The sequence below is a fragment of the Terrimonas ferruginea DSM 30193 genome, assembly GCF_000425585.1.
Classification (GTDB): Bacteria; Bacteroidota; Bacteroidia; order Chitinophagales; family Chitinophagaceae; genus Terrimonas; species Terrimonas ferruginea.
The window spans coordinates 1-57671 of record NZ_AUDS01000027.1 but is presented as its reverse complement, the minus strand read 5'-3'; the positions used below and the strand labels follow the sequence as shown (position 1 = coordinate 57671).

Here is a 57671-nt window from a genome sequence, read left to right as displayed (position 1 = left end):
TCGCTGTTTGCACTCGACCCCGAAGATTATAAAAGCTGGGCATATGGACTGAAAAAGGCAGGCTATGCCACCAATCCCAAATACCCGGTGATCATCATTAAACTGATCGAAGATTATAACCTGCAGGACTATACACTGATTGCCCTGGGTAAGAAACCCGCAGGTGATATCATGGTGGCAAAAAGAGAGATACCCGCCAATGAGCTGCCTGTTGTGGCCGCGGTGCAACGCGAAGAAATGATCGCGCCACCTGCACCGGAAAAAACATATCCTGACGGAGAATTCCGAATCAACGATACCAAAGTTGTCTTCGCCCGCAAAGGCACTTCCTTCCTCGCCATTGCGCAGCAATACAATATTCCGCTGAAGCGTTTGTTTGAATTCAACGACGATATGCCCGAAGAAGAAGAAGTGGCTTTTGATCAACTGCTTTTCCTGCAGCGCAAACGCAAAACAGGCGCTACGGATTTTCATCTTGTGCAGCCCGGCGAAACGATCTACGATATTGCGCAGGAAGAAGGCATTCGCCTCGAAAGCCTGCTCGAATACAATCACCTTACTGAAGAACAGGACCCTGCTGCTGGCGAAACACTTTACCTGAAAAAGAAAGCACCAGCCAAACCAAAGCTGGCGGCAACAACCGGCGAGCAATTACCTGCTGCCCAGGTAGCACCGGTGAAAGCTTCCGCCGCCTATGTAACGCACGTGGTGCAGCCGAAAGAAACCCTCTATTCCATTTCCCGTAAATACCAGGTACCGGCCGAATCCATTACCGAATGGAATCAGTTGGTTGCCGTGCTTAAACCAGGACAAACACTCAAAATCTATAAATAACTGCTATGGGGGCCATCAAGGTACACGATAAATCATTTGACATTTACCTTTCTGAAGCAACGATCCAGGAACGCATTGGCGAACTGGCCGCTTCCATTAACCGGGATTATGCCGGTAAACGTCCGTTCTTCATTGCCGTGTTGAATGGCTCGTTCATGTTTGCCTCCGACCTCTTTAAGCAACTGACCATCGATGCGGAGATCTGTTTTATCAAACTCGCTTCCTATAAAGGCATGAAGTCTTCGGGTAATGTGGTCACTTCTATCGGTCTCGACGATGATATCTTTGGTAAAGATGTGATTATCGTTGAAGACATTGTTGACACCGGCAAAACCTTGCACGATTTCCTGCCAAAGCTAGAACATCAGCAACCTGCTTCCATGCGCATTGCCACGCTGCTGCACAAATCGGAAGCTACTACTTACCCGCTCACCCTCGACTATGTAGGCTTTGACATCCCCAACAAATTTGTGGTAGGATATGGCCTGGACTACGATGGACTGGGGCGCAACCTGAAAGAGATCTATCAACTCGCGGGTTGAGCTTACTGTTAAAATCCGTTGGCGTCTCTTAATTCTCAATATATAGTGGTAAGTTAGTGAAGCGGTTGCCTCCATTTACCGAACTGTCACGCAAGCCAACTGTATGTTTCGTTGAGAATTACTTGCCAAATATTGCTGCTGCTTTTGCTGTTTGCGAAAGTTCATGGCCAGTCGCATTACATTCGTGGAGAAGTAAAAGATGAGAATGGGAATGCGCTGCGGAATGTGACGCTGTTACAGCTTCGCACCGGTTATGCATTTACCACCGGCAGCACCGGCACGTTCGGCATCATCTCCAATCAAACCAATGATTCATTTTCCGTAAAACTTTCCGGCTTTGGTGAAGTGCGTTATTTGCTGAACGCTTCCATCTTCAATACGATCCGTCTGAAAGCGTTGCCAGCGAATGCCGGTTCTCGCCGGCGCGATAAACTATCGTCGATTACCAAAGGATTGGGAAGAGAAGAGCAGCGCCGGTGGTTTGCCGGGCAGGAAACCTATGAGAATCTGTTGGAAAACCGCTTCATCAGTGCTGCGCGCTACCCCAACACAGGATTTTCTCCCAACGTAGACAAAGCCTCTTACAGCAATATCCGTCGTTTCATTCATACCGGATCCATTGTGCCTCCTGATGCGGTGCGTATCGAGGAAATGCTCAACTACTTCAATCTCGGTCATGCCGATCCGCCACCTGGTGAGCTATTTGCCGTTAGGCCTTCCATAGGTCCCTGCCCCTGGAACAACCAGAACAGGCTATTATATGTGGGACTATCGGCGCGGCGTATGAACCTGGATACATTACCGCCAAGTCACCTCGTGTTTTTAATAGACGTATCTGCTTCGATGGACATGCCGAATCGTTTGCCTTTGCTGCAATCGGCTTTCCGGATGCTGGTAAGTAACCTGCGGGACAAAGACTCTGTATCGATAGTGGTATATGGTGGGGCAACAGGGATCATGTTGCCAACAACAAGCGGAGGAGAAAAAGACAAAATCAACCAGGTGATCGATGAACTGGTGCCGGGTGGATCGACACCGGGCGAATCAGGTATACAACTGGCTTACCAGGTAGCCAAAACACACTTTATCGAAAAAGGAAACAATCGTGTAATACTGGCGACCGATGGAGATTTTAATGTTGGTGTAAAAACAGAAACGGAGTTAGACGAACTGATCTCTTCGCATCGCGAATCGGGGATATATCTTACTTGTCTGGGTGTGGGAATGGGGAATTATAAAGACTCAAAAATTCAGATGCTGGCGCGGAAGGGAAATGGCAACTTTGCTTATCTCGATAACTTCCAGGAAGCGGAGAAAGTGTTGATGACAGAATTTACGCAGACCTTATATGCGGTGGCAGACGATGTATACATGAGTGTGCAATTCAACGAAAAGAAAGTACGCGAATACCGGTTGATCGGATTTGACAACAAGATGACGGCGGTATGTGATACGTTTTCGATAGTGGAAGGAGGAGAGGTGGGGTCGGGTCATTCGATGGTGGCGGTGTTTGAAATAGCGCCGGTGGAGCAGCATGGCAGTATGGAGGGATTGGCAAAGTTTATATTGGACTATCGTCCCTCTGGGGGAACAGTGACGGTGAGGAAAGAATGGGTGGATTGTTGCGGGGAGGCTTCTCCTTCGCCTGAAGATCGTTTTGCTGCGGGTGTGGTGATGTTTGGTTCCCTGTTGCGGGGATCGATGTATACACGCAATATGAAATGGGATGAAGTGGTAAGTTATTCGGAAAAAAATACAGATGTGAATGATCCGTCGCAAAGGGCGTTTCTGAGCCTTGTACAGCAGGCGAAAACGATTTATACAAAGCAGAAAAGGAAGAAAGGCGGAAGGTAGAAGGCATAGGGCTAAACAGCCGTTACAGTATCCAATGATAAGTTGTCGGTAACGCTTTGCGCCTTTGCTCCTTTTGCGGCTTTGCGTGAAAACCCCTGCAGCCTCCCTTTTAACTTTTATATGGTACTTGGCAGGTAATTTGAAGCATTAAGCTAAACAGATTGCATGATTTCCCTGATATCCAATCTGCCGCCCGATCTGCTGGGTATAATTGCTACGCATGAAGTGAGCCGGGAGGAATACGAGCAGGTGGTCCTGCCGGCGATGCAAAAGCAATTGGATCAGACTGGAGCGTTGAACTGTCTGGCGGTGGTGGATACCATGCCGGGTCGTTTCAGTGCCGGTGAATGGTGGCCGGCGGCGATGACCAAATTAGCAAAAATGGGTAAGTGGCGCCACATCGCGATCGTCACTGATTCGGAGCGTGTCAACCGCTTACTGGAAATGTTTCGTGAAGCTATTCCTGCTGAACTGCGGGGCTTTGGTCCCGGCCAGGTGCAGGAGGCGATTAAGTGGGCGAGAGGTTGATTTGATATGATTTGAATTTTTCGCGCAGAGGAATGAAGAATTTACCGATTGACCATCTCCCCCTTTTTTGACTTTTGACTTTTTAATTTTGACTTTTTCCCCGAGGTTTGTAGCCGAGCCAACAATATGATCATCGATTTAAGCCATCGCTGATCATGTCGTCCCAACCAACCTCCATCGTATGTCGAAGCGTCACCTGTTGCTGCATTTACTGCCGTGTCGTGCAGTAAATATCTTTTTCCTGTCTATTTTAGTTGGATCAACCGCGCGTGCGCAGGCACCGGCCGTCTATCCCGCAGGCTCCAAGATCAACTGGGTGCGCACCTGGGATGCGGTAGGCCCGGAGACGAACCCCGACAACCTCATTGCACGGCCATTAACGGATGTAAGGATGGCCACGCAATACATGGACGGCGTGGGAAGGCCGGTGCAGACCGTAATCAAACAGGGGTCCTTGATCACGGGCGGAACGGCCACTGACTTAACCAGCACGGTGGTGTATGATGAACTCGGCCGCGAGCAATACCAGTTTTTACCCGCGCCTGCTAATACGACGGGTGGCAATACCAGCGTAACCGATGGTTTGTTTAAGCGCAACCCGTTCGAACAACAAAATGCTTTTTATAGCAGCAGCAATGCCGCGCTGAACCCGATCGCGGGACAGGGTGAGACGTATTACTATGGGAAATCGGAATTTGAAGCCTCACCACTCAGCCGTCCGTTAAAAGGCATGTCCGCAGGTAATAATTGGGTGGGTGCGGCCAGAGGCGTGCAAACGTCATACGTGCATAATACTGCCACCGATGCAGTAAGGATCTGGAACCTTGGAACAGTTTCCGGTGACTTCGCAGGTTATACTACACCGGGCACCTATCCCGAAGGAGAACTCTATAAAACGATCACGACCGACGAACACGGTAAACAGGTGATCGAGTACAAGGATAAAGACGGACTGGTGGTACTCAAAAAAGTGCAGTTAACGGCCACGGCAGATAATGGGACTGGTAGTGGGCATACAGGCTGGCTCTGTACTTATTATATCTATGACAAGCATAACAGACTGACTGGTGTGATCCAACCGCAGGGTTTTATCGACCTGGTGGACAATAGCCTCACGTTTAACAACCTCATTTTAGAAGAGCAATGTTTCCGCTACGCCTATGATGAACGCGGCAGAATGATCGCCAAGCAAGTGCCCGGTGCTAAGCCGGTGTACATGGTGTACGATAACAAAGACCGGCTGGTACTTACCCAAGACGGTAATCTCAGAAGTAACAACCAATGGTTGGTGACGTTGTATGATTATTTGAACCGCCCGGTACAAACCGGTCTGTGGACCAGCAACCAGACGAGAAGCTGGCAGCAAAGCCAGGCTAATGCGGCTTCGACGGACTATCCCTTTGCGGCCACTTCCACGCCCGGCAGCGGTTGGGATAGACTAACGAGAACGCATTATGATGACTATGCTGGTCTTCCTTCGGGTTTATCGGCTACGTTCTTGACCACCTGGAACAGCCATTTTCTTTCAGCATCTACAAGCTTTCCATTTCCGGTAACACCCACGCAAAGAACGAGCAATGCCAAAGGCATGGCGACCTGGAGTGAGGTAAAAGTATTGAAAAGTGGTACGCCGGTTTATCTCGCTACCGTCAGCATCTATGATGAAAAGGGCAGGGTGATCCAGGTGCAAAGCCAGAACATCACCGGCAGTATCGACGTAGCCACCACGCAGTACAGTTGGTCAGGCCAACCCCTGATCACGATACAAAAACTGGCAACGCCTTCGCAAGCCACTACCACCGTTACCAAAACGACCTATGATGATCTGGGAAGAGCGATCAAGGTAGAAAAGAAAACCGGTACCAGCGATGTAACGCTGCCGAGCAACTTCAAGGTGTTGAGCGAGATGAGCTACGATGCCTTGGGGCAATTAAAAGAAAAAAAGCTGGGAAGAAAAAACAGCACCGATCCGCTGGAAACACTGACCTATGATTACAACATCAGGGGCTGGATGCTCGGCGCCAACCGTGCTTATGCACGTGACGCGGCTACCGACCACTATTTTGGTTTTGACTTAGGTTATGATAAAACAAGTAACAATCTTATCGGCGGACAATCCTACACCAATGCTCAATACAACGGCAACATCACGGGCATGGTCTGGAAAAGCGCCGGTGACCAGGAAAAACGCAAATATGATTTTGGCTATGATGCCGCCAACCGTTTACTGAAAGGCAACTTTACCCAATACACCGGCAGTTCGTTCAATACCACCGCTGGTATCGACTTCAGCATGCAGATGGGCAATGGTACGGATGCTACGACGGCTTATGATGCCAACGGTAATATCCTGGGCATGTCGCAAAAAGGGCTCAAAGGCCTGACCAGCGGCTGGATCGACCAGTTGAGTTATACCTATTACACAGGTACGAACAAACTGAAAAACGTGGTGGACGCGTCAAACGATCCGGCCACCAAACTCGGCGACTTCCGCGCTTCACAGGCTTATCTCACGAGCCTTGGCGGCAGCAAGACCAATAGCGCTACGGACTATAATTACGATGATAACGGCAACCTGCAATACGATAAGAACAAGGACATTGCCAGCATCGCCTACAACCACCTGAACCTGCCGCAGACGATCACGGTGACAAACAAGGGCACGATCAGTTATGTATATGACGCGGCGGGAAGTAAACTGCAAAAGATCACGGATGAAACGACTGCCACCGTGGTGCATGATGAAAATATTTACAGCCCGGAGCGTATTGTAACCACGACCACTTATATCGGCGGTAATGTCTATGAGTCGAAAGCCTATCCCAACAACAGCACGCTGCAAACGGCACTTGGTTACGAAAACAAGCTGCAGTTCCTGGGTAACGAAGAAGGCAGAACAAGATATGTGGCTGCTGAAGGCACAAACCCGGCGAGACTGGAATACGATTACATGATCAAGGATCATTTAGGAAACGTCAGGGTATTGATCACCGAAGAACAAAAATCAAATGCCTATCCGGCTGCCACCATGGAAACGGCTGAAACGACTATAGAGGAGCAGTTGTATGCAGGGTTACCCGAAACACGCGCCGATCTGCCGGCAGGTTATCCAACCGATGCTTACACCAATCCGAATGACAAGGTGGCTAAAGTTGGCGGTGCATCCAATTCCAAGATCGGCCCATCCATTATACTGAAGGTAATGGCTGGTGACAAATTTAACCTGCGGGTAAGTAGCTGGTATAAAACAGGTGGTACTACGCCGACGATCCCGCTGACGCCGCTGACAGATGTGCTGGCCTCTGCACTGGCAGCTTCTGTAGGAGGGCTGAGCACTGTGCACGGTAACATTACGCCCGGCGACCTGAGTGGCAGTGGCATACTGACGCCGTCAGCAGCGGACTTCCTGACGGAACAACAAAGTATGGTGTCCGGCCGGCCGAAAGCGTATGTGAACTGGCTGCTGCTCGACGAGCGCTTTAACTATGTAGCCGGCAGCAGCGGAGCACAGCAGGTCGGGACAAATGAAGAGTTCAAACTCCATGAGCTCACGAATCTGCCAATAAGTAAAAGCGGTTACCTGTATGTGTCTGTCAACAACGAAACGGCCAATGTGCCGGTATATTTTGACAACTTGCAGGTAACGCATGTCCGCGGGCCGTTGTTGGAAGAGACACATTACTATCCGTTTGGGTTGACGATGGCGGGGATCAGTCATAAAGCAGTTGGTGAGTTGAAGAACCGGTTCAAGTACAACGGTAAAGAAGAAGAGCGGGAGGAGTTCAGTGACGGTAGCGGGTTGGAGTGGACGGATTATGGCGCGAGGATGTATGATAATCAAGTGGGAAGATGGCATTTAATAGATCCATTAGCTGAGAAATATATATTACTCACGCCATACAACTATGTTGCAAATAATCCTGTCAAGTTTATTGATATGAACGGCAATGAAATTGGTAACCCCAATGATCCGGCTACTAAACGAATTCAGCAGGCAATGCAAACAACAGATGCTGGAAGAAAACATTGGGCTAACATGGAAAAAAGCGACCGAAAATTCTATTTCGGCTTCGCAAAAGAATATGGAACTTCATCTGAACAAGCTATGTCGATTTTTTTGAAAAAGAGTGGCGGTGTCGGAGCAACTCTTACTAAAAGCGATCATCATAAAGCGCTGAAAGGAGAAGAGGTAGATCCCTTATCTGGTTATACATTTAACACAAAAACAGGATTATTTGATAAAAACAGTGAATGGAATGAAACATATATTACTGTAGACTTTGACAAACTGATGGAGGATGCTAAAACACTCGCAGAATTGAACAGGCAAACGACGAATATTCCAGAAAGTGTTTTCAGTGATTTTTTTGACTTACAATTAGTAGAAGTAGTTTCTCATGAAGGCCAGCATGGTCTTCAGAATAACTCAGATTATGAGTTTTCAAAAAAAGATCCGAAAACCGGCCAGTATGGGCGAGGAGAAGAAAAACCATACATGCAACGTAATCATGAAAAAAATGCAATGTTTAAAGCACGACAGATTTACAATGCATTAGTGGAAAAGCTCAATAAGACTAAAAAATATGGTTTAAATACGCTAGAAAATGACTAGACAAATTATGTTGACACTTGGTATAAGTGTTGTATTATTTTTTACTTTCCCCACTGTATACGGACAATCTAAAAAGACCCTTGAACTTCCGGTGAGGAACGGTATAGTAGTGTCTACTACTCCCTACTTATATGCGAACGAAGAAAGAGGCATTTATATAAAATGGACAACGGATTCTCTTGTGCGCACCTGCGATGGCGGCTCTGTGATTCATATCCTCAATAAAAGCGATAGTACTTTCAATGTAACTGTAGGTGAGAAAGGCGGTCGTTCAATTACGTACTACAACCTGTCGAGCATTAGTGTTATAAAAGGTCAATCTCTTAAAAAGGGAGCGGTGTTAGGCTTTTTATCAAAGAATTCATCATTGTTTATAAGGGCGCAAAACAAAAGAGGTCCTATTACCCCTCAAACAGTGCTGGTTTATACGAGCGAATAGAATTCAATTTAAAGTCACTTCTACACTAGCTTTTATAGTTATGTCAACCAGAAGACATAGCCTGTGAACTCAAACACCAATAAAATGGGCTTGGGTATTACGCTCAAAGTAATGGCAGGCGACAAGGCGGATGTGTTAGGGAAGAGCCACTAGTATACACCGAATACTTCTGGCTCGCCCAATGTGGCACCGGTTGCCTTGGATATCTTATCCAGTTGAATGCGATCACAGACATTACGACACCACTGGGGGCCTTTATCAACGATCCCAACCGGGATGATGCGAGTTACCCGCAGCGCCCCAAAGCGTTCATCAACTACATCTTCTTCGACGAACAATTTAAGATGGTCAGCGGTGGCGCCAGCCCGGTACATCCGACCGGTTCTACCAAAGACCACTTCTCAGACTTGCAAAATCTCGCTGCCACCAAAAAACGGTTTTCTTTATGTGTATGTTAGCAACGAGAGTCCGGTGAATGCCCTGTGCCGATACATCGGCATTCTTTGATATCCCGAGAATTCGGGATGCAGTTGATTCACACACGCGGTGCTTTACTCGAAGAAACCCATTACTATCCCTTTGTCCCGAGAATTCGGGATGACGATGGCGGGGATCAGCTCGAAGGCCGCGGGAGAGTTGAAGAACCGGTTTAAATACAACGGTAAAGAAGAACAGCGGGACGAGTTTAGTGATGGCAGCGGGTTGGAGTGGACGGACTATGGCGCGAGGATGTATGATAATCAAGTAGGGAGATGGTCTGTACCGGATCCGCTGCAAGAGGATGCTTATTGGGATGATTCTGGTAGGGAGTTAGAACGAGAAGATGATGATGACATAGTGGCAAACGGCAGAATAGTCGGTATATTGACTTTGTTAAGCCCGGTCAATTCAATTACAGCCGCAAATTCTGCAGTACATTATAATGAGAGCTTATATGCTTATGTTGGTAATAATCCAATGAATTTTCTCGATCCTCTAGGACTTGATACTGCCAAAGGTCAACTACTATCTAATGTTAATGTCAAGGCCATTATATATACGAAGGCTATAATTAATCCGTGGGGTCCAACATTAGTAGGACTAGGATGGCCAGTAATATCGAAAAGCAGCCCGATAATTAAAGATTTATTCGGAAAAGCATTTGTACTTGGAAAACATACCAAAACCTCTGTTGCTTCTATATTGTTTAGATATGGAGCACAAAGGACACGCAAAATTGTTGAGAAAAGAGTCAAGAATGTAGCTGTGAAAAAGGCCGCAGAAAAAGTCTTAATGCGGGCAGGTGGACTTTTGGGTAGATTTGTACCGGTGGTAGGTTGGGCATTATTGGCAAAAGATGTCTATGACTTTGGTAGTTGGATGTCGACCGTAGGGGGAAATGTAAGCAATATTCCCCCGCCTCTGATTAATGGGCAGTACGTGGATAATACCGGAAGATCTCCTCTTGTAGTTCTAAACCCATAAATTATGAAATCGAAAGAAGATATTTTTAATACGCTTACTCTGTTTATTTACCGAAGGGGTTTTGGATATAAATTACCCTGGCCATTCCTATACGGTAAAAAGCAAATAAATCGCGATACTACGTTGGAAGGAGATTTAGGGATTACCGGCGACGATGCTGATGAATTTCTTATTGCTTTTGGAGAAGAGTTTAATGTTGATGTAGATCAATTCCCTCTGGGCGATTATTTCGACGACGAAAGGGATTTTGTATCACGCGCTATAATTCGAATATTTAGAAATAGGAATAGGCTTGAAAGGAAAGAGCTCACAGTTGGTCATTTAGAAAAAGCTATAAAAACTGGCCGCTTAGATGAAGAAACAATAAGTGTTTAACTAACCACCTTAATATTCTGGAGTGCAACATAGCATTTGACTTATTCCAGAGCAAAATCAAAAAGATTGAAAACGCAAATATGATTTTGGCTACGATGCGGCGAATCGTTTACTGAAAGGCGACTTCACCCAATACACCGGCCGTTATTGGAAGACACCCATTATTATCCTTTTGTCCCGAGAATTCGGGATGACGATGGCGGGGATTAGCCATAAAGCGGCCGGTGAGTTGAAGAACCGGTTTAAATCCAACGGCAAGGAAGAGCAGCGGGAAGAGTTTAGTGACGGTAGTGGGTTGGAAACTTATAATTACGGATTGCGCATGTACGATAAACAAACAGGAAGATGGTTTCAAATAGATCCGAAAGTTGAGAAATATGCTGATTTGTCTCCATATAATTATGTTCTAAACAATCCCATTACATATATTGATCCCGATGGCGCCGATGCTAGAGTGGGAATTGATAGTGCTAACCGAACAATAACACTGTCATCTACTATTTATGTGCGCGGGTATAATGCGAAACAGCAAGTAGGAAAATATAACGAGTTTTTAGAAAAGAATAAAGATCTATTGAGTGGAAAATTCACTGATGAAAATGGGATGGAGTGGTCAATTAGTTTAAGTATGACCTTTGTCGAAGGTACCGAAGAGGATGAAACCCGGATAAGAGACAACCCTAATGGAGATAATATGTTGATTTTAAAAAGAGATGGCTCTCGTGCCAACGCAGAAAGTATCGATGGTAAGCAACCCAGATCAAAAATTGTCAGAAAAGATCCTGATAATATAATGAGTAGAATTATCGGAAGGTATGACGGTGCGGGACGCATGGCTATCATAGGATTTCAAAATGGTGGAGGTGATTTTGCTGAAGGAGGTACCGCCTTTCATGAGGTCCTTCATTTATTTGGACTTTCCGATAGATATGCTACTGAAAATGGACGATGGGCTGGAGTTCATTCAGGCTATGCAGGTGATATAATGGCTGTGCCGTCCGGCTATAAAGGTCGTTATAACATGAACAAAACTCACTGGAATAGTTGGGGAGACTACGTGACTAAGAATGGGCTTAAAAGCGGTGATATTATAAATGTTGTTGTGGACAAGGATCCGATAACTCAAAATCTAAGACAGCCATGAAATATTTTTCGATCATACTTTTATGCTTCTTAATGTCTTGTAACAAGGCAATATTTGTCAGCAAATCAAAAATTATACACGATCAGGCTGGTTATCTTTTCTATTACCAATCAGACAAATGCTTGTTTTTACCCAGCATAGATACTTCGATTGATAATTTCCTCAAGGATACCTCGATGAAAAAAGGATATTTTCTTAGGTCGGTATGCGGTGTTGAGGGGTTAAAACACACGGCTAAAAGGGTGTATGTAGATATGGCGTACCAAGACGAGGCTGGTCATCGATTTGTCTTGTCGGATAGTGTGTTCATTAATGCTACAACCTTAAAATATTTGCCAGAGAAACGCTCACACGTCGACTTCAATGATATTATCGAATTCGAATATCAAGGGAGAATTTTCAGGATTGATGTCTCTGATGATTTTTATGGTAATGTCTTGTATGTTCCTGGAAATACAATGTAAAGGAATGAAGTTAGCATGATTATTAAAAATGCCGATGTAGAGCATGATGAATGTAGATTGGCTTGTTAACCAAGATTGCAACAACTAGCCAACTGAACGAAATTACGGATATCACACACCTCCTTTGCGTCTATTACTGACCTGAATCGAACAATGCCTCATATCTTTTTCGACGAGCAATTTAAGATGGTCAGCGGTGACGCCATCCCGGTGAATCCGACCGGTTTTATCAAGGATCACTTCTCTGACTTACAGAACCTGGCTGCCACCAAAAACGGTTATCTTTATGTCTATGTAAGCAAGAGAGCCCGGTGAATGCCCTGTGCCGGTACTTCGGCATTCTTTGATATCCCGAACCTTCGGGACCCAATTAGTACACACGCGATGCCCCTTACTTGAAGAGACCCATTATTATCCTTTATCCCGAGAATTCGGGATGACGATGGCGGGAATTAGCTACAAATCAGCAGGAGAGTTGAAGAACCGGTTTAAGTACAACGGGATAGCTTATAATGATGATCTGGGAATTAATATTTATGAGGCTTTGTACAGAAATCTGGATCCACAAATAGGACGCTTTCATCAGGTAGATCTAGTTACTACATATTACGAAACGCCGTTTGCTTCAATGCAAAATAACCCTATAACAAAAAGAGATTGGTTGGGTAATTATTTTACTTGGGCAAATGGTGGGGAAGAAGCGTATAAGAAATTGAGAGCAGAGAATGGCAGGCGATTAAAGGGATATATAACTGAGTTATCCGCTCTTGATCTACATGACGAAAATAATTTGACTCAAATTTCCCAATTAACAAAACTGATAGACCGTCATACCGAATTAAATGCTCAATGGAATGAAATGGAGGAATCCGATGTGGAGTTTAATGTTTCTCTTGAAAATTCAGGCCCAGGAACAGGAGAGGGAACGGCAGGGTACAATATAGAAAAAAGGCGTATTGATATTAAGCTTTATGGTAGAAACGGTAATTCATTTAATGTACTAGCGCATGAGTTAAGACATGGATATGGATATTTGGCGGGAGAATTTGTTGGAGGAAAATCGGAGCAGCTGTACGATTTAACAGATGAAGTTGTTGCAAATGATATTGGATATTTATTCTTGGATAGAACAAATGCAAATCGTGTGGTAGATGGCTTTTTTACTGTTGAAAAATTTGCAGAAAATTCAACTACCGTTAATGGAAGTACATACAGTTTAATAAAAGATAGAAAAGTATCGCTAGCTTTAAATACTCCTGCAGCAATTCTTCTTCAATACACAAAAGATAGCTACATCAAAAGCTTTATTAATCGAAACAGTGCTAATGCAAATCTTACGATTCAAGATGCTTTAAATGCTGCCAACGAACTTGATAGAAAAGCAGGAAGAACGCCTACCTATATTTTTGGTAATGATCTAAAAAACCGTTAACATATGAAAGTTCTTATATTTTACATCGGAAGTTTGATCGCTACGATTATCCTTTATAGTTGTTCACCTAAAAATCTCGGCAAACTTACTTCATCTTCCAAAGATTCCATTTGGGGTGCGTTTGAGGCGAAAAATGCAAATGGTATTTGGATGGAATATTTGGAGTTAAGAAATGATTCTTCTTTTACTATGCGTGCAGGAACAGATGCGTATCATATCTATTCTTTTGGGTCATGGACTTATCGTTCAGACACAGTGGTACTAAATAGCATTTTTGATAAAGCGAATGTACCTGTTAAAGTATATGATTCAACTGATTCAGCTCATAGTGATACATTGATCATCGGATGGGTGAAGGATTTAAACGGAGATGTCTTGAAAGATGCAACGGTGTTTATCAATGGCGACACGACCAAGGGATACATGCCGGTATTTAACGAGTGCAGATTTACGAAAAGACAAGTGAAAACTATAAAATTTGCCTTTTCAGACTATTCATCCAATTGGCTAACCCTTGATCCCAAGGCAAACTACCTGCTACCAATTCTTCAAACGAACATTTCTCTGGACAGGTTTGTCTTTTTGAAAAATTCAAAATTTTTATTCCAAGGAACGAAGCTTGTTCAATTATCAGAGAATACAAAAGAGAACCGTAAATGGGATAGCGTAAAAGATAACAATGCGTTGTAGAGATATCCACAAAAGAGAATCTAGGCCAATGCTATGTCACGAGTAGTAGTATAAAAAAGCCCCGATCAACTGACCAGGGCGTTATTTATTTTTGACCCTTCGCCCGATACTTCGGGCAAGCTCAGTCCCGAAACTTCGGGATCGCTTTTGAATTAAGAAAATTTCTCTCTCAATTTATCAAAAAATCCTTTCTCCGATTTCTCGGGTTGTGGTTTCATATTGGGTGATTCGCCCAGTTTTTCCAGCAAAGCTTTTTCCTCCGACGTAAGATTTTGCGGCGTCCATACATTTACCTGGATCAGCTGATCTCCTTTTTCATAAGAGTTGACAGCAGGGAACCCTTTTCCTTTTAGCCTGAATATTTTTCCCGCTTGTGTGCCTGCCGGTATTTTGATCTTCGCTCTTCCGTCGATGGTGGGTACTTCTACAGAAGTGCCAAACACCGCATCGGTGAAAGAGATATACAGGTCATACGCCACGTTGAGTCCGTCGCGCTGAAGGTCTTTGTGTGCTTCTTCTTCAATAAGAATAATCAGGTCACCAGCCATGCCACCACGTTCGCCGGCATTACCTTTTCCGTTTACATTCAGCTGCATACCTTCCTGCACACCGGCCGGTACATCGATCGTAATCGTTTCTTCCGCGTATACACGTCCCTCACCTTTACAGCTTCCACATTTCGCCGTCACCGTAGTGCCTTCGCCGTTACAGGTAGGACAGGTGGTAACGGTCTGCATCTGGCCGAGGAAGGTATTCTGCACACGGCGAACCTGTCCGCTGCCCCCGCAGGTGCTGCAGGTTTGTACGCTATTTTTGTCTTTGGCTCCCGATCCGTTACAGGTGGAGCACACGACATATTTTTTTACCTTGATATTTTTGGTAACGCCTTTCGCAATTTCTTCGTAAGTCAGTTTCAGTTTTACACGGAGATTGCTGCCGCGCACACCACGCGTTCTTTGTCCTCCGCCGCCGCGTCGCTGACCGCCGCCGCCAAAAAAGCTACCGAATACATCGTCACCGAATATATCTCCGAAGTTGCTGAAGATATCATCCATGTTCATGCCTGCGCCGCCGTTGAATCCGCCGCGCGCACCGGCACCCACGCCCGCATGACCGTAACGGTCGTATTGCGCACGCTTGTCTGCATCGCTCAGGATTTCATAGGCTTCGGCTGCTTCCTTGAATTTTTCTTCCGCAGCTTTATCGCCCGGGTTGCGGTCAGGGTGATACTGCATGGCCACCTTGCGGTACGCCTTTTTTATTTCGTCTGCACTGGCTGATTTAGCCACTCCCAATACTTCGTAATAATCTCTTTTTGACATTGCTGGTAGCGTGTTTCTGGTGGATGTCTTATTTGCCTACTACAACTTTGGCGTGACGGATAATCTTATCGTTGAGGTAATAACCTTTTACTACTTCATCTACTACTTTGCCTTTTGCTTCATCGGATGCCGCGGGAATTTCGGTGATGGCTTCGTGAAGGTCCGGGTTGAATTCCTGACCTACCGTCTCCATACGTTTCAGGCCGCGTGCCTGCAGCACGTTCCGGAGTTTGTTAAACACCAGTTGAATGCCCTGTTTGTTCTGTGCCATGTCGTCGGATGTTTCCAACTGTTTTTCTGCGCGTTCGGCATCGTCGAGCACATCCAGCAATTCATTGATCACTTCGCGGCCTGCTGTCTGGATGGTTTCGATACGTTCTTTGGCACTACGGCGACGGAAATTGTCAAATTCCGCAGCCAGACGAAGGTACTTGTCCTTTGCCTCTGCCAGTTCCGCCTTCAGCTTATTGTCTTCATTATCAGCGGGCAAAGGATCGGTAAGATGCGTAGAGCCCCCCATGTTTTCATCGGCGTTGATTCCGAAGTCTGCCTGGTTTTCAGCGCCGTTGTCCATTTGTTCGTTGATGTCTTTTTCTGCCATTTTTGTCAAAATTGTTTGCAAAGGTACGATTGTCAATAATACTGCCAAGCCATGCTTTGGGACAAAATGTCCGTTTGTACCGCATCACCGCGACGTTTTGTATATCTTTGCCGGTTCTTATGGTGAAGGTATATCTCAGACGAAAAATTGCGCCGCGTATTGCAAACGGGCACCCCTGGATTTTTGCCAACGAAGTAGAGAAGGTGGAAGGCGAGCCCGCCGGCGGCGAAACGGTTACTGTTTTTACGCATGACCGCAAGTATGTAGGCATGGGTTATATCAACCCGAAATCGCAGATCCTTGTGCGTCTCCTCACACGCGAGAAAAATGTGGAGATCAACGAACAGTTTTTTCTCGACCGCATCCGCCAGTGTTGGGAATACCGCCAGCGAATCGGTTACGTCGAAAACTGCCGCCTCGTTTTCGGTGAGGCCGACGGGCTGCCACAACTGATCATCGATAAATTCAACGACTACTTCGTGATCCAGACATTGACGCTTGGCATGGATACCTGGAAGCCGGCCATTGTCAAAGCGTTGGAAACTATTTTTTCCCCGAAAGGAATATATGAGCGGAATGATGTGCCTGTCCGTGAACTCGAAGGTTTAACGCAACACAAAGGATTTCTGTCCGCGCCATTCGATACAAAGATCATCATCAATGAAAATGGGTTACGATTTCATGTAGACATCGAGAATGGCCAGAAGACGGGTTATTTCCTGGATCAGCAGGACAATCGCCGGGCCATCCGTCATATCGTAAAAGATGCCGACGTATTGGGTGCTTTTACCTATACCGGCACCTTTGAAATACACGCCGCCTCTTATGGTGCCAAATCTGTATTGGGATTAGACATCTCCGAGAATGCCGTGGAGCAGGCCAACCGCAATGCGGCATTGAATGGCCTGGAAAAAATCTGCCGTTTCGAGGCGGCAAATGCTTTTGATGTATTGAAACAGTGGGGGAAGGAAGGCAAACAATACGATGTGGTGATGCTGGACCCGCCTGCGTTTACGAAGAGCCGCGAGACCATACAAAAAGCCATTACGGGTTATAAAGAGATCAATCTGCGTGGCATGAAGCTGGTGAAACCCGGAGGATTTTTAGTGACGTCTTCCTGCACCAATCTTGTACATCCTGAATTATTTCTGCAGACCATACAAATGGCCGCCAAAGATGCGCGCCGTTCTATCAGGCAGGTAACTTTCCAGGCCCAGGCATCAGATCATCCGATCATCTGGGGAATGGATAATACGAATTACCTGAAGTTTTTGATTGTGCAGGTGCTTTGATGAATGTGAAAATGTGGAATGTGTCCCGGCAAGCCGGGAATGTGAAAATGAAATACATATTCTTTTGCATGTTAAACCCAAGCTGGAAATTACATTAAATGCATTTCCACATTTTCACACGGACCCAACGAAGTTGGGCACATTTACACATTATTTGGAGACCTGAAACTTATTCGTGTCGATGATCTTTCCGGAAGCATCGATGAGGTGGTAGACGTATACGCCGCGGGTGAATTCTGTGAGGTTGACGGTTGTCTTTTCCTGCACATTTTGCTGTTCGAATACTTTTTTACCAAGAAAACTATATACCTGCAGGGTCAATCCTTTCTGGTACCGGCTCTTGATCTCAAAGTTGATATAAGAGGTCGCCGGGTTCGGATAGAACCTGACTATTTTGGCTTCACCACCTCCCGCAGGCGTCGATTGTGCCTGGGAAGAAGTAGCCGAAAACAGTATGATAAGTAGTATAGGTAAAATTCTCTTCAACGAACCAAAGTTAATTTTATTTCCTCAATAATAGACCGTTTTAAGCATATACGCAAGTCATTTGCCGCAATTTTCTGACTCAATTGGAAATCAATTATTTAGTTGCTAGAGAGCCTTGCTTTTTAACGAATTTTTCAGCCAATTTTCGCCATTTCGCCACGGATGGCGTCGAAATCAGGCACTTCACCCGCATTTTCCAACACTTCAGCGTAGCGCACGATGCCGTCCTTGTCAATCAGGAAAGCCGATCGCTTGGATACACCTTTCATGCCCAATGCAAACGTTTCATACAGACTTCCATAATCCGCTGATGCCGTTTTGTTGAAGTCGCTCAGCAGGGAAAAATTCAAGCCTTGTTCCGCTTTGAATTTTGCCAGCGTAAACGGCGAGTCCACCGAGATGCCCAGCACGCGTACCTGCGCATCGTTGTACTGCGACAGGTTGTCGCGCACACTGCAAAGCTCTTTGGTGCATACACTGGTAAAGGCCAATGGAAAGAACAACAGCAATACATTTTCACCTTTCAGCGAGGAAAGGGCCACTTCGTTTTTTTCCGTGTCAGGTAAGGTGAAATCAGGGGCTTTATCGCCAACTTTCAATGCCATGGTGATGATATGTTTCGGTTAAATAAAATACAGTGCTACAAGAATCATTCCGCCGGAAATTGTGGATGCTGGCGGATGTTGCGAAGATAAGCAGTGGTTTCGTTGGTACGTTCGATGATGCTAATCAGGTATTGATACCCTGTTACACATCCATCTTCCGCCGCAACATAATGTGTTTTGAAATTTTCAGTGGAATTGCGCACGTAGCGGATGCCCGACTGGCGGATTGATTTGTATTCACCAGCAGAAGGTTGTATGCTCAAACGTGAAAGTGGCGGGTAAATAGTCCAGCCGGTAAATTCAGGTGCATAAGCCTCACAAGGCGAACTGCCGTCTGTAGGGGGATGTTGCCGCATGGCTTTTTTCAGTTTTTCCCAGGCACCATTTTCCCATAAATGCTGTGCAATCATGATAATTTCAGCGGACGTGCCATCCGGCTGCGGTATAAAGCGCGCTTGCTTCTCCGAGAACTTTTTATACTCCGACAACAATTGATCACGGCTATCCTTTAAGTATTTTACCACTACTTTTTTCTCGGCCGCGGTCAGCGACGCGTCGTCGGCCGTGCCGGCAAGGCCGGTGATTACCAACACGGCCAGCAGAAATTTGACGGTAGTGCGTTTGAGCATGTACAAAAGGTAAGATTTTTTTAGAATATCCGATCTGAGAGGGGTGTTAAGTTATAAGTAATGAGGCGAAAGGTGTAAGGCTTAAGGCATAGGGCGTAAGGTTTGCTCCTTATGCAGATGTGCGTGTACACAGCTTCTTTTCACGCAAAGGCGCGAAGTAATGAAGGCGCAGAGGTTGATACTCTTGCATAACCATTGACGATTCACCATTCACGATTCACGATTGACAATTCACCATTCACTGATTGACTTATTCACTTATTTTTATCCCATGAAGATTGCAGATATTGTCCGTTTCCTCGAAGGATGGGCCCACCCTTCCCTTCAGGAAAGTTATGATAACGCTGGTTTGCTCACCGGAGATCCTGCATGGGATTGCACCGGCGTGCTTTGCTGCCTCGATGTGACGGAGGCAGTGGTGCAGGAAGCGGCGGATCGGGGCTGCAACCTGGTAGTGGCGCATCATCCGCTTATTTTCAAAGGATTGAAACGCATCACCGGCCGCAATTATGTAGAACGTACCGTCATCGATGCCATTAAAAAAGATATAGCCATTTACGCCATTCACACCAATCTCGATAATGTGATCAGTGGCGTAAGCGGGAGAATGGCCGAAGTATTCGGACTGACCGACATTCAAATACTGGCCCCGAAAACAGGTACACTGCTGAAACTTTTTACGTTCGTTCCGCGGGCGCAGGCTGCACAGGTGCGGCAGGCCTTATTCGACGCAGGCGCCGGCGTTATCGGCCGTTACAGCGATTGCAGTTTTAATACCGAAGGAACGGGCACGTTCAGGGCAGGCGAGGGCACCCAACCCTTTGTCGGTGAAAAAGACCAGCAACATCATGAGCCGGAAGTACGTGTGGAAGTAGTACTGCCACAATACCGGCAATCCGCGGTTGTTGCCGCCCTGCTGGCTGCCCATCCTTATGAAGAAGTGGCCTACGACCTGGTGCCGTTGGCCAATGCCCAGCCGGGATTGGGTGCGGGTGTAACGGGTTATTTGCCCGAAGCCCTCGAAATCACGGCATTTCTGGCGCTGCTCAGGGAAAAATTCGGCTTGCAATTGGTACGGCATACACCTCCAACAGGCAAACCCATCCGGAAAGTAGCTTTGTGTGGTGGAGCGGGGAGTTTCCTGGTTTCCAGTGCGTTAGCGGCTCAGGCAGATGCCTACGTGACCGGCGATATGAAATATCACGAGTTTTTTGATGCCGATGGCCGGATCCTGATCGCGGATATCGGTCATTTTGAAAGCGAGCAATTCACCATTGACCTGCTGGCGGAGCAATTAGCCGAAAAATTTACTACCTTTGCCGTCCTTAAAACCGGGATAATAACGAACCCTGTACGCTATTACCTGTAATCAATTCGTCAAATTAATACGTCTTATAAATGGCAACCGTTAAAGAATTTTCAGTTGAAGAAAAACTGAGTTCCCTTGTCAATCTGCAAAAGATCGACAGCAAGTTGGATGAGATCCGCATCCTGAAAGGCGAACTTCCTATGGAAGTTGCCGACCTGGAAGACGAGATCCAGGGTCTGTACGCCCGCCAGACCCGCATTGAGGAGGAGATCAATGGCGTTACTGAATTTATCAACCAACGCAAGGAAGCCATCAAGGAAGCAGAAGCGCTGGTGAAGAAATACGAGAAGCAGAGCGAGAATGTGAAGAACAACCGCGAGTTTGAAGCGATCAACAAAGAAATTGAAATGCAACAGCTTGAAGTGAAGCTGGCTGAAAAGCATATCAAAGACGCTAACGAAGAGATTGCCGAAAAAGCGATCACCCTCGAAAAAGCAAAGAAAAATATCGGCATGAAAGAAGGCGTACTGGCTTCTAAAAAGTCAGAGCTGGAAAAAATCATCGCCGCTAACGAGCAGGAAGAAACCCAATACCTGAAGCAGGCCGAAGCTGCCCGTGCTGCCGTAGACCCCCGCCTTTTGGCCAGCTACGAAAAGATCCGCACCAACTACCGCAATGGCCTGGCCGTTGTACCGGTTGAGCGTGACGCCTGTGGCGGTTGCTTTTATGCTATTCCTCCGCAGAAACAAAGCGAAATCCGTCAACATAAAAAGGTAATGGTTTGCGAAAACTGCGGCCGTATCCTGGTTGACGAAGAACTGAACAACAACATCGAAATCTGATAAGCTTTTTACAGCAATTCCGGTTCCCCTCACCATCCGTGAGGGGAATTTTTTTTATTCCCTTTTTCCTTTCCCTAAATTGCAGCCCGATCCTTTTCTATGCTGCAACGACTTTTTATACAGAACTATGCAATCATCGATGAACTGGAAGTGCCTTTTTCAAAGCACATGAACAGCATCACCGGTGAAACGGGTGCCGGTAAATCCATCATCGTCGGCGCACTGGGCCTCATCCTGGGTCAACGTGCCGACTCCGCCGTACTCGTCAATAAAGAAAAGAAATGTGTGGTAGAGGGATGGTTTGATGTAAAAGGGAAAAAAGCCGTGCGCACATTTCTCGAACAGGAAGAACTCGATGTACAGGATGAAGTCAATATCCGCCGCGAGATCGCCGTTAACGGTAAAAGCCGCGCTTTCATCAATGACACACCCGTTACGCTCACGCAACTCAATCAACTCAGCTCGCTGCTCGTGGATATGCACCAGCAATTCGATACCCGCGAGATCGGAGAAAGCGACTTTCAACGCCAGGTGATCGATGCCCTTGCGGGCAATGCGACTCTTCTGCACGATTATCATGGGGTGTACACCCGCTGGCAGCAGGCCCGCCGCGAATGGGAAGCCTTACGCGCGCAAAAAGAACAATTCGATAAAGAAGCCGACTATAATAAGTTTCAGTATACCGAACTCGAGGATGCCGCTTTCTCTGCGGATGAACTCGAAGAAGCCGAACTCAGCCTGCGTACACTCAGTCATGCGGAAAGTATCAAGGCCGCACTCAGCCGCATATACTTTGAGCTGGAAGAAAGTGAAACGCCCATTGTGCAGCAACTCAAAAGCCTGCAGGGCCAATTGGGACAGGTAAGCGGTTATCACGCAGAACTGCCGGCTTTGATAGAAAGAATGCAGGCCGCACAGGTGGAGATCAAAGACATTGCCGATGAAGTGGACCGCATCAGCAGCCAGGTACAACACGATCCCGCAAAGATCGAACAGCTCAATGAACGTCTTTCGCTCGGTTATAAATTGCAGAAAAAACATGGCGTGTCGTCTACCGCCGAACTGATAGCGATTAAGGACCAGTTGGAAGAAAAACTGCAGGCCGTACTGCAAATAGACGAAGCCATCGAAACGCGGGCGAAGGAAACAGCCGCGTTGGAAAAAGAATTACGCAAGCTGGCGGCGGCGTTATCGGCTGCCCGTCAGCAGCAAACAGCTCCGCTGGAGCAAAAGGTAAACAAACTGCTGGCCCAGGTGGGCATGCCCAATGCCCGACTGAAAGTGTCCATCACACCTGTTGAAAATCCCGGTGCACATGGCGCCGATGCGATCGAATTTTTATTTGATGCCAACAAGAGCAATCAATTTCAGCCGGTGGGCAAAGTAGCCAGCGGTGGCGAATTGAGCCGCCTGATGCTTTGTATAAAATCACTGGTGGCTGAGCGCATCGACCTGCCCACATTGATATTTGACGAGATCGATACGGGCATTTCCGGGGAGGCGGCCAAACAGGTAGGCGTGATTATGAAAGACCTGGCCACCAGCCGCCAGGTGATCTGCATCACGCACCAGCCGCAGATAGCGGGCAAGGCTGATGCGCATTTTTTTGTGTATAAACAGGCACAGGGCGACACCGTGAGGACCAACATCCGGCAGCTAAGCAGGGATGAGCGCATTACGGCCATTGCCCAGATGCTGAGCGGTGAGAAACCGACAGCGGCGGCCCTGGAAAATGCCCGCGAGATGGTCGGCGGCTGATCCCCGGCTGTTAAATCTCCCGGACGGATGCGGGAAAACCTAAACTTCTTATTTTTACCGCCACAAATACCAATTGCTATGTCTTATAATCTGTTGAAAGGAAAAAGAGGAATTATCACCGGAGCCCTGGACGAAAACTCCATTGCCTGGAAAGTGGCTGAAAAAGCCCACGAAGAAGGAGCCACATTCGTGCTGACCAATGCTCCGATTGCCATGCGTATGGGAGAGATCAAAAAGCTGGCAGAGAAAACAGGATCAGAGATCATTCCGGCCGACGCTACCAATGTAGAGGAACTAACCCATCTTTTTACCCGTTCACAGGAAGTGCTGGGCGGCAAGATCGACTTCGTGCTGCATTCAATCGGTATGAGCGTGAATATCCGCAAGAATATTCCTTACACCGAATCCAATTATGATTTTTTCCAGAAAGGCATCGATGTGTCTGCCCTTTCCCTGCATAAAATGTTAGCCGTGGCCATGAAACTGGACGCGATCAACGATTGGGGAAGCGTAGTGGCACTGACCTATATGGCGGCGCAACGGACCTATCCGTTCTATACCGATATGGCGGATATCAAAGCCATGCTCGAGTCTATCGCCCGCAGCTTCGGCTATCATTATGGTCTGAAGAAAAAAGTACGGATCAATACTGTATCACAGTCTCCGACAAAAACAACGGCAGGTACCGGTATCAAAGGGTTTGGCGATTTTTATGATTATGCCAATGCCATTGCCCCGCTTGGCAATGCAACCGCAGAAGATTGCGCGAACTATTGTATTTCGCTGTTCTCTGATCTTACCCGTATGGTGACTATGCAGAATCTTTTCCATGATGGTGGTTATTCAACAACCGGCGTAAGCATGGAAGTAATGACGAGCCTGGGAGTGGAGTCAGTATAAGGCAAAGCCTTATACTGAATGTGAAAATTTGAAAGTGTGTAAATGTGAAAATGAAACAGCCATTCACGATTGACGATTCACCATTCACGGTTTTGACTTTTGCATTTTGACTTATAAAGAAGAAACCCTCACATCGTGAGGGTTTCTTCTTTATAACGTTAATATTCGTCTTCGTTGAACAGGAAGTCGTCCTGCGTAGGATAATCAGGCCAGATGTCCTCGATTGTTTCATACACATCACCTTCATCTTCCAGTTCCTGAAGGTTTTCCACTACCTCAATAGGAGCGCCACTGCGGATTGAGTAGTCAATCAACTCATCTTTCGTAGCGGGCCAGGGTGCATCTTCAAGGTATGATGCTAATTCGAGTGTCCAAAACATCTTGTAAAAGGTTTAGTTTTCAACCGGATTCCAGCTTCAGAAACCCGGAAATTTTCGCAAATGTAGCCTTATTAACGAACTTTCCAAATCCAAAGTTTCCCCGACAATACGGGTGTTTTCACGCTTCAGGGCTTTTATATTGCGCCGATTCCGGGTCCGGTTATATCCGGGGTGGTTGTTAAAAAAATCGTTTGTTCCCTCTTAACGGTTTTGTAAGGGCAATTGTTTTACAGATATTTGATTCTTAAAACCCATCTTTGGCTGCATGATCAGTGGAAAAAATATTCATAAAAGTTACGGAGCCGTGCAGGTGCTGCAGGGAGTGGATGTAGAGATACAGAAGGGAGAGATCGTGTCCATTGTCGGGCCTTCCGGCTCCGGCAAAAGCACCCTGCTGCATATTCTCGGCACACTCGATCAGGCCGATAACGGTCTCGTGGAAATGGACGGTACCGTTATCCAGCGCGCCAAAGACACGGGGATTGTACCCGCCTCCTGGGTCCGCCGGCTGATTAATTTCCTGGCTGATACCGCCATCCTGGGCGTGCCCCTCTTTTTCTTTTTTGAATGGCTTTTTTCCCGGTATGAACTGGAACCTGGCTTGGGAAATTACCTGCTTTACGGGGCGCCCGCGTCCATCGTTTTGTCCCTTGTTTATTATTCCGTGCTGGAAGGACTCACAGGCCGCACATTGGCCAAATTCCTTACAGGCACCCGCGTATACGTAACGCACAATGGCGCCCGGCCGTCCTGGAAAACGGTGATCCTCCGTTCGCTTTGCAGGCATATACCCTTTGAACCCTTCAGCCTTATGGCGAAACGGCCCACCGGCTGGCACGATTCACTTGTAAATACCGTGGTGGCCGATGCGACGATACCCTATACAACCGGTAATAGTGATAGTTTGTCACCGAAACAACTGGCCTTGTTCCGCAACCGCCGCATCGGGTTTGTCTTCCAGTTTCACCACCTGTTGCCCGAGTTTACGGCATTGGAGAATGTTTGTATTCCCGGATGGCTGGCCGGCAGAAAGAAAGCTGAAGTAAAAGCGGAAGCCGAACGGCTGCTGGACATGCTCGGCCTGTCGCACCGCAAAGAAAATAAACCCAATCAGTTATCCGGCGGCGAACAGCAACGTGTAGCCGTGGCAAGGGCACTTATCAATAATCCGGGAATTGTATTTGCGGATGAACCTTCCGGCAACCTCGATACGGCCAACGCACAGGAATTACATCGCCTGTTCTTTGAGCTGCGGGATAAGTTCGGGCAAACCTTTCTCATCGTTACGCACAACGAAGATCTCGCTAAACTCAGCGACCGGGTGCTCTATATGCGCGATGGAAAAATTGTAGCCTGATCAGAGGCGCGGCCGCCAGGGAATTTCTTCGGCATTAAGCAGGTAACCCGTGTAGCGGGCCAGCACGAAAAAGTAATCACTCAATCTATTCAGGTAAACGGCTATCAGTTCGGGCACTTCACCGCCTTCTTCCGATAGGCGTATCACACTCCTTTCTGCACGACGGCAAACGCATCGTGTAATATGTAATTGCGAAACAGCCGGATGCCCGCCGGGCAAAATAAAATGTTTCATCTCGGGCAGGCTTTCATTCATCTTATCGATTGCCTCTTCCAGTACCGTTACATCGGCCGTATGCAGATCGGGCAGCTTCATTTTGGTATCCTTCTCCGGATCAGTGGCCAGGGCAGAGCCGATGGTGAAAAGCCGGTCCTGTATTTCCAGCAAGGTAGCACGGCCGTCTTCATCCGTGATCATATCGCGGCAGAGACCGATGAATGAATTGAGCTCGTCCACCGTACCATAGGTTTCTATACGCAGATGTGCTTTAGATACTTTGGTGCCGCCGATCAGGGAGGTAGAACCTTTGTCGCCGGTTTTGGTATAGATCTTAAATGCCATGGGGAAGGAGTTAACGTTGAGCTGCATTTTGTTTATCGCTTTCGATCACGCCATCGCGCAAGCGGATCACACGGCGGGCGTGATCGGCAATATCTTCTTCGTGCGTTACCAGCACAACCGTATTGCCACCGGAATGTATTTGTCCGAAGATGTCCATGATCTCGTAAGAGGTCTTGGTATCGAGGTTACCCGTCGGTTCGTCGGCGAGTATAATTGAAGGGTCATTGACCAGTGCCCGGGCGATGGCCACCCGTTGGGATTGTCCGCCGGACAGTTCGTTGGGTTTGTGATCGGCACGGTCGGTGAGCCGTACCATGTCGAGCACATGCAAGGCTTTTTCGTTGCGTTGTTTGCGTCCGACGCCTGCGTATACCAGCGGCAGGGCTACATTTTCCAACGCAGTAAGACGGGGCAGCAGATTGAACTGCTGGAATACGAAACCGATCTCTTTGTTGCGGACTTCGGCGAGCGCATTGTCTTCCATTTTGCTCACATCATGTCCGTTGAGAATATATTTACCTGCGCTGGGAGTGTCGAGTGCGCCGAGGATATTCATCAGGGTACTTTTTCCAGAGCCGGACGGTCCCATCAGGGCCACGTATTCGTTGCGGAAAATGTCGAGGGATACGCCTTTCAGCACTTCAAGTTCATTCTTGCCCATGAAGTAGCTCTTGCGGATATTTTCCAGATGAATGATTGATTGCATGGGCGCTGATTAGCGTTTGATAACTTTCGGAACCAGGAAGAATTCACCGTCGGTTTCGGGCGCATTTTTAAGCGCTTCCTCACGGCTTACCGAACCACGTATTTCGTCGTTCCGCAGTACGTTTACTTCGGGACTCATGTGAATGAGCGGCTCTACGTTTTCCAGGTCCAGCTCATTGAGCTTTTCCACGAACGTGATCATCTTTTGCAGGTCCTGTTTGATGCCCTCTTTTTCCTGGCCATCAAAGCTCAACCTTGCAAGGTGTGCCAGTTTGTCCACCAAAGCGTCATTGACTTCCATAAAGCAAATATAGCACAGAGTTGGGAGCTCTGACTCCCGGTTAATTGTTATCTTCGCCGCCCTATGGCACAGCAGAATCAAATAGTGATGAGCGGTATCCGGCCTACCGGATTTTTGCACCTGGGCAACTACTTTGGTGCCCTCCGCAACTACGTACGCATGCAGGATGAATATACCTGCTATTTCATGTTGGCCGATCTGCATTCGCTGACTACGCATCCCGATACCAAAGAGCTGAAAGGCAACATACACCGCGTATTGGCTGAGCACGTTGCCTGCGGACTGGATCCCGACAAGGTAGCGCTGTATTGCCAGAGCCATGTATATGAAACATCTGAACTTTATCTGTACCTGAACATGATGGCCCGCGTAGGGGAGTTGGAAAAAACGGTTACTTTTAAAGATAAGGTGCGGCAGCATCCAGACAACGTAAATGCCGGCCTGCTGACCTACCCTGTTTTGCAGGCGGCGGATATTCTGCTTCATCGCGCATCGTTGGTGCCGGTAGGAAAAGACCAGGAACAACACCTGGAAATGTCGCGCACTTTTGCCAATCGGTTTAATCATAATTACGGAGATGTGTTTCCCGAACCACATGCGTTCAACTACGGCGGCGAGCTGGTAAAAGTGCCCAGCCTGGATGGCAAAGGAAAAATGAGCAAGAGTGAAAATCAGTATGCTACCTTATATCTGTCTGACAGCGATCAATCGATCCGCGATAAGGTGAAGAAGGCGCTGACTGACGGGGGGCCTAAGGAACCCAATTCCCCCAAGCCCGATTATATCGAGAACCTGTTTCAATTGATGCAACTGGTAAGCGAGCGGGAGGTGGTGGAAAAATTTGAACAGGACTACAATGGCTGCACGATCCGCTACGGCGATATGAAAAAACAATTGGGTGAAGACATGGTGAATTTTATCGCTCCGATCCGCGAGAAGGCCGAGGCGATCCGTACAGATGAGAAATACCTGAAAGAGATCATGGAGAAAGGAGCGGAAAAGGCCCGCCAAAGTGCCCGTGCGACGATTGAACTGGTGCGCGAAGCGATCGGATTGAATTACTACTAAGGTTATAAGTAATAAGTAGTAAGTAATAAGTTGTAAGTAAAACAGCCATGGCTGTTTCATTGACGATTCACGATTGACCATTGACGGCTGGCTTCGAGAGCCCGATACTTCGGCTTCAACCAGCTTCACAATTGCCAATTAACAATTCACTATTTAGCATATATTCGTTGACCTGATACGGTCGTTGTGACCGGTCTTTTTTATTATGGCAAAAAGTAAAAAACCAAAACATATTGCGGTGGCCGGTAATATCGGCGCCGGCAAGACTACGCTTACTGAGTTACTGGCTAAACACTACAAGTGGATTCCGAACTTTGAAGACGTGGATCACAATCCCTACCTCATGGATTTTTATGAGGACATGCCGCGTTGGAGTTTCAACCTGCAGATCTATTTCCTGAACAGCCGTCTGCAACAACTGGTCGATATTCAGCGTGGTACCGAGACCATCATCCAGGACCGCACCATTTATGAAGATGCGAACATCTTTGCGCCCAACCTGCATGAAATGGGCCTGATGAGCAAGCGCGACTTCGACAACTACTATCATTTCTTCCAGACGCTTAAAACGCTGGTTCAGCCGCCCGATCTGCTGATCTACCTGCAGGCATCCGTGCCCACACTGGTAGGACAAATTCAAAAGCGCGGCCGCGAATACGAAGAAAATATCCGCCTCGATTATCTCAAACGCCTCAACGAATATTACAACAAGTGGATCGATTCGTACCAGGAAGGTCCGCTGCTGGTGATCGATGTAGACAAGAATAAATTTGCGGAAAAAGAAGAAGACCTTGGTGAGATCCTTGCGAAGGTTGATAGCCAGTTGTACGGATTGTTTTAAGGGGAGCAATGGGTGAATAAGTCAATAAGTGAATGGTGAATAAAGGAATAGCGATTGGCTCGCTGAGGCTCCCGAAGCCGTCAATCGTGAATGGTGAATCGTCAATGAACAGCCGTGGCTGTTTTACTTACACCTTACACCTTTTGCCTTTCACCTTCTCGGATAGCTCTTCCACTCCTCCGTCGCTTTCAGCTCCTCCGCTATTTTCTTCAGCCAGGCGGCCTGCTCATCGGTCTTGATACTATGATTGGTTTCGCGATCGTATTGCTGCTGGTAAACCGCTTTCTCGTTGCTCACATTTTCATAAATCTGCCCGAGATCTTTCTGAAAATTTTTGCCCGGTTTATACGCACTCATGCGCTGGTATAATTTGCGCGCATAAATTTCGGCGATATCAAAATGTCCTTGCTCGTGGGCAAGTATATAAGCCGTTTTGTGCCGGCCCCAGGAACGGTCGGGTGAAAATGTATTAGTGATTTTATAGGTAAGCGTTCCATTACGGTACTGATAATCGAACCCGAGAAAAGTGGCTGTGGACGCCGCAGCTCCCGACGACGGATCAGGTTTGGCCTTGTAATCAGACCAGGTAAGCGGCCGGTCCGCACTCCAGCCGATTTCCGCTGCAGTACTCAGTTGGCTAAGCCAGAGAAAGGGGAAGATAAGGTAAGCTAACATGTCACATTAACGTACGTGAAGCTCCGAAATTTCAACGGCATTGTCTTTACATAGTTAAAAAAATGAAAAACCCGTTCCCACTGGTTTGGTGAACGGGTTTTGACAAGAAACCGTCCGGGGAGACTATGATCTGGGAGCGGCGGCAAGGATTTCCTCGCTCAGTCCGTCCTTGTATTTTTCAAAATTCTTGTTGAACAATCCTGCCAGGTAAGTTGCCTTTTCATCATAGGCTTTTTTATCAGCCCATGTTTCGCGCGGCTGCAGGATATTGTCCGGCACTCCGGGACATGATGCCGGTACCGACATGCCAAATACAGGATCGGTATGATAGGCAACATCATTCAGTTTTCCTTCGAGTGCTGCAGTGATCATGGCACGTGTGTAAGAAAGTTTCATACGGTTGCCTGTACCGTAAGGGCCGCCGGTCCAGCCGGTATTGATCAGCCATACATTCACTTTGTTGTCCTGCATTTTTTTACCCAGCATATCAGCGTAGGCTCCGGGATGCAGCGGCAGGAAAGGTGCGCCAAAACAGGCACTGAAGGTAGGCTTCGGCTCAGTAACCCCGGCTTCTGTGCCGGCCACTTTTGCCGTATAGCCTGAAATGAATTGATACATCGCCTGACCCGGTGTAAGACGCGAGATCGGAGGCAACACACCAAACGCATCACAGGTAAGGAAGAAGATGTTCTTCGGCAGGTTACCGATCGACGGTTCCTGGGCATTGCTGATATAATGTAAAGGATAAGATACGCGTGTGTTTTCGGTAATACTTCCGTCTTCGAAGTCGATGGTATTGGTACCGGGAATGAATACTGTATTTTCTACCAGTGCTCCGGGGCGGATGGCATGAAATATTTCCGGTTCTTTTTCTTCGGTGAGGTTGATGGTTTTTGCATAACAACCGCCTTCAAAGTTGAAGACATTGTCATCTGTCCATGCATGCTCATCATCACCGATCAGTTTGCGGTTGGGGTCGGCACTTAAGGTTGTTTTGCCGGTGCCGCTGAGACCAAAGAATACTGCGGTATCGCCGTCTTCGCCCATGTTGGCAGAGCAGTGCATGCTCAGTATTTTCTTCTCGAGCGGCAGGATATAATTGAGAATAGTAAAGATGCCTTTTTTCGTTTCGCCCGTATAGCCACTTCCGGCTATCAGGATCGTGCGGTGTTTGAAGGATACCACCGATGCATTGTGCTGGCGTGTACCACATACGGCCGGATCGAGGCGGAGACCAGGCGCCGAAATAACGGTCCAGTCGGTTTTGAAATTATCGAGTTCTTCTTCGGTAGGACGAAGAAACATGTTGTAGGCAAACAGGTTGTTCCAGGGCTTCTCATTGATCACCCGGATATTGATGCGGTAACGCGGATCTGCACAGGCATAACAATCGCGAATCCATACTTCGGGCAGCTTCTCCAAATACTTTTGTATCTCACGATGGATAATGCTGTAATGTTCTTCGCTGATAGGCTGGTTAAATTCATTCCAATGAACAGTATCCGCAGTCAGTTCATCTTTTACAATAAATTTATCCTTCGGCGAACGTCCGGTAAATTCTCCGGTACGGATTACGAGCGCACCGGTATCACTCAACACTCCTTCGCCGATGCGAAGTGAATCCTGAACAAGCTCGTCGGGACTAAGTTGATAACGAATGGAAGATGAATTGCGTAGACCCGTCTGCACCAGCAGGTCACGGGGTAATAAAATCGTTGGGTATGACATGCAAGCAAGTGAATTTGATGAGGAATCAAAGGTAAGGAGGAAACTGCTTTGTTTGCTAACAAGTGTTAGTGGTACATATTAGATGAAATGATAAAAAATGATCATTTTTTTGATTTTTTCTATCCAATGCGGTCAAATGTGAACAAATTAAACAAGTTGCGGGTTCTTGCTGGAGAATATGTATTTCTTTGGTCAGTACTTAAGATTATGGTAAACGGTACGCCGGTAATTCCCATGTGCTTTATCTTTAAGGCTTTAAATGACTTGTATGAAGAATTTGCCCCTTAATCCGGAATTGTTCGTTCGCAACAGAAAACGGTTTATTGATAAAATGTCTCCCAATTCCATTGCTGTAATCATCGGTAATGATGAGGTGCCCAGCAATGGCGATGCCATCTATCGTTTTAAACAAAACAGTGATCTCTACTGGCTGAGCGGTGTAACGCAGGAAGACAGCCTCGTGGTGCTTTTCCCTGACAACCCGGATCCGCGGTACCGCGAAGTGCTTGTGCTCGTGCGTCCCAACGAACTGAAAGAAAAATGGGATGGTAAGCGCCTGCGTGCAGCAGAAGCAACCGCACTCAGCGGTATCAAAACCATTGTATGGCTCGATAGCCTGGATGCCCTTTTGCAAACATGGATACATCTCTCCGATACTATTTATCTCGATACCAATGAAAATGACCGAAAAGGCAGCCTGGTGCAAACACGCGATTACCGTTTTGTAGCAGAGATGAAAGCCCGTTATCCGCTTCACCGTTACGAGCGTGCGGCCAGACTTTTCCGCGAACTGCGCGAGATCAAAACGCCGCTGGAAGTGGAAGTGTTGCAACAGGCCATCGATATCACCGATAACACGTTCCGTCATTTGCTGAAGACGATCCGTCCGGGCATCATGGAATATGAAATAGAAGCAGAAATTATTTCCTCCTTTCTCCGCCAGCGCGCCACCGGTGAAGCATACGGCTCTATCGTGGCAAGCGGCGATAACGCCCGCATCCTGCATTATGTGTCCAATAACCAGGAATGCAAAGACGGCGAACTGATTCTGATGGACTTTGGCGCTGAATATGGCGGCTATTGCGCCGACCTTACGCGCACCGTGCCTGTTAACGGCAAGTTTACTGCGCGGCAGAAAACCGTTTATAATGCCTGTCTGCATTTACATAATTATGCCAAGAGCCTGCTGAAGCCGGGCATTACCATTCTTGATTACACCGATAAAGTAGGAGAAGAAGCGACCAAACAATTCATCAAGATCGGCCTGCTTTCCAAAGCGGATGTGAAAAATGAAGATGCCGACAACCGCGCTTACCGCAAATATCTTTATCATGGTATTTCACATCACCTGGGTATCGACGTGCATGACCTTGGTACGCGCACGTCGCCAATCAAAGCAGGCATGGTATTTACCGTTGAGCCGGGTATTTATATTGAAGAAGAACAAATGGGTATCCGGATCGAAAATAACTTGTGGATTACAAAGAGCGGCAATAAAGACCTGATGAAAAATATACCGATTACGGTGGAAGATATTGAAGCACTGATGAAACGTAAGTAACAGGCCGAATAGTCGGGCCGAATAGTCGGCCTTTCGTTTGTCTCTGTATTTTCCTATTTTCACAGCCTTATTATTCCCGCATGAAGCAAGTCCCCAATTTTTTCACCCTGCTGAATCTGGTATTCGGGTGTATAGCCATCGTGTATGTTCTGCAGAACGGTATCTCCGTATATGTTGATGCCAGCGGAGTACAGGTACTCGAAGTGCCCGAAGAAATCTGGATGGCCAGCCTGTTTATCGGTCTGGCAGCGGTAGTGGATTTTCTCGATGGATTTCTTGCGCGGTTGCTGCGTGCGGATTCTGAAATGGGTGCGCAACTCGATTCCCTGTCGGATGTGGTGAGCTTTGGCGTAGCGCCCGGTATGATCTTATACCAGTTCCTGCGCAATGCCGTTGCCCGCCAGGAAGACGGACTGGACGCTTCTTTCCTGTGGCTGGTACCGGCATTTTTTGTGGCCGCCGCTGCGGCATGGAGGCTTGCACGTTTCAACCTGGATAAAAGCCAGCAATTTTCTTTTAAGGGATTGCCCGCGCCGGCTGCGGGTCTGCTGGTGGCATCCATCCCGTTGATCTACTGGAACAGCGAGAACGAAACGATCGTAGGATTGCTACGCAACAAATGGTTCCTCTACGCCATTATCGCGGTAGTGAGTTACCTGATGGTGAGTACCTTGCCACTGATGAGCCTCAAATTCAAGGACTATTCGCTGAAAAATAATGTGCCCAAACTGTTGCTGCTGGTTATAGCGGTAGCAGCAGCTTTATTGCTGCAATGGCTGGCGGTTCCCGTCGTGATAATCGCCTACATACTCTTATCTTTGGTGCTCAAAACAAAAACAGCATGACATTTACGGTTGAAATAAAAGTAATGCCGCACAAAGAGTTGCTCGATCCACAGGGAAAAGCAGTGATCGGCGGATTGCATAGTCTGGGTTTGAATGGCATTGAAGACGTACGCATCGGCAAAAGCATTACGCTGCAGGTGAATGCAGCAACAGCCGACCAGGCGCGCGAACTGGCGGAAGAAGCAAGTAAAAAACTGCTCTCCAATCCCGTAATGGAATATTTTGAAATTCATGTAAACTAATAGCTGCCTGCGCAGCACATGCTGGCCGGCGCATACCCGGCCAGCTGTTTTATTTATATGCTTTACCTCGTTCCCACTCCGATCGGTAACCTGAAAGATATTACCCTCCGCGCGCTGGAGGTATTGAAGGAGGTGGACCTGATACTTGCCGAAGACACGCGCACCACTTCGCACTTGCTGAATCATTACCAGATTCAGAAATCGCTCACTCCTTATCACCAGCACAACGAACATAAGATTGTGCAGCATCTCGTAAGCCAGCTGCAGGAAGGGCGCACCATGGCCGTGGTAACTGATGCCGGCACACCCGGTATTTCCGATCCGGCTTTCCTGCTGGTGCGCGAATGTGTACGCCACGGCATAAAAGTGGAATGCCTGCCGGGTGCAACGGCTTTTGTACCGGCCCTCGTCAACAGTGGGATACCAACCAACAGATTTGTATTTGAAGGGTTTCTGCCGCCAAAAAAAGGAAGGCAGACCATGCTGAAACAATTGGCCCAGGAAGAACGCACGATCATCCTTTACGAATCGCCCATGCGGCTCGTGCGCACACTCGGCGATCTGCGCGAATTTTTCGGTGACGACCGCCACGCAAGCGTAAGCCGCGAACTGACCAAACTATTTGAAGAAAACAAACGCGGAACGCTGGCAGAACTGGAAACGTATTTTACCGAAAAAGGAGTGAAGGGGGAAATCGTACTCATTATAGCCGGCGCAGAAAAGCCCGGCCGCAAGACAGAATATTTGGATAACGAAAATTAAATGGCATGAAAAGGCTGATCTTTTTATTATTCGCCGCCTCCGGCTTGTCTGCATTACAGGCCCAGCCCGACCGCTGGCAACAACGCGTGAAGTACGACATGGACGTGGACATGAACGTTAATACTAATCGCCTGACCGGCCGCCAGAAACTGGAATACTGGAACAATTCACCGGATACCCTGCACCGCGTTTTTTATCATCTGTACTGGAACGCCTTTCAGCCCGGCAGCATGATGGATACGCGCAGCCGCCGCCAGGGCACGATCCTTAACGGCCAGAATCCTGACTGGGACGGAAGGGTGAAAGACCGCATCGCCAACCTCAAACCCGATGAGATCGGTTACCAGAAAGTATTGTCGTTAAAAATGAATGGCCAGCCGGTATCGTATGAAGTGCTGGAAACAATCCTGGAAGTAAAACTGAATAAGCCGATCATGCCGGGCAGCAAAGTAGTGTTCGACATGGAATTTGAAGCACAGGTGCCGTTGCAGGTCCGCCGCAGCGGCCGCGATAATCCGTCTACCAAAGTACGCTACTCCATGAGCCAGTGGTATCCGAAGATCTGCGAATACGATTACGACGGATGGCATCCCAATCCTTATATCGCCCGCGAGTTTTATGGTGTATGGGGAGACTTCAACGTCAACATTACATTGGATAAAAAATACATCATCGGCGGTACCGGTTACCTGCAGAATGCCAACCAGATCGGTTACGGATATGAAACACCGGGGGCCAAAGTAACGCGTCCCGCGGGAGACAAACTGACCTGGAAATTCACCGCGCCGAATGTGCATGATTTTGTATGGGCAGCGGATCCTGAATTCATCCATAAAACACAAAAAGTGCGCGACGATCTCACGCTGCACCTTTTCTATAAACCAACAACCGCCTCTGCTGCGGAGTGGGAAGACATATTGGTACAGGCCGCGAAAGCATTGCCCTACATGGAAAAAAACTTCGGTGCTTATCCATGGAAACAATATTCTTTTATTCATGGCGGCGACGGCGGCATGGAATATCCGATGGCGACTTTACTGTACGGTCCGGGTGCGTGGCTGCACGAGTGGCTGCACAGTTGGTACCAGGGCATGCTTGCTACGGATGAATCGCAATATGCCTGGATGGACGAAGGCTTTACGCAATATGCGGAGAGCCGCGTAGAAGGCTGGCTGGCAGGCAACAATGGCTTTACCTCGGGCGATATATACCGCGGTTATTTTTCGTTGGTACGCAGCGGCCGTGAAGAACCGCTGACTACGCACGCCGATCATTTCAATACCAACAGCGCCTACAGTTCTGCGGCTTACCTCAAGGGTGCCGTGTTCATCGAGCAGCTGGGTTATATCCTTGGAGCGCAGCAGCGCGACAAAGTGCTGATGAACTATTACAATCTCTGGCGTTTTAAACATCCGAATGCAGCCGATTTTATCCGCGTAGCGGAAAAAGCAACCGGCATCGAACTCGATTGGTACAAAGACTATTGGGTGAATTCAACCAAGAGCATCGATTACGCAATCGACAGTCTGTGGGAAGAGGGAGGCAAGACCAATATACGCCTGCGGCGGAAAGGTATGATCCCGATGCCCATCGACTTCCAACTGAGTTTCCATGATGGCACCAAAGAAATACATTATGTTCCCCTCGATCTGATGTACGGAGCGAAGCCGGCGGAGAACGATATTCCGAGGACGGTATATCCTGCCTGGAAATGGACCAGCGAAACCTACACGATCAGCACGAACCGCCGTCTGATGGACATCCAGGCAGGCGAAATAGATCCGTCGCAGCGTCTCGCCGATCTGGACAGGAGAAATAATAAGATTGAATTGCGTAAACCCTGAGGGAGCTAATTTGAAAATTTGATGATTTGAAAATATGGCCTGGCCCACCAGGTAGTGAGTAATAAGTTATAAGTTCAGCCGTGAATGGCCCTTCGAGGGCCGAAGTATCGGCCTCAGGGACCATTCACGGCTGTATCATTCACGATTCACCATTCACTTATTGAGCGCTCCCGCGGTTCCCGAAGGGCACGAGCGATGGCTGTTTTATTCACGATTGACGATTGACGATTCACCATTCACTCCTACACGCTAAAAACCACCCTCGTGGGTGGTCTTATGGTTTTTGATTAGAACCCGTAATAAATTCCAGGTAGTCTTGAGTCAGGTTTATGGTTAATGTGCAAAGCGAAGATAATTGGACCGTTGGGGCGGAGCAATACCACTTTCGTGGTATTTTTCTTACCTGCCGAAGAACTTGTTCACCGCTTCTACGCGGTTCGTGACGTGCAGTTTCTCATAGATGTGATAAACGTGCTTCCGGATGGTTTCGGGGCTCAGAAACAGGTTGGCAGCTATTTCTTTGTAGGTCAGTCCCTTGGAAAGCCATTCCAGGATCTCTTTTTCGCGGTTGGTAAGTTTGCTGATCTCCTGATCGTTTTCGCGCTGGGCGTTCTGCTGGCTGAAAGCTGCTACCACCTTGCGCGCGATCTGGCTGCTCATAGGTGCGCCGCCTTCGTACAGTTCGCGGATAGCATGCAGCAGAATGGAAGGAGTCGTTTTTTTGAGGATATAACCACTGGCACCCGCGCGCAGGGCTTCGAAGATTTTCTCGTCTTCTTCATATACCGTACACATCATGAAGTTGGTGGCCGGCATCTGCGGCTTCAGGGCCCGCACACAATCGATTCCACTCTCCACGGTACCGAGGTTGATATCCATTAATACTACATCGGGATTGATGTCGGGAATTTCCCGGATGGCCTGTTCGGCCGTAGCCATCGTGCCTACACATCGGTAATCCTCAGACATACTGATGATTTCCTGCAACGTGCTGCGCAGTTGGCTGTTGTCATCTACTATACATACCTTGATCGCTTCCATCCACTAGTGTTTTTGAGCCTTTAAAAACCTGTCTGCAAATTTCAGCTACCACCGTTTACCGGGCAATACCACAAACTGGTACTTTTTACAAGATCAACTGCGGGGTACGTAAAGCAGGTATTTTTCATGGAAGAATTCTTCTTCGAATAGCCCGTCGATGTTGATCACACGCGGACGTGTAAGGCTTGCCTGGATTTCTTCGGCCAGGTCGCCGCCTTTCAGGCAGATCAATCCCGGACCGGGCACGTCGCCACCGGTTGCTGCGCCTCGGCGCAGTAGGGGACGCGTCCATTGCCACAGATCTTTCAGCGGTGCCACGGCTCTTGATACCACCATATCCACCTTTATATCTTTCAGGTCTTCCACACGGCTGTGCCGGGTGGTGATATTGGTGAGGCCGGTTGCAGCGGCTACTTCATTGATCACTTTCAGCTTTTTGGCAATGCTGTCGACCAGGATGAATTTTACTTCGGGGAAAAAAATAGCCAACGGCACACCCGGAAAACCTCCGCCCGTTCCCAGGTCGAGGATGGTCATGCCCGCGCGAAATTCAAATACTGCGGCAATACTCAGCGAATGGAGCACATGCTGTTCATAGAGGTTGTCAATGTTTTTACGGGAAATGACATTGATCTTTTCATTCCACTCTTTATACAACGGGCCGAGCGCCGTGAATTGCTCCACCTGCTTCGGCGTAAAGTCTGAAAAGTATTTCGTTAAAAGCTCCATGGGACGAAGTTAAACAGGCAATTTGAAAATTTGAGGATCAGGCAATGAAGGGAGGATGTCTGCGCCATCATCCTGTCCTCAGGGCTGACAACTATTTCTTACCAGGTCTTTTTCGCTTTCCGCCACAGCGACGGTGCAAAGCAGATATAATAAATGAACATCCACAGGTCGAAGAACGGCAGCCATCCGTAAAGATCGCGCTCACCCAGACGACGTAACGGTTTATACCATACCCACAGCTGCACAATCAGGCGCAGACCAAACAATCCGGCCGCCAGCCGCCAATCGCCAAAGATGGCCGTGGCCGCTACCAGCGGATAAAAAAGGAAATGACTCAGCGAGTACAGTCCCAGTAAAAATTTATGTACGGGTTTGTAGAATTTGGCAGTACTGTAATGTCTTTTTTTCTGCCGGCGCCATTCTTTCCAGGTCCTCTTCGGCACTGATAAAGTGCGCGCTTCTTCATCGATCTGGATGGCTGTATTCGTTTTGGTGGCCACTTTACTTACAAACAGATCATCATCCCCACCGGGAAGATGGTTGATAGAGGCAAAGCCTTTGTTGCGCAGAAACAGGTCTTTTTTATAAGAAAGATTACGGCCTACGCCCATGTACGGCAATCCAGCCAACGCATAGGAGAGGTATTGAAGCGCCGAATGAAAGGTTTCAAGACGGATGACTTTATTCAGCAAACCCGGTGCTTTATGATAAGCGCCATAGCCTAATACGAGTTCGATACCCGGCGCATAGGCTTCCTGCATTTTCTGTATCCAGTGTTCGGTTGCGGGTACGCAATCTGCGTCTGTCAACAACAACACTTCATGTTTTGCTTCGCGGATGCCGATAGACAGCGGATATTTTTTCCCGGCAATCAGTTTAGCTTCCTGCGTGAGTTCCACTACATTCAGTGTCTTGAATGTTTTTTTCAACTCTTGCAGAATGTATTTGGAGTCGTCAAGTGAATTGTCATTGACTACGATCACTTCAAAGGTGCTGGTATAATGTTGCACCAGCAGGCCCGGCAGGTGACGTGCGAGGTTCTCGTCTTCATCGCGTGCGCATACGACTACCGACACGGGATGTTGTTGCGAAATCAACCGTTCAGCCGGTTTGTAAAAAGTTAACCGTATAAAAAAATACAGGTAATAGAATAGCTGTACAGCGGTGACAGCCGCAAGCGCGAGAAAAAGGCATTCTCCTAAGTCAGGTAGTGGCATAAAGGGCAAAGATAGGGAAGGAATGAATTGACAGTAAGCTTCCTGCATTGGACACTAGCGTTAACAGCCGTATCTTTGCCGGCTATGGCCGCATTACAATTTGAATTACACCACACCGATACCGGTTCCAGGGCCCGCGCCGGTAGAATAACCACCGACCACGGTCAGATCGAGACGCCCATCTTCATGCCCGTTGGTACTGCCGGTACCGTAAAAGCCGTCACCAAACAACAACTGAAACAGGAGGTAAAAGCCGAGATCATCCTGGGTAATACCTATCATCTTTATCTCCGTCCCGGGTTGGAAGTATTGGAGAAGGCTGGCGGTTTGCACAAGTTCAATGGCTGGAACGCACCGATTCTTACGGACAGTGGCGGTTACCAGGTCTTCTCCCTGGCAGGCACCCGCAAGATCAAAGAAGAAGGCGTCACCTTTCAGTCGCATATCGATGGCAGCAAACATCTCTTTACCCCCGAAGCGGTAATGGATATCGAACGTACTATCGGTGGCGACATCATGATGGCATTTGACGAATGCCCGCCCGGCGGCAGCGATTATCAATATGCCCGCACCAGTATGGAACTGACCCACCGCTGGCTGGACCGCTGTTTTGCGCGGTTCACCGGTACGGAGGATAAATATGGTTATACCCAGAACCTGTTTCCCATTGTACAGGGCGGCACCTTCCGCGACCTGCGCAAGCAATCCTGCGAATACATCTCTTCCAAAGAAGCCACCGGCAATGCCATCGGCGGACTTAGCGTCGGAGAGCCTACCGAAGTGATGTATGAAATATGCGAATGGTGCTGCGAGCATCTGCCGGCCAGCAAACCCCGTTACCTGATGGGCGTGGGCACACCCTGGAATATCCTGGAATGCATAGGCATGGGTGTGGACATGTTTGACTGCGTAATGCCCACCCGCAACGGACGCAATGCCATGCTGTTCACCGCCAACGGCGTGATCAATATCGACAACAAGAAATGGGAGTTCGACTTTTCCCCGATAGATGACACCATCGGTTGTGATACCAGCAGCTATTACAGCAAGGCCTATCTGCGTCACCTGATGAAATCAAAAGAGATACTGGGCTATACCATCGCCAGCGTACATAACCTGGCGTTTTACCTCTGGCTGGTGAAAGAAGCAAGGGCACATATCCTGGCCGGTGACTTTACCGGTTGGAAGAACGAGATGGTGATCAGGATGCAGCAACGCCTGTAAACAGGAAACCACCTGATCGAGTGCTGGGTAAACTCAGCTTTTTAATGTAGGTTTGAACGTAATTAACTAACCCCGCTTTCGGTCCCCTGACCGGAGATGAATAAATGAATTGGAATGACTGCTCAGCAAATCAAGGTAGCCATCGCCGATGATCATAAGATATTCCGTGATGGTATCAGGATGTCTCTGAGAGATAAGGAATACCTGAAAATAATCTGGGAGGCGGAAGATGGAAAAGATCTGATGCATAAACTCAAGCTCAAGGAGCCGGATGTGGTCCTTATGGATATCCGTATGCCTGAGATTGACGGGATCAATGCCATCGGTATGATCCGCAAAGAGTATGAAGCCGTCAAGATCATCGTACTCACCATGTACGACGACCAGGAAATGATCACCAAGATGATGGAGATGGGCGCCAACGCCTACCTCACCAAAACAACAGATCCCGAAGAGATCTACCAGGCGATCCTCACCTGCATGAACGATGATTTCTATTTCAATGAACTGGTAAACAAAGCCGTGCTGCTCAAACTCCAGCACAAGAAAACCGTACGCCAGTTCTATCCCAATCCTGTTAAGTTCTCAGAGAAGGAACTTAAAATACTCAAGCTGATAGCAGAAGACAAAACCACGGAAGAGATATCCAAGGAGGTGTTTCTCAGCCCGCGTACGATCGAAACCATCCGGCAGAACATGAAGCAGAAAGCCGGGGCCAAAACCATCGCCGGCCTGGTGATGTATGCCATGCGCAACAAACTGCTCGAATAAAGCCCGATGGAGAATATCAACAATACTTATTTCGACGGTTACTATAAGGATATCTGGCGCGATATCATTCCGGCCGAGCTTACCCAAAAGGAAGCGGAGTTCATGGAAGGTTATTTTGAACTGGATAAAACTTCTTCCGTACTCGATCTGATGTGCGGCTACGGACGGCATGCATTGGCACTGGGCCGTAAAGGCATCCGGGTCACGGCAGTCGATAACCTTGCTGCTTATATCGCCGATGTGGAAAAGGCTGCAACAGCCGAAGGGTTGCCGGTAACGGCCATAAAGGCCGATATTGCCGGTTACGTACACGATGCCAGTGCCGATCTGGCGATTTGCATGGGCAACAGCCTCAATTTCTTTTCAGCGGAAGAAGCTGCCGGTATTTTGAAGAACACGGCAGCCGGCCTGAAGACCGGAGGCCATCTGCTGATCAATACCTGGTCGCTGGCCGAAATCGCCATCAAACAGTTCACTCCCCGCACCTGGGCGCACGCCGCCGGTATGCGCTATATCAGCGAATGCCGTTACGAATTTTTCCCCAGCCGCATCGAAGCTGAACATCTTATCATTGCTGCCGACGGAAGCACGGAAACCAAGAAAGGCGTGGATTATATTTTTTCTGTGGGGGAAATGGACCAGCTGTTGCAGGGAGCCGGCTTTGCCATCGAAGAAATCTATAGCATTCCGGGCCGGAAAAAATTCACCGTGGGTGAACCACGGGCCTATATTGTTGCTATCAAAAAATAAAAAAGCATAAAAGCAAAAAAGTCCCCGCCTTGGCGGGGACTTTTCATTTCGTTCATTGGTTGCGAATCTCACAAATAAGAAAACTGGTTAAGGCGGTTAGTTTTCAAAAGGAAAATCTGATCTTAAAAACGGACAGCGGATAGTTGAGCAAAGAAAAATAGAAAGTTGACAGCAGTGGGGGATCGTCGTGGTTAATCAAAGGTATTGGAAAGAACTTTTTCTGGACGGTTAGGGATATTGGATGATTCAAAAAGTAACGGTCCTTCTGTCGCTATCAACTTTCTGAGACAAATGTATATCCACACTCCAATGTGGACAATCGCATTACTGCCTGATTCTAAAACATCGGATTTTACGTGTTCATACGTAGAATTACGAGCATTTTTACAAACCCCTTAGGTGTGCATAAGTGGAAACCGGTATTGATATATATCAACCGGTACTTTCCACAAAAACGAAATCAAGTATTTCTACTATATTTATTTTTGGGGGATTTTTCCATCTTGCACCGCAGAATAACGTCCAATTACCTAACTTTTTACTAATCGATAATCCAATGAAAAACGAGACCAACGCTGTGATTAAAGTAGCTATTGCCGACGACCACACTTTGTTTCGCACCGGCGTCAAGACGTCTCTTTCCAGCCGGAAAGATATCCAGATGGTAGCCGAAGCTGAAAATGGTATGCAGTTACTCAACCTGTTGCGCCATATTCAACCCGATGTAGTGCTGCTGGATATTCAGATGCCTATTATGGATGGGCTGTCAACACTTCCCGAGATCAAAAAACTCTATCCCAACATTAAGGTGATCATGTTGTCCATGCACAACGACCATTCGGTGATTTCCAAGATGATGGAGATCGGAGCCAATTCCTACCTGACCAAAGAGTCGGGTTCGGAAATGATCTATGAAGCCATCCGCGCGGTATACGAGCAGGATTTTTATTTCAACGACCTTACCAACAAGGCGCTTCTCAGCGGCCTGCGCACCAAACGTGTAGTGGAAGCTTCTGCTCCCGCTGAAGTGCAGTTGACCGAGAAAGAAATCACTATCCTGAAATTGATGTGTGAAGAGAAGAGCACCAAGGAGATCGCTGATATGGTGGACCTCAGTCCCCGTACAGTTGAAGCTATCCGCGACAAACTCAAAACCAAAACCGGCACCAAATCAATGGCCGGGCTGGTGATGTATGCGGTGAAGGCCGGACTGGTAGAACAACCTTGATTTAATTCAAAAGTCAAAAGTCAAAATTCAAAAAGGTGAAAGAGCATAGTGAATAACCTTTGCGTCTTGAGTACTTTGCGTTTGAATTTTTACTTTTGAATTATGAAAGCTTTTTGCTGTCTCAATGGCAGGTTTGTCCGCGCATCCGAGCCGGTTTTGCTGGCCTCCAACAAAGCCTATCGCTATGGTGATGGGCTGTTTGAGACCCTGCGCGTGGTCAATGGAAGCATCAGACTACCTGAATATCATTTCGACCGCCTCTTCCGCGGTATGAAGCTGCTCGACTATACCTTTCCCGGGAGATTTGATGCCGATACACTGGAACAGCAGATTTTACAACTGGTGCAGAAAAACCAGGCCAGCCCTTCTGTTCGTATAAGATTAAGCGTGTTTCGCGGAAACGGCGGGTTGTACGATGAAGACGGACCTGCCCAATACCTGATCGAATGCTGGCCGCTGGAAACCTCAAACTGGCAATGGAATGAAAATGGCCTGGAAATTGACATCTATCAAAAGGTGCGCAAGAGTTGTGATACTTTTGCCAACCTGAAATCGGCCAGTTTCCTGGGTTATAGTATGGCTGCCCGTTACGCGAAGCAGCAGAAACTAAACGATTGCCTGGTGTTAAATGAGTTTGGCCGTATTGCTGACAGCAGTATTGCAAATGTGTTTATCGTTCGCGGCACCTCCATTACAACACCGCCTTTGTCCGAAGGATGTGTGGACGGTGTAATGCGGCGGTATCTCTTGCAGGAACTGCGGTCTGTGATCCTCGGGAACGGGTTCGACCTTGCAGAACAACCCTGTACTCCCGAAGATCTCGCAATGGCGGACGGGCTTTTTCTAACCAATGCCATACGTGGCATCCGGTGGGTGAAACAATGTGGGCAAACGTCCTATAATTCGGAAACAGTCCGCGAACTGTTTCGAATAACTGATACCTCTTTTCGTCCATTATGAGCCAGATCTATCCTGAGCCCGTGACCCTTTTTTGGTTTCGCCGGGACCTCCGTATTGAAGACAATGCCGGGTTGTATTACGCCCTGCGCAGTGGACAACCCGTTGTCCCTGTTTTTATCTTTGACCGGCATATTCTTGATAGCCTCGATGATCCCGAAGACAGGCGCGTAACCTTCATCCACGATATACTCGGACTTATCAATAAAAACCTGATCAGTAAAGGATCGTCCATAGATGTACGTTATGGATTGCCCGAGGAAATATTTCCGGCTTTATTAAAAGAATATCCCGTCACTGCGGTGTATACCAATCACGATTACGAACCGTACGCACAGCAACGCGACCGTAAAATCGCCAATCTTTTATCAGCCAGTAAAATCCCGCTCTATACGGCCAAAGACCAGGTGATTTTTGAAAAAGGAGAAGTGGTAAAAGACGACGGTAAACCCTATACGGTTTTCACACCTTATTCCAAACGCTGGCGAGCACAGCTCAATGATTTTTACCTCAAGCCTTATCCCGTTCACAAGTACCTGAAGCAGTTGGCGCCGATGAAGGAACGGGCTATTCCTTCCCTGAAAAGCATGGGCTTCAGAGAGGGCGAACGTGAGTTCCCGGATAATGAAATTCCTGCACAACTGATCCGCGATTACGCGCGGCAACGCGATTTTCCCGGCCTGGATGCCACCACGCGCCTGAGCCTGCATTTACGTTTCGGTACTACCAGTATCCGCCAACTCGCAGCACAGGCAAAAGACCTGAGCGAAACATTTTTAAATGAATTAATCTGGCGCGATTTCTACCAGATGATCCTCTGGCATTTCCCGCAGGTGGTGGGTCAGTCGTTCAAACCGGAATACGACCGCATCCGCTGGCGCAATAATGAAAAAGAATTTGAAGCATGGTGCGTTGGGAACACCGGTTATCCGATCGTTGATGCCGGTATGCGCGAACTCAATGAAACCGGTTTTATGCACAACCGCGTACGCATGATCACTGCCTCCTTTCTCACCAAACATTTATTGATCGACTGGCGCTGGGGCGAAGCTTATTTTGCCAAGAAATTGCTCGATTATGAACTTGCGTCCAATAACGGCGGATGGCAATGGGCCGCCGGAACAGGTTGTGATGCCGCGCCCTATTTCCGCATCTTCAATCCTTATCTGCAGACAAAGAAATTCGATCCCGAATTAACATATATAAGGAAATGGGTTCCGGAGTTGGAAGAGCTGACCTATGCAAAACCCATCGTTGAGCACGAATATGCACGCCAGCGTTGCCTGGAAACCTACAAGAATGCATTAAATAAATAACCCTTCTGCGGGACGGGGCTGTCCTTCGCGTTGAAGAAATACCCCGTGAAGCGTGTCGATCGCATTACGTCCGTCTGTCCCAAGATCGAGACTATAATTATTTACATAGAGATCGATGTGCTGGCGCATTACCTGTTCTTCCATGGCCTGCGCATGCGCTTTTACATATGGCGAAACATCAGGGTAACGGTCAAAAGAATATTGCAGGCTTTCACGGATAAGTGATGCTACTTTTACCGCCACCCCTTCGGGCAGATCGCGCTTTGCTGCGATGCCACCCAACGGAATGGGCACGCCGGTTTGTTTTTCCCAATATTCCCCGAGATCCATTACTTTATGCAGGCCGCGTTGCTGATAGGTAAAACGGTTTTCATGAATGATCACACCCATGTCTGCTTCGCCGTTCAATACAGCATCTTCGATGGAAGAAAAAAGACCGAATGTTTTATTACCGGCGTTGGGCCACGCGTAGCCAAACAATAAATGCGCGGTGGTATGTATGCCGGGCAAAATGATAGCAGCGTCGTTGACCTGTTCCGTGGTAAACGGCCCCGCGTCACGGCTGATGAGTAAAGGACCGACTCCTTTGCCCAATGCACTTCCCGATGGAAGTAAGGCATAGCGCGCGGTGCTTTGAAAAAATGCGGGGAAGCTGAGTTTGGTAATGTCCAGTTTTCCTTCCAATGTCCATTGGTTGAGCGTTTCCACATCTTCCAATACCACATCGAATGTAAAATCACCGGTGTCGATATGGCCGTTGACCAATGCATCGAAAATAAAAGTATCGTTGGGGCAGGGGCTAAGGCCTAAACTCAGTTTCATCGAGATTGCAAATTGTGTTGATAGTCCGGATCAATGTTTCGTTCAGCGTCGCAATGGCTTCTTTCATCCGCCAGTTCTTTTTATCGCGTTCGCCGATGATATTGGAAACGGCGCGCAGTTGAAGGAAGGGTACCTGCTGTTGCAGACAAACATAATGCAGCGCGGCACCTTCCATGCTTTCAACAACCGTTGAGCTGTTTTGTTCATACCAGGCAATGCGTTGCGGTTGCGTGGTGATCTCCTGTACGGTAAGGCCGGTCACCTGTTGAAGATGGGTATGTTGCAGCAGTTGTTGCCAGGGATTTTTAAGAAAACGGTTATTGTAGGGGAAAGCATTTTCGTCCATTAATCCCAGGTCGAAGAGATCGTTCCATTGACCGTTTTGCCATACGCCGGCATCCGCGAAGCAATCCTGGTTAACGGCTACCACGGCGGGAGAGGCGGCATTTAAAAGCGCCGGCGAAAGGGTGCCGGCAATGCCGGCCTGGATAACGACCGACGGGCGTTTTTGCAATAATTCCGTGGTCAGCGAATAGGTGGTGGAGGCTATGCCCACGCCGCCGATCAGTACACGGATTTCCCAACCGGGAAACTTAACTCGCTGCGAGTCAAGAAAATCCAACGTCGGTTGTAGTTCAAATTGCGTGGCGGCGGTCAGTAGCAACTGCATACTGCAAATATCCGGATTCGAAACCATTCCTTTTTAAATATTACCTTTGTGCTCCTTTTACAAACAGGAAGCAAGAACATGGTGTATCTGACACGCGTTGAGCATTTTAATGCAGCTCACAAGCTTTATAATCCCGCCTGGGATGAAGCACGCAATGAAGAAGTATTTGGCAAATGTGCCAACCAGAACTGGCATGGTCATAACTATGAGTTATATGTAACGGTGAAAGGTGATCCCGATCCCGATACCGGCTTTGTATTTGATGTAAAACGTCTGAGTACGCTGATCCGCGAGCAGGTGGTAGAAAAACTGGATCACCGCAACCTGAATATGGATGTGGATTTTATGCAAGGAAAAATGTGCAGCACGGAAAACCTCGCCATCGCTATATGGAAGGAGTTGCAGCCGGCACTTCCCGCATCGGTACAGTTGCATTGCATTAAATTGTATGAAACGCCGAGGATTTACGTGGAGTACTTCGGGGAGTAAGGCGTATGGCGTAAGGTATAGGGTATAAGGTTAAACAGCCATATTCACCATTCACCATTGACTATTCACCATTGACTATTCACTCATTCACTTTTTTAATTTTGCCTTTTGAATTCAAACCGAAAAGTATCCGTTTTCCGTAAAGAGCATTTCAATGCCGCGCACCGCTTGTTCCGTCCCGATTGGGACGATGCGCGCAATGAAAAAGTATTTGGAAAATGCGCACTGCCGCACTATCATGGCCACAACTACGAACTGGAAGTGAAAGTAACCGGATTGCCGGATCCGGAAACCGGCTATGTGATCGATTTGAAAATTCTCAGCGATCTGATCCGGGAAGAAGTGCACAGCCGCTTCGACCACCGCAATCTCAACCTGGATACCGAAGAATTTAAAAACCTCAATCCTACAGCAGAAAATATTGTGATGGTGATCTATGATCTGCTGCGGCCACGCATCGATGCAGCTCTGGAATTGCAGATTCGTCTTTATGAAACACCCCGTAATTTTGTCGAATTTCCGGCTTAATTTAACCAGGCGGTTTTAATCAATCATACATTTATGTCTTACAGCAAAGTCGACAACTATAATGAAGAAATAACCGGTAAACTGATGACCAGTTACCGCGATGTATTGGGCGCACTCGGTGAAGATCCGGATCGTGAAGGTTTGTTGAAAACGCCGGAAAGACTGGCCAAAGCCATGCAATTCCTTACACAGGGTTATCATCTCGATGCCAAAGCCATCATCAATTCTGCAAAATTTCATGAAGATGTAAGCCAGATGGTGATCGTAAAAGATATTGAACTGTACAGTATGTGCGAACACCATATGCTTCCTTTTTTCGGTAAAGCGCATATCGCATATATCCCGAATGGATGGATCACGGGTCTGAGCAAACTCGCCCGCGTGGTGGATGTTTTTTCGCGCCGTCTGCAGGTGCAGGAACGGCTTACGGTGGAAATCATGAATGCCATAAAAGAAACGCTTAACCCGCTTGGGGTGGCAGTGGTTATTGAAGCTAAACACCTGTGTATGATGATGAGAGGTGTGCAAAAACAGAATTCCGTCACCACTACATCCGCCTTCGACGGAGAGTTTCAAAAGGATTCAACCCGCAGCGAATTTTTGAAATTGATAAGCGCTGATTTGCATTAAATTTGGTACGTTTGCAACCGCTCTGAAAGTTTGACCCATTCCTGTGGTCAGGCTTTTTTTTGTAGACGATCTGCCGTCATCAGGGCTGCTTTAAACAGACGAATAACCGCTTTAGGATAAACCACAATTATGAAACACGCATTTGTTTTTCCCGGACAGGGCTCGCAATTTCCGGGAATGGGCAAGGAGCATTACGCCAACAGCGCATTTGCCAAAAAGCTCTTCGAACAAGCCAATGAAGTATTAGGCTTTCGTATATCCGACATCATGTTTGAAGGCACCGATGAGCAACTCAAACAAACGAATGTCACCCAGCCTGCAGTTTTCCTGCATTCCGTTATAGCTTTTAAAAGCATTGAATCTGCCCGGCCCGAAATGGTGGCAGGTCATTCCCTTGGAGAATTTTCTGCGCTCGTGGCCAATGGCACGTTGAGTTTTGAAAGTGCGTTGCAACTCGTTTCCATCCGTGCGCAGGCGATGCAGAAAGCCTGCGAAGTAACACCTTCCACCATGGCGGCTGTACTTGCGCTGGCCGATGAAAAAGTAGAGGAAATCTGCGCAGCCGTAACAGAAGAAACCGGTGAAGTGGTTGTAGCCGCTAACTACAACTGTCCTGGTCAACTGGTGATCAGTGGTACCGTTAATGCCGTAAACGTTGCGTGCGAACGCATGAAAGCGGCCGGCGCCAAAAGAGCACTGGTATTACCGGTTGGTGGTGCCTTCCACTCACCATTGATGGCACCCGCCCGTGAAGAGCTGCGCCAGGCAATCGAGTCTACTAATTTCCATACACCCACCTGCGCCGTATACCAGAATGTGGTGGCAAAAGCAGTAATGGACAAAGAAGAGATCAAACACAATCTCATCGAACAACTCACCGGCGCCGTACGCTGGACACAAAGTGTACAGGCCATGATCGCCGACGGCGGTTCGAAGTTTACAGAGGTTGGTCCGGGTAAAGTATTACAGGGATTGATCCTGAAGATCAACAAAGAAGCACAGGTGGATGGAGTGAGTTGATATTCAAAAGTTATAAGTAAAAAGCGATCCTGAAGTTTCGGGACTGAGCTTGCCCGAAGTATCGGGCGAAGGGGCAAAAGCCCTGGTGTTATACCGGGGCTTTTTTCGTCAATGGTGAATGGTGAATGGTCAATGGTGAATGGTCAATGGCTGTTTACCTATTACCTAATACCTGCAACCGAAGCCCGTAGTGAATACATCTTTGCGCCTTGATTACTTTGCAGCTTTGCGTGAAACGCGGATTTATTTCACGCAAAGGCCCACAAGGAACTACTTATAACTTATTACCTGATACCTGCCACGGCTGTTTCTCCCTACTTAATTTGTAGTAGACCATTGCGTGCTGATGACTTTCCTGTTATATTAGAGGGGATAATTCAAAGTGAATGGTCAATAGTGAATGGTCAATAGTGAATAAATACTTATAACTTAATACTTACTACCTATGGCCGAAGCTTCGGCCATAGGTGTCGGGCGGCTGTTTTAATGCGCAACCTTTTAATCCTGCTGGTAATCGTTTGCCCTTTAGGGCTGACCGCACAGACAAAAGTGCTGGACAGCCTGCGGCATCAACTGGAGAAAGCTCCTTCTGCCAGGCAGGCATTGCCCGTGCTCGAAGCATTGTGCGAAGAGCAGCTTTCCCTTTATCCCGATACCGCTTTACAGTTTTCTTTAAAACTCAAAGAACTCGCCGGTAAATACGGCACCCGTGCACAACAGGACATGGCCGACTACCAGGTGGCCGTTTCCCTATGGCGTTGTAAAAAAATCGATACCGCATTGGTATTGATTGAACGGGATCTTAAACGGCAACCTGTAGAACTGACAACATCACGCCCTTTATACTTCCGGTTATCCGTATTAAAAATAAGACTGCTGACCACCAATGCACGCCTCAACGAAGCCAGCACGGCTATTTATCAATTGTTGCACGAAGCAGAACAATACCGCGACACCTTATACCAGATCATTGCCTGCAATTCTGTCGGCGTTTTAAAAAGAAGGTCGGAGAAAAATCCGGGAGAGTCCCTGCAATGGTTTCGCCGCGCGGCGATGCTGGCCGATACGGATCCGGCTTACCACCGGTATTCCATTGCTTATGGCAATCTCGCACGGGCCTACAGTACATTAGGTAAAAAAGATTCCGCACTTTACTACATCGATAAAGGCGTAAGGATATCGCGGCAAACAGAACAACTACCTTTTTTGCAAACCTGCTTGACGATTCAATCTGAAATACTCTCCGGCGAAGGAAGAATGGACGAGGCGGAGAGCGCATTAAAAGAATCCATTGCGCTCAGTAAATCTTTTACCGTTGATACCTTGTATGCAGACGATATACAGCATCTCGCACAATTCTATATTTCAACGGCACAGTACCAGAAAGGCATAGCGCTCTGCCGCAAGTATCTTTCTACCGACACCATACCGGAGTACCGGATCATGTTCCTGGAGCCGCTTGCACAATGTTATAAATTATCCGGTGACCGCGATGGCTACGAAAAAACGCTGGAAGAACTATTGGAAACGAAAGACCGTTTTTACGAAGAAGATTTTGCCAAGTTTTCCCGGGAGATGCAGGTGAAGTACGAGGTACAGCAAAAAGAGAATACGATCATTCAGCAGAAACTGGATATTTCTACCAAGAACATGCTTTTCTACGGGTCGCTTGCCGCGATCGTGTTTGCCGTGATCATCGCCCTGATACTTTTTTATAATTACCGGAAAAGGGAAAAGCTGAAGTTGCTGTTATTGTTGCAGCAGGAAAAAGATGCCGCCAACCTGGCTGTGGCAAAAGCGGAAGAGAACGAACGCCGGCGGATTGCAGCGGATTTGCACGACAGCCTGGGTGCTTACGCAGCCTCCGTTGTATCCAATCTTGAATTTATCCACGGAGATCCCGCCGATTTGAAAAGCGGCGTTGCGATGCAGGAGTTGCGGCGAAATTCCCTGTCGATGGTGTCGCAATTGAGTGATACGATCTGGGTGCTCAACAAACAGTCGCTTTCACTCACCAGTATCAGCGACCGGGTAAAAATTTTGTTACGCCGGCTGGAGCCGAGTTTTCCCGGTATACAATTTCATATTGCGGAAGATATTACGGAAGATGTGTTGCTGCCGCCCTTGCAGGCCTATCACCTGTTCCAGATCATCCAGGAAGCGGTTAACAATGCGCTTCGCCACAGCGGTTGCCGTCATATCGATATTCTTTTTGAGTCGCATATATCGTGGCATGTTGCGGTAAGGAATGATGGCCGGGGTATGCAGCCTGTGGTAGCCGAGGGAGGCAACGGCCTTTCGAATATGCGGGCAAGAGCGGCCGCTGCCGGTTGGGAAATAGCCTGGTTGCCGGGCGCCGATGCCGGTACGACCGTAAAAACAGGCCCCGCCGCTACTACAAATTAGGTATTGGGTTAACAGCCATTTATGCTGAACTTTATAACATGGCCGACAAATTCAAAATTGCCTTTACGGATGACAACAAGGTGAACCGCAACACGTTTGTGCAGAAGATACAGTTGCTTCCGCAATTGGAACTGGTGTTTGTGGCAGATAATGGCCACCATTGCCTGGAACAACTCAAAGGACTTCCCCCCAATCGTATTCCGCAGGTGATGTTCATGGATTTGGAGATGCCCGAAATGGATGGCATTGAAACGATCCGTCTTTCGCGCTCGCTGTATCCCGGTATTCATTTTATCGTATTGACTGTTTTCGACGATGACGAAAAAATATTCGAAGCCATCAGGGCCGGTGCCTCCGGTTATTTATTGAAACATGAACCGGCGCCGGTGTTATTTGAGTCGGTGGTGAATGTACTTGAATTTGGAGGGGCACCGATGAGCCCTGCCATTGCGCGCAAATCGTTGCAACTGCTCAGCCGGGCAGGTCAGTTAACTGATAGCCCTAACAAGTCGGCCCTGCCTGCTGCCATCACGGAAAGAGAGAAAGAAATATTGCAGCACATGGTAAATGGTAAGGATGCCAAACATATCGCGTCTGTTTTCGACCTCAGCGTCCTGACCGTACGCAAACACATCGCCAACATTTATGAAAAGCTGCACATCAATTCCAAAGCGCAGGCGATCAGTTTAGCGCATCAGCAGAAATGGTTTTGACTAATTCAAAAGTAAAAAGTCAACATTCAAAAGAGCGAATGGTGAATAGTCAATAGTGAATAGTGAATGAACAGCCGCCAATAAATCTTTGCGCCTTTATTGATTTGCGTCTTTGCGTGAAGACCGGAGCCGGCTTTCCCGCAAAGGCGCATAAGGAGCAAAGACGCAGAGGAATACTTATTACTGAATACTTACTACACTTCGGCAAGCTCAGTGCGGCGCTTAAAATTCAACGAGCAATTGATCCACTCCGGATCAAAATGCGCTTCGTATTTTTTATAAAAATTAATAGCGGGTTCATTCCAGTCGAGCACCTGCCACATCATACCTGAAAAATTCTTTTCTTTTGCTTCGGCAATTACCTGGTCCATCAGCAGGCGGCCGATGCCTTTGCCACGCATGGATTGTGTAACCAGGATATCTTCGAGATAAAGACGCTGGCCCTTCCAGGTGGAGTAGCGGATATAGTATAAGGCAAAGCCGGCTACTACTCCCTCTGTTTCGGCAACGAATGCCCACCATACAGGTTTATCTCCAAAACCGCTATCGGCAAAATGATCCGGTGATACGGTTACTTCCTGCGGCGCTTTTTCATATTCCGCGAGTTCGCGGATCAGTTCCAACAACCGCGGGCAATCTTCGCGTACCGCACGGCGAATTTTTATTTCCTGCATAAGCCAGTCCTATTTTTTACGTTTGGCCTTGAATGTACCGTTGGGTTGTAATACGGACAACACATCTACTTCTCCTTTGGCATTGCGTTCGAAACGCGCCTGGAAGCCGGGCAATATTTTAAAGTCAAACAAATCATTTCCCAAAGGAACCAGTTCGTAATCCGGTTGACCGGCGATGAAGAGCATGAGCGTGTTTTCGCCTTTGATATAAACACGTGTCAGCATATTACCCAACTCAAATTCACCGGTATAACTTTTTAATACATCAATGGGAACTGTTTTTACTTCAGGTAGTTTGTCGAATACCTGCGCTTTTACAGCGGGCTCCAGTGATACGTCAAAACTTTCCACTTTGCCGTTGGTGCCGGTGATGAACCGGAGTTTGGGTGTGTCTGTTTCGGGCTCTTCCGCTTTGAGCGAGCGAACGCGGAAAATGTCGTAATGATAATGTTCGAGATATTCCGTGATCTTTTGATCTTTTGCCGAGTTGTAATCGAGCCAGAGCGTATCACGTTCTGCAAAAATTCTTGCGATGCCATAGCCTTTATTCTCGTATCTCCCCGCATAATCAACCAAAGCATGTGATGGTTTGGTGCCGTTTACGCGTCTTGCACTGTCCACGTTTTCCTGCTGCTGCGGGTCGGCGAGACTTTTGTCGCGTGCGGCTACCATTTCACCGTTGAGATCACGCACTTTCAGACCCAGCAAACGCTCTGAGATAAAATGACGGATGATATTGGTCGGCTCGGTTTGATTGCTTACGACAAATACACCAATGCTGTCCATCGGGAAAAAACTGGTAGAGGTAATAAATCCGTCGATGCCGCCGCTGTGTTCAACGAGGTAATGTCCCTGGTAGCCATAAATGCCCCAGCCCAGTCCGTAGCCGTTCATATAATTGCCTGGCATTTTTTTCGAAGGCAATCCGCTGCCACTTGGAATCTGCAGACTTATTGCCTGTGTGCGGTAGCTGGCGGGAATAATTTCTTTTCCTTCGAAACGGCCGCCGTTGATCCAGGTGATTAACCAGTTGGCCATATCGCTTGCACAACTGTTGATCGCACCGGCCGGAGCAATGGCATCGAGATCGCGGTAAGGAATAACCGTCAATTGCTTTTTGCCGGATTTATAAGCGAGCGCCCGGTCGTTGACTTTTGCCAGATCGGCAACCGAAAGCGTGGTGTGCTGCATGTTGAGTGGTTTCAGAATGCGTTCGCGGATATTTTCTTCCCAACTGCGTCCGCTGATTTTAGCGGCCGTCATGCCCAATGCCAGGTACATGAAATTGTTGTATTGATAGATAGCTCGCAGTTCTGCATTCGGCTCCAGGTATCGGATGCGATGGACCATTTCATCGCGGCTTGCGTCGGAGCCATACCATGACATGTCATGTCTCGGCAGGCCCGTGCGATGGGTCATCAGGTCGCGGATGGTGGCGTGTTGCGTGGTGTAGTCATTAAAAAAAACAAGCTCGGGATAATAACTGTTGATAGGTTTGTCGAGGTCGGCCTTGTCTTCATTGACCAATTGCCCTAACAGCAGATTGGTGAATGCCTTGGTGCAGGAACCGATCGCAAACTGTGTCTGCGCAGTAACGGGTAATTTCTTTTCCGCATCGCGGTAGCCAAAGCCGCCTGCAAAGATCACTTTGTTCTTTTCAACAATGGCAATGGAAACGCCCGGCGCATTCCAGTCTTTCAATACACGAAGGGCAAACGTGTCGAGTCCTTTTAAACGGGAATCGGTAATTTTTTGTGCCGATGCCGTGATCGTGCACAGCAATAAAACCGATAAGAAAAAATTACGCATAAGTCGGTTGGTTGGTTTATTAAGAAAGTGCATTCGACAGATCGGCGAGAATGTCCTGAATATTTTCAATACCGGTACTCATCCTGATCAATCCGTCGGTGATGCCATAAGTAAGTCGTTGCTCGCGTGGCACACTGTAGTGTGTCATCGATGCAGGGTGTGATAGCAGGGTGTCACATGTGCCTAATGAAACGGTGCGCACACACATCTGTAATTTATTCATGAAATTGATACCGCCCTGCAAGCCGTCTTTCAGTTCAAAACTGAGCATGGAGCCGGGGTAGCGCATTTGTTTGCGGGACAGGTTGTAATCAGGATGCTCGGGAAGACCGTTGAAGTTTACTTTTTCCACGGCGGGGTGTTGCTTTAAGAACGCGGCCACTTCCTGTGCATTGCTGCAATGCCGTTCCATGCGCAGCTCCATTGTTTTAATACCATTGATCAGCAGAAATGCGTCAAAAGGGTTTGCATTACCACCGAGTGTCTTGGCTACTTTGTACACGCGTTCCTGCATAAAACCAAGATCCGAGCCGAGGAGAATGCCACCGATAGCGGTGCCATGTCCGTTGAGGAATTTGGTAGTGGAATGAACGATGAAATCGATACCGAAACGGAAAGGCTGTTGCAGGTAAGGTGTGGCGAAGGTGTTATCGCAGGCGGTGAGCAGTTGATATTTTTTGGCCAAAGCGGAGAGCTGCTCCAAGTCTACGCACTGGATGGTGGGATTGGCCGGTGTTTCCAGGTAAAGCATGCGGATGCTTTTGTCTTCGCGCATGATCTCTTCGGCTTTATTGAGGTCGCGGAGGTCGGCGATCACAGGTGTGATACCCAACGGTGGCAGTATGCGTGTGATGATTTCTTCCGTGCCGCCATATAAGGAATAATGGGAGAGGACTTTGTCGCCGGCTTTGAGTGTCGACAGCATAAGTGTGGTGATGGCTGCCATGCCGGATGCGTGCAGGATGCCTCTTGCCTCGAAGGGCAGTCCGAATGTTTCGAGTGCGGCGATCTTGCGTTCGGCTTCGCTGAAGGTTGGGTTGCCCCAGCGGGAATAAATGTAACCTTCTTCTTCGCCGGAGAAGCGGCGCATGCCCTGGGCTGCTTCGTCGTATACGAATGTGCTGCTGGCGTAGATCGGAACGAGGTGCGCGTAGCGTGGATCTTTTTCATGACCGGCATGCACCGCCGCCGATCCAAATCCTTCGAAGTTGGGACCTTGACTCATAGTGTCCCGAAGTTAGTTAAGTAATGAGTAATAGGTGATAGGTTTTGGGTAAACGGCGGGGACAAGTCAAAAGTTAAAAGTCAAAATTCAAAAGAAGAAGTGATCAATGGTGAATGGTCAATCAATGTCGTTTCCTTAAGGCTGAAGTTCTTTGACAGGTGTTAAGTAGAGAAAAAGTTTGTTATTTTTAGGATAGGATTACAGGGGGGTATTGAATAGCGAACCTGTTTTTAGAGTAACCTATCTCAATGAATTAACTCAAAAATTACATAATGAACAATTTGTTAGCGACTGCCGTACAGAATCCGGCCGGAATGGATTTGTCCGTGATCGCAAGCTGACCTTTGTTCATTTGATTGTTCTGTTAGTGCAGGGCCTTTCCCGTTCCATACAGCGTGAGCTCAACAGCTTTTACCAAAAGATCCTGGACAGCGATCTGCCGCTTCAATACGTGGTCAAG

Annotated in this window: 57 protein-coding genes (1 of these 57 running past the window's edge); 38 read left to right on the top strand and 19 right to left on the bottom strand. The window is 47.8% G+C overall.

Features of this window, described 5'->3' with window-relative positions; genetic code table 11:
* The 13 genes from H608_RS23615 to H608_RS0110725 form a co-directional block, all read left to right on the top strand.
* Positions 1–834 carry the 3' portion of a glucosaminidase domain-containing protein gene (locus H608_RS23615; RefSeq protein WP_155990128.1) on the top strand. Its footprint begins 363 nt before the window's first position, so the window shows 834 of its 1197 coding nt (coding positions 364–1197); its start codon lies off the left edge, out of view; its stop codon occupies positions 832–834.
* Positions 835–839: 5 nt separating this feature from the next.
* Positions 840–1376 (top strand): hypoxanthine phosphoribosyltransferase, encoded by a 537-nt coding sequence (gene hpt, locus H608_RS0110785; RefSeq protein ID WP_028787693.1) that lies wholly within the window; start codon positions 840–842, stop codon positions 1374–1376.
* Between the two features lie 144 nt (positions 1377–1520).
* Positions 1521–3230, top strand: coding sequence for a vWA domain-containing protein (locus tag H608_RS22005; protein WP_155990127.1), 1710 nt, complete (start codon positions 1521–1523; stop codon positions 3228–3230).
* Positions 3231–3395: 165 nt separating this feature from the next.
* Positions 3396–3758, top strand: coding sequence for a SpoIIAA family protein (locus tag H608_RS0110775; protein WP_028787692.1), 363 nt, complete (start codon positions 3396–3398; stop codon positions 3756–3758).
* Positions 3759–3939: 181 nt separating this feature from the next.
* Entirely contained in the window at positions 3940–8370 is a 4431-nt protein-coding gene (locus H608_RS0110770; protein WP_028787691.1) for an RHS repeat-associated core domain-containing protein, read from the top strand.
* Positions 8363–8809, top strand: coding sequence for a peptidoglycan DD-metalloendopeptidase family protein (locus H608_RS0110765; RefSeq protein ID WP_028787690.1), 447 nt, complete (start codon positions 8363–8365; stop codon positions 8807–8809). Before H608_RS0110770 ends, H608_RS0110765 begins: the two co-directional genes overlap by 8 nt.
* A 215-nt stretch (positions 8810–9024) precedes the next feature.
* On the top strand, positions 9025–9267 hold the full coding sequence (locus H608_RS0110760; protein ID WP_028787689.1) for a hypothetical protein: 243 nt from the start codon (positions 9025–9027) through the stop codon (positions 9265–9267).
* Positions 9268–9412: 145 nt separating this feature from the next.
* Positions 9413–10273, top strand: coding sequence for an RHS repeat-associated core domain-containing protein (locus H608_RS0110755; protein ID WP_155990126.1), 861 nt, complete (start codon positions 9413–9415; stop codon positions 10271–10273).
* Positions 10274–10276: 3 nt separating this feature from the next.
* On the top strand, positions 10277–10648 hold the full coding sequence (locus H608_RS22000; RefSeq protein ID WP_051268219.1) for a DUF1493 family protein: 372 nt from the start codon (positions 10277–10279) through the stop codon (positions 10646–10648).
* A gap of 172 nt (positions 10649–10820) precedes the next feature.
* The gene (locus H608_RS0110745; RefSeq protein WP_155990125.1) at positions 10821–11792 is read left to right on the top strand and encodes an RHS repeat-associated core domain-containing protein; all 972 of its coding nucleotides are present in this window, start codon (positions 10821–10823) and stop codon (positions 11790–11792) included.
* 617 nt (positions 11793–12409) lie between these two features.
* Positions 12410–12571 carry a hypothetical protein gene (locus tag H608_RS24380; protein ID WP_155990124.1) on the top strand — a complete coding sequence of 54 codons (162 nt, stop codon included), beginning with the start codon at positions 12410–12412 and terminating at the stop codon, positions 12569–12571.
* Positions 12572–12698: 127 nt separating this feature from the next.
* Entirely contained in the window at positions 12699–13688 is a 990-nt protein-coding gene (locus tag H608_RS0110730) for an RHS repeat-associated core domain-containing protein (protein ID WP_162142865.1), read from the top strand.
* 3 nt (positions 13689–13691) lie between these two features.
* Positions 13692–14378: a hypothetical protein gene (locus H608_RS0110725; RefSeq protein WP_028787684.1), complete on the top strand. Its 687-nt coding sequence runs from the start codon at positions 13692–13694 to the stop codon at positions 14376–14378.
* A 152-nt stretch (positions 14379–14530) separates the two neighbouring features.
* On the opposite strand, the gene dnaJ is transcribed toward H608_RS0110725, so the two are convergent.
* Together dnaJ and H608_RS0110715 are read right to left on the bottom strand one after the other, a co-directional pair.
* Positions 14531–15700, bottom strand: a complete 1170-nt coding sequence (gene dnaJ / locus H608_RS0110720; protein ID WP_028787683.1) for a molecular chaperone DnaJ — start codon at positions 15698–15700, stop codon at positions 14531–14533.
* 28 nt (positions 15701–15728) lie between these two features.
* Positions 15729–16301, bottom strand: coding sequence for a nucleotide exchange factor GrpE (locus H608_RS0110715; RefSeq protein WP_028787682.1), 573 nt, complete (start codon positions 16299–16301; stop codon positions 15729–15731).
* 119 nt (positions 16302–16420) lie between these two features.
* Between H608_RS0110715 and H608_RS0110710 the strand changes: the two genes are divergently transcribed.
* Positions 16421–17593, top strand: a complete 1173-nt coding sequence (locus tag H608_RS0110710; protein ID WP_028787681.1) for a class I SAM-dependent rRNA methyltransferase — start codon at positions 16421–16423, stop codon at positions 17591–17593.
* Positions 17594–17743: 150 nt separating this feature from the next.
* Here H608_RS0110710 and H608_RS0110705 read toward each other — a convergent pair whose 3' ends face one another.
* The 3 genes from H608_RS0110705 to H608_RS0110695 all read right to left on the bottom strand — a co-directional run bounded on the left by H608_RS0110705 (position 17744) and on the right by H608_RS0110695 (position 19313).
* On the bottom strand, positions 17744–18079 hold the full coding sequence (locus tag H608_RS0110705; protein WP_028787680.1) for a T9SS type A sorting domain-containing protein: 336 nt from the start codon (positions 18077–18079) through the stop codon (positions 17744–17746).
* Between the two features lie 134 nt (positions 18080–18213).
* Positions 18214–18684: a peroxiredoxin gene (locus tag H608_RS0110700; RefSeq protein ID WP_028787679.1), complete on the bottom strand. Its 471-nt coding sequence runs from the start codon at positions 18682–18684 to the stop codon at positions 18214–18216.
* Between the two features lie 44 nt (positions 18685–18728).
* Positions 18729–19313 (bottom strand): hypothetical protein, encoded by a 585-nt coding sequence (locus H608_RS0110695; protein ID WP_028787678.1) that lies wholly within the window; start codon positions 19311–19313, stop codon positions 18729–18731.
* Between the two features lie 271 nt (positions 19314–19584).
* Between H608_RS0110695 and H608_RS0110690 the strand changes: the two genes are divergently transcribed.
* From H608_RS0110690 to H608_RS0110675, 4 genes are all read left to right on the top strand, one after another.
* The gene (locus H608_RS0110690) at positions 19585–20682 is read left to right on the top strand and encodes a Nif3-like dinuclear metal center hexameric protein (RefSeq protein ID WP_028787677.1); all 1098 of its coding nucleotides are present in this window, start codon (positions 19585–19587) and stop codon (positions 20680–20682) included.
* 29 nt (positions 20683–20711) lie between these two features.
* The gene (locus tag H608_RS0110685) at positions 20712–21464 is read left to right on the top strand and encodes a zinc ribbon domain-containing protein (protein WP_028787676.1); all 753 of its coding nucleotides are present in this window, start codon (positions 20712–20714) and stop codon (positions 21462–21464) included.
* 99 nt (positions 21465–21563) lie between these two features.
* Entirely contained in the window at positions 21564–23222 is a 1659-nt protein-coding gene (recN, locus tag H608_RS0110680; protein WP_028787675.1) for a DNA repair protein RecN, read from the top strand.
* Between the two features lie 78 nt (positions 23223–23300).
* Positions 23301–24122, top strand: a complete 822-nt coding sequence (locus tag H608_RS0110675; protein ID WP_028787674.1) for an enoyl-ACP reductase FabI — start codon at positions 23301–23303, stop codon at positions 24120–24122.
* 158 nt (positions 24123–24280) lie between these two features.
* On the opposite strand, the gene H608_RS0110670 is transcribed toward H608_RS0110675, so the two are convergent.
* On the bottom strand, positions 24281–24502 hold the full coding sequence (locus H608_RS0110670; protein ID WP_028787673.1) for a DUF2795 domain-containing protein: 222 nt from the start codon (positions 24500–24502) through the stop codon (positions 24281–24283).
* A gap of 265 nt (positions 24503–24767) precedes the next feature.
* On the opposite strand from H608_RS0110670, the gene H608_RS24765 reads away from it, so the two are divergent.
* Positions 24768–25859 (top strand): ATP-binding cassette domain-containing protein, encoded by a 1092-nt coding sequence (locus tag H608_RS24765; RefSeq protein WP_081658857.1) that lies wholly within the window; start codon positions 24768–24770, stop codon positions 25857–25859.
* Here H608_RS24765 and H608_RS0110660 read toward each other — a convergent pair whose 3' ends face one another.
* Genes H608_RS0110660 through gatC form a run of 3 tightly spaced genes read right to left on the bottom strand, consistent with a single transcriptional unit; the run spans position 25860 to position 27426 of the window.
* Positions 25860–26420, bottom strand: coding sequence for a cob(I)yrinic acid a,c-diamide adenosyltransferase (locus tag H608_RS0110660; RefSeq protein ID WP_028787672.1), 561 nt, complete (start codon positions 26418–26420; stop codon positions 25860–25862).
* 10 nt (positions 26421–26430) lie between these two features.
* Positions 26431–27126, bottom strand: coding sequence for an ABC transporter ATP-binding protein (locus tag H608_RS0110655; protein ID WP_028787671.1), 696 nt, complete (start codon positions 27124–27126; stop codon positions 26431–26433).
* A 9-nt stretch (positions 27127–27135) separates the two neighbouring features.
* Positions 27136–27426, bottom strand: a complete 291-nt coding sequence (gatC, locus tag H608_RS0110650) for an Asp-tRNA(Asn)/Glu-tRNA(Gln) amidotransferase subunit GatC (protein WP_028787670.1) — start codon at positions 27424–27426, stop codon at positions 27136–27138.
* Between the two features lie 63 nt (positions 27427–27489).
* Here gatC and trpS point away from each other — a divergent pair, with 63 nt between their 5' ends.
* Together trpS and H608_RS0110640 are read left to right on the top strand one after the other, a co-directional pair.
* Positions 27490–28494: a tryptophan--tRNA ligase gene (trpS, locus tag H608_RS0110645; RefSeq protein WP_028787669.1), complete on the top strand. Its 1005-nt coding sequence runs from the start codon at positions 27490–27492 to the stop codon at positions 28492–28494.
* A 205-nt stretch (positions 28495–28699) separates the two neighbouring features.
* Positions 28700–29335 carry a deoxynucleoside kinase gene (locus H608_RS0110640; protein WP_028787668.1) on the top strand — a complete coding sequence of 212 codons (636 nt, stop codon included), beginning with the start codon at positions 28700–28702 and terminating at the stop codon, positions 29333–29335.
* 150 nt (positions 29336–29485) lie between these two features.
* On the opposite strand, the gene H608_RS21985 is transcribed toward H608_RS0110640, so the two are convergent.
* Together H608_RS21985 and pckA are read right to left on the bottom strand one after the other, a co-directional pair.
* Positions 29486–30010 carry a DUF922 domain-containing protein gene (locus H608_RS21985; protein WP_051268217.1) on the bottom strand — a complete coding sequence of 175 codons (525 nt, stop codon included), beginning with the start codon at positions 30008–30010 and terminating at the stop codon, positions 29486–29488.
* Between the two features lie 123 nt (positions 30011–30133).
* Entirely contained in the window at positions 30134–31738 is a 1605-nt protein-coding gene (gene pckA, locus H608_RS0110630) for a phosphoenolpyruvate carboxykinase (ATP) (protein WP_028787667.1), read from the bottom strand.
* Positions 31739–32006: 268 nt separating this feature from the next.
* Here pckA and H608_RS0110620 point away from each other — a divergent pair, with 268 nt between their 5' ends.
* From H608_RS0110620 to H608_RS0110600, 5 genes are all read left to right on the top strand, one after another.
* Complete coding sequence (locus H608_RS0110620; RefSeq protein WP_028787665.1) at positions 32007–33299, top strand: aminopeptidase P N-terminal domain-containing protein; 1293 nt, start codon at positions 32007–32009, stop codon at positions 33297–33299.
* Between the two features lie 80 nt (positions 33300–33379).
* A complete protein-coding gene (locus H608_RS0110615; protein WP_028787664.1) occupies positions 33380–34144 on the top strand; it encodes a CDP-alcohol phosphatidyltransferase family protein in 765 nt (254 codons plus the stop codon).
* Positions 34141–34386: a phosphoribosylformylglycinamidine synthase subunit PurS gene (purS, locus tag H608_RS0110610; protein ID WP_028787663.1), complete on the top strand. Its 246-nt coding sequence runs from the start codon at positions 34141–34143 to the stop codon at positions 34384–34386. The genes H608_RS0110615 and purS overlap by 4 nt, the downstream gene beginning before the upstream one ends.
* A gap of 57 nt (positions 34387–34443) precedes the next feature.
* The gene (gene rsmI, locus H608_RS0110605; RefSeq protein ID WP_028787662.1) at positions 34444–35148 is read left to right on the top strand and encodes a 16S rRNA (cytidine(1402)-2'-O)-methyltransferase; all 705 of its coding nucleotides are present in this window, start codon (positions 34444–34446) and stop codon (positions 35146–35148) included.
* 5 nt (positions 35149–35153) lie between these two features.
* Positions 35154–36992: a M1 family metallopeptidase gene (locus tag H608_RS0110600; RefSeq protein WP_028787661.1), complete on the top strand. Its 1839-nt coding sequence runs from the start codon at positions 35154–35156 to the stop codon at positions 36990–36992.
* A gap of 399 nt (positions 36993–37391) precedes the next feature.
* Here the strand turns inward: H608_RS0110600 and H608_RS0110595 are convergent, their stop codons facing one another.
* From H608_RS0110595 to H608_RS21980, 3 genes are all read right to left on the bottom strand, one after another.
* Complete coding sequence (locus H608_RS0110595) at positions 37392–38033, bottom strand: response regulator (protein ID WP_028787660.1); 642 nt, start codon at positions 38031–38033, stop codon at positions 37392–37394.
* Between the two features lie 93 nt (positions 38034–38126).
* Entirely contained in the window at positions 38127–38762 is a 636-nt protein-coding gene (gene rsmG, locus H608_RS0110590) for a 16S rRNA (guanine(527)-N(7))-methyltransferase RsmG (protein ID WP_028787659.1), read from the bottom strand.
* A gap of 98 nt (positions 38763–38860) precedes the next feature.
* Positions 38861–39979, bottom strand: coding sequence for a glycosyltransferase (locus H608_RS21980; protein WP_038008145.1), 1119 nt, complete (start codon positions 39977–39979; stop codon positions 38861–38863).
* Positions 39980–40063: 84 nt separating this feature from the next.
* On the opposite strand from H608_RS21980, the gene tgt reads away from it, so the two are divergent.
* From tgt to H608_RS0110555, 6 genes are all read left to right on the top strand, one after another.
* Positions 40064–41203: a tRNA guanosine(34) transglycosylase Tgt gene (tgt, locus tag H608_RS0110580; RefSeq protein ID WP_028787658.1), complete on the top strand. Its 1140-nt coding sequence runs from the start codon at positions 40064–40066 to the stop codon at positions 41201–41203.
* 114 nt (positions 41204–41317) lie between these two features.
* The gene (locus tag H608_RS0110575) at positions 41318–41974 is read left to right on the top strand and encodes a response regulator transcription factor (RefSeq protein WP_028787657.1); all 657 of its coding nucleotides are present in this window, start codon (positions 41318–41320) and stop codon (positions 41972–41974) included.
* Between the two features lie 6 nt (positions 41975–41980).
* The gene (locus H608_RS23610) at positions 41981–42724 is read left to right on the top strand and encodes a class I SAM-dependent methyltransferase (RefSeq protein WP_051268215.1); all 744 of its coding nucleotides are present in this window, start codon (positions 41981–41983) and stop codon (positions 42722–42724) included.
* A gap of 556 nt (positions 42725–43280) precedes the next feature.
* A complete protein-coding gene (locus tag H608_RS0110565; RefSeq protein ID WP_028787656.1) occupies positions 43281–43952 on the top strand; it encodes a response regulator transcription factor in 672 nt (223 codons plus the stop codon).
* Positions 43953–44054: 102 nt separating this feature from the next.
* Positions 44055–44912 (top strand): aminotransferase class IV, encoded by an 858-nt coding sequence (locus H608_RS0110560; protein WP_051268213.1) that lies wholly within the window; start codon positions 44055–44057, stop codon positions 44910–44912.
* The gene (locus H608_RS0110555) at positions 44909–46225 is read left to right on the top strand and encodes a cryptochrome/photolyase family protein (protein ID WP_028787654.1); all 1317 of its coding nucleotides are present in this window, start codon (positions 44909–44911) and stop codon (positions 46223–46225) included. Before H608_RS0110560 ends, H608_RS0110555 begins: the two co-directional genes overlap by 4 nt.
* Here H608_RS0110555 and H608_RS0110550 read toward each other — a convergent pair.
* Both H608_RS0110550 and mqnB read right to left on the bottom strand, forming a co-directional pair.
* A complete protein-coding gene (locus H608_RS0110550) occupies positions 46214–47047 on the bottom strand; it encodes a 1,4-dihydroxy-6-naphtoate synthase (protein WP_028787653.1) in 834 nt (277 codons plus the stop codon). The genes H608_RS0110555 and H608_RS0110550 overlap by 12 nt on opposite strands.
* A complete protein-coding gene (mqnB, locus tag H608_RS21970; RefSeq protein WP_051268210.1) occupies positions 47025–47717 on the bottom strand; it encodes a futalosine hydrolase in 693 nt (230 codons plus the stop codon). Before mqnB ends, H608_RS0110550 begins: the two co-directional genes overlap by 23 nt.
* Before the next feature lie 78 nt (positions 47718–47795).
* Between mqnB and H608_RS0110540 the strand changes: the two genes are divergently transcribed.
* The 6 genes from H608_RS0110540 (at position 47796) to H608_RS21965 (ending at position 53503) form a co-directional block, all read left to right on the top strand.
* Positions 47796–48206, top strand: a complete 411-nt coding sequence (locus H608_RS0110540; protein WP_028787652.1) for a 6-pyruvoyl trahydropterin synthase family protein — start codon at positions 47796–47798, stop codon at positions 48204–48206.
* A gap of 108 nt (positions 48207–48314) precedes the next feature.
* Positions 48315–48734: a 6-pyruvoyl trahydropterin synthase family protein gene (locus H608_RS0110535; RefSeq protein WP_028787651.1), complete on the top strand. Its 420-nt coding sequence runs from the start codon at positions 48315–48317 to the stop codon at positions 48732–48734.
* A gap of 33 nt (positions 48735–48767) precedes the next feature.
* The gene (gene folE, locus H608_RS0110530) at positions 48768–49364 is read left to right on the top strand and encodes a GTP cyclohydrolase I FolE (protein WP_028787650.1); all 597 of its coding nucleotides are present in this window, start codon (positions 48768–48770) and stop codon (positions 49362–49364) included.
* Positions 49365–49493: 129 nt separating this feature from the next.
* Positions 49494–50384, top strand: coding sequence for an ACP S-malonyltransferase (fabD, locus tag H608_RS0110525; RefSeq protein ID WP_028787649.1), 891 nt, complete (start codon positions 49494–49496; stop codon positions 50382–50384).
* Positions 50385–50870: 486 nt separating this feature from the next.
* Positions 50871–52790, top strand: coding sequence for a tetratricopeptide repeat-containing sensor histidine kinase (locus tag H608_RS0110520; protein WP_028787648.1), 1920 nt, complete (start codon positions 50871–50873; stop codon positions 52788–52790).
* A gap of 38 nt (positions 52791–52828) precedes the next feature.
* On the top strand, positions 52829–53503 hold the full coding sequence (locus H608_RS21965) for a response regulator transcription factor (RefSeq protein ID WP_038008144.1): 675 nt from the start codon (positions 52829–52831) through the stop codon (positions 53501–53503).
* A 194-nt stretch (positions 53504–53697) separates the two neighbouring features.
* On the opposite strand, the gene H608_RS0110510 is transcribed toward H608_RS21965, so the two are convergent.
* The 3 genes from H608_RS0110510 to H608_RS0110500 are packed head-to-tail and all read right to left on the bottom strand — an operon-like array spanning position 53698 to position 57211.
* Positions 53698–54177 (bottom strand): GNAT family N-acetyltransferase, encoded by a 480-nt coding sequence (locus tag H608_RS0110510; protein WP_028787647.1) that lies wholly within the window; start codon positions 54175–54177, stop codon positions 53698–53700.
* 9 nt (positions 54178–54186) lie between these two features.
* On the bottom strand, positions 54187–55986 hold the full coding sequence (locus tag H608_RS0110505; RefSeq protein WP_028787646.1) for a serine hydrolase: 1800 nt from the start codon (positions 55984–55986) through the stop codon (positions 54187–54189).
* Positions 55987–56005: 19 nt separating this feature from the next.
* On the bottom strand, positions 56006–57211 hold the full coding sequence (locus H608_RS0110500; protein WP_028787645.1) for a trans-sulfuration enzyme family protein: 1206 nt from the start codon (positions 57209–57211) through the stop codon (positions 56006–56008).
* Positions 57212–57671: the final 460 nt, after the last annotated feature.

What these genes read in the sequence shown, in the direction of transcription:
- hpt (WP_028787693.1), top strand. Translation starts at nt 840, where the DNA reads ATGGGGGCCATCAAGGTACACGATAAATCATTTGACATTTACCTTTCT.
- H608_RS0110775 (WP_028787692.1), top strand. Translation starts at nt 3,396, where the DNA reads ATGATTTCCCTGATATCCAATCTGCCGCCCGATCTGCTGGGTATAATT.
- H608_RS0110770 (WP_028787691.1), top strand. Translation starts at nt 3,940, where the DNA reads ATGTCGAAGCGTCACCTGTTGCTGCATTTACTGCCGTGTCGTGCAGTA.
- H608_RS0110765 (WP_028787690.1), top strand. Translation starts at nt 8,363, where the DNA reads ATGACTAGACAAATTATGTTGACACTTGGTATAAGTGTTGTATTATTT.
- H608_RS0110755 (WP_155990126.1), top strand. Translation starts at nt 9,413, where the DNA reads ATGGCGGGGATCAGCTCGAAGGCCGCGGGAGAGTTGAAGAACCGGTTT.
- H608_RS22000 (WP_051268219.1), top strand. Translation starts at nt 10,277, where the DNA reads ATGAAATCGAAAGAAGATATTTTTAATACGCTTACTCTGTTTATTTAC.
- H608_RS24380 (WP_155990124.1), top strand. Translation starts at nt 12,410, where the DNA reads ATGCCTCATATCTTTTTCGACGAGCAATTTAAGATGGTCAGCGGTGAC.
- H608_RS0110730 (WP_162142865.1), top strand. Translation starts at nt 12,699, where the DNA reads ATGGCGGGAATTAGCTACAAATCAGCAGGAGAGTTGAAGAACCGGTTT.
- H608_RS0110725 (WP_028787684.1), top strand. Translation starts at nt 13,692, where the DNA reads ATGAAAGTTCTTATATTTTACATCGGAAGTTTGATCGCTACGATTATC.
- dnaJ (WP_028787683.1), bottom strand. Translation starts at nt 15,700, where the DNA reads ATGTCAAAAAGAGATTATTACGAAGTATTGGGAGTGGCTAAATCAGCC.
- H608_RS0110715 (WP_028787682.1), bottom strand. Translation starts at nt 16,301, where the DNA reads ATGGCAGAAAAAGACATCAACGAACAAATGGACAACGGCGCTGAAAAC.
- H608_RS0110710 (WP_028787681.1), top strand. Translation starts at nt 16,421, where the DNA reads ATGGTGAAGGTATATCTCAGACGAAAAATTGCGCCGCGTATTGCAAAC.
- H608_RS0110700 (WP_028787679.1), bottom strand. Translation starts at nt 18,684, where the DNA reads ATGGCATTGAAAGTTGGCGATAAAGCCCCTGATTTCACCTTACCTGAC.
- H608_RS0110695 (WP_028787678.1), bottom strand. Translation starts at nt 19,313, where the DNA reads ATGCTCAAACGCACTACCGTCAAATTTCTGCTGGCCGTGTTGGTAATC.
- H608_RS0110690 (WP_028787677.1), top strand. Translation starts at nt 19,585, where the DNA reads ATGAAGATTGCAGATATTGTCCGTTTCCTCGAAGGATGGGCCCACCCT.
- H608_RS0110685 (WP_028787676.1), top strand. Translation starts at nt 20,712, where the DNA reads ATGGCAACCGTTAAAGAATTTTCAGTTGAAGAAAAACTGAGTTCCCTT.
- recN (WP_028787675.1), top strand. Translation starts at nt 21,564, where the DNA reads ATGCTGCAACGACTTTTTATACAGAACTATGCAATCATCGATGAACTG.
- H608_RS0110675 (WP_028787674.1), top strand. Translation starts at nt 23,301, where the DNA reads ATGTCTTATAATCTGTTGAAAGGAAAAAGAGGAATTATCACCGGAGCC.
- H608_RS0110670 (WP_028787673.1), bottom strand. Translation starts at nt 24,502, where the DNA reads ATGTTTTGGACACTCGAATTAGCATCATACCTTGAAGATGCACCCTGG.
- H608_RS24765 (WP_081658857.1), top strand. Translation starts at nt 24,768, where the DNA reads ATGATCAGTGGAAAAAATATTCATAAAAGTTACGGAGCCGTGCAGGTG.
- H608_RS0110660 (WP_028787672.1), bottom strand. Translation starts at nt 26,420, where the DNA reads ATGGCATTTAAGATCTATACCAAAACCGGCGACAAAGGTTCTACCTCC.
- H608_RS0110655 (WP_028787671.1), bottom strand. Translation starts at nt 27,126, where the DNA reads ATGCAATCAATCATTCATCTGGAAAATATCCGCAAGAGCTACTTCATG.
- gatC (WP_028787670.1), bottom strand. Translation starts at nt 27,426, where the DNA reads ATGGAAGTCAATGACGCTTTGGTGGACAAACTGGCACACCTTGCAAGG.
- trpS (WP_028787669.1), top strand. Translation starts at nt 27,490, where the DNA reads ATGGCACAGCAGAATCAAATAGTGATGAGCGGTATCCGGCCTACCGGA.
- H608_RS0110640 (WP_028787668.1), top strand. Translation starts at nt 28,700, where the DNA reads ATGGCAAAAAGTAAAAAACCAAAACATATTGCGGTGGCCGGTAATATC.
- H608_RS21985 (WP_051268217.1), bottom strand. Translation starts at nt 30,010, where the DNA reads ATGTTAGCTTACCTTATCTTCCCCTTTCTCTGGCTTAGCCAACTGAGT.
- pckA (WP_028787667.1), bottom strand. Translation starts at nt 31,738, where the DNA reads ATGTCATACCCAACGATTTTATTACCCCGTGACCTGCTGGTGCAGACG.
- H608_RS0110620 (WP_028787665.1), top strand. Translation starts at nt 32,007, where the DNA reads ATGAAGAATTTGCCCCTTAATCCGGAATTGTTCGTTCGCAACAGAAAA.
- H608_RS0110615 (WP_028787664.1), top strand. Translation starts at nt 33,380, where the DNA reads ATGAAGCAAGTCCCCAATTTTTTCACCCTGCTGAATCTGGTATTCGGG.
- purS (WP_028787663.1), top strand. Translation starts at nt 34,141, where the DNA reads ATGACATTTACGGTTGAAATAAAAGTAATGCCGCACAAAGAGTTGCTC.
- rsmI (WP_028787662.1), top strand. Translation starts at nt 34,444, where the DNA reads ATGCTTTACCTCGTTCCCACTCCGATCGGTAACCTGAAAGATATTACC.
- H608_RS0110600 (WP_028787661.1), top strand. Translation starts at nt 35,154, where the DNA reads ATGAAAAGGCTGATCTTTTTATTATTCGCCGCCTCCGGCTTGTCTGCA.
- H608_RS0110595 (WP_028787660.1), bottom strand. Translation starts at nt 38,033, where the DNA reads ATGGAAGCGATCAAGGTATGTATAGTAGATGACAACAGCCAACTGCGC.
- rsmG (WP_028787659.1), bottom strand. Translation starts at nt 38,762, where the DNA reads ATGGAGCTTTTAACGAAATACTTTTCAGACTTTACGCCGAAGCAGGTG.
- H608_RS21980 (WP_038008145.1), bottom strand. Translation starts at nt 39,979, where the DNA reads ATGCCACTACCTGACTTAGGAGAATGCCTTTTTCTCGCGCTTGCGGCT.
- tgt (WP_028787658.1), top strand. Translation starts at nt 40,064, where the DNA reads ATGGCCGCATTACAATTTGAATTACACCACACCGATACCGGTTCCAGG.
- H608_RS0110575 (WP_028787657.1), top strand. Translation starts at nt 41,318, where the DNA reads ATGACTGCTCAGCAAATCAAGGTAGCCATCGCCGATGATCATAAGATA.
- H608_RS23610 (WP_051268215.1), top strand. Translation starts at nt 41,981, where the DNA reads ATGGAGAATATCAACAATACTTATTTCGACGGTTACTATAAGGATATC.
- H608_RS0110565 (WP_028787656.1), top strand. Translation starts at nt 43,281, where the DNA reads ATGAAAAACGAGACCAACGCTGTGATTAAAGTAGCTATTGCCGACGAC.
- H608_RS0110560 (WP_051268213.1), top strand. Translation starts at nt 44,055, where the DNA reads ATGAAAGCTTTTTGCTGTCTCAATGGCAGGTTTGTCCGCGCATCCGAG.
- H608_RS0110555 (WP_028787654.1), top strand. Translation starts at nt 44,909, where the DNA reads ATGAGCCAGATCTATCCTGAGCCCGTGACCCTTTTTTGGTTTCGCCGG.
- H608_RS0110550 (WP_028787653.1), bottom strand. Translation starts at nt 47,047, where the DNA reads ATGAAACTGAGTTTAGGCCTTAGCCCCTGCCCCAACGATACTTTTATT.
- mqnB (WP_051268210.1), bottom strand. Translation starts at nt 47,717, where the DNA reads ATGCAGTTGCTACTGACCGCCGCCACGCAATTTGAACTACAACCGACG.
- H608_RS0110540 (WP_028787652.1), top strand. Translation starts at nt 47,796, where the DNA reads ATGGTGTATCTGACACGCGTTGAGCATTTTAATGCAGCTCACAAGCTT.
- folE (WP_028787650.1), top strand. Translation starts at nt 48,768, where the DNA reads ATGTCTTACAGCAAAGTCGACAACTATAATGAAGAAATAACCGGTAAA.
- fabD (WP_028787649.1), top strand. Translation starts at nt 49,494, where the DNA reads ATGAAACACGCATTTGTTTTTCCCGGACAGGGCTCGCAATTTCCGGGA.
- H608_RS0110520 (WP_028787648.1), top strand. Translation starts at nt 50,871, where the DNA reads ATGCGCAACCTTTTAATCCTGCTGGTAATCGTTTGCCCTTTAGGGCTG.
- H608_RS21965 (WP_038008144.1), top strand. Translation starts at nt 52,829, where the DNA reads ATGGCCGACAAATTCAAAATTGCCTTTACGGATGACAACAAGGTGAAC.
- H608_RS0110510 (WP_028787647.1), bottom strand. Translation starts at nt 54,177, where the DNA reads ATGCAGGAAATAAAAATTCGCCGTGCGGTACGCGAAGATTGCCCGCGG.
- H608_RS0110505 (WP_028787646.1), bottom strand. Translation starts at nt 55,986, where the DNA reads ATGCGTAATTTTTTCTTATCGGTTTTATTGCTGTGCACGATCACGGCA.
- H608_RS0110500 (WP_028787645.1), bottom strand. Translation starts at nt 57,211, where the DNA reads ATGAGTCAAGGTCCCAACTTCGAAGGATTTGGATCGGCGGCGGTGCAT.